This window comes from Micropruina sp. (assembly GCF_047602085.1).
Lineage (GTDB): Bacteria > Actinomycetota > Actinomycetes > Propionibacteriales > Propionibacteriaceae > Micropruina.
Genome location: NZ_JASGID010000001.1, coordinates 1 through 57,025 on the forward strand (window position 1 = coordinate 1; position 57,025 = coordinate 57,025).

Sequence of the window (57,025 nt, forward strand, 5' to 3'; positions counted from 1 at the left end):
CGCGGATGACTTGCTTCATCTCCCTGCCGGAATCGCGCGCTATGCCGGAGCGGTCGTTCCGGAAGGTGTTCAGTGGGGCACCGCAGCAGACGAGAAACTGGCCCGCGCGATGGCCGCTTGCACGCTGAGGTTGCCCGCGTCCCTGTGCTATCCGGCCGTGATCGACAGCGTGATTTCGGACTTGGAGTGCATGGCTGACTATTCCGGCTGGCAGCAGTCCCGCTGGATTGCTGGACAACTCGTGTTGGTTTTCGATGATTCCGGAGTTTCGCAGGTGGCTGGTCGTGTCTTGTCTTACGATTCCGAGCAGGGCCTCCAAGTGTCCAGTTCCGAGGAGTCAGGTCGATGACGACAGATGGTGGTGCGTTCAACCTCCTGGATGAACCGTGGGTTCGGGTGCGCACGCACACCGGCGAGGTCCTCGACCTGTCGCTGCGTCAGGTATTCGAGCGTGCACATCACCTGAATGGACTTGCTGGGGAGGTTCCGACCCAAGACGTGGCCGTCCTGCGCGTGCTCGAAGCCGTCCTACTTGGAGCCACGAGGTCCGACCACCTCCGTAGCGATGACGAGAGCATCGACCTGTGGGACGCTTGGTGGCGTTCCGGGAAGTTCCCCACAGATGTTGTGTGGGGCTATCTCGAGAGGCATCACGAGCGCTTCTACCTCCTGCACCAGAGTGAGCCATTCATGCAGGTGGCTGATCTGCATACCGCCAGTGGAAACGCATCCGGTCTCATCAAGCTGATAGCCGACGTGCCCGATGGGCACCAGTACTTCACGACCAGAGCGGGCCGAGAGATCGAGTCACTTTCCTTGGCGGAAGCCGCCCGATGGCTTGTTCACTGCCATGCTTTCGACCCGGCGGGAATCAAGACCGGAGCTGTTGGCGATGATCGAGTAAAGGGGGGCAAGGGCTACTCGATGGGTTATCCGGCCTGGGTCGGGAACCTGGGCGTCATCGTTGTCAACGGTGCAAACCTGTTTGAGACGCTGCTGCTCAACCTGCCACTGTCGCTAGGGACCAATCCTGACGATCGCCCGGTCTGGGAGCGCCCAGCCTTGCCGTCTGGCGTGTGTGCTGACCATCTCGCACCGACTGGCCCCGCCGACCTGTTCACTTGGCCGTCGCGCCGTGTCCGTCTGCTGGAGCGGAACGGGCTGATCGTTGACGTACAGATCTCCAACGGCGATCGCCTGGGTCCGCAGAACCAGAGCGGCAACGAGCCGATGTCCTCTTGGCGCAAGAGTCAGAACCAGTCCAAGCGTGGCGAGGGCGACGTGTATATGCCCGTGCTGCATGTGCCGGGGAGGATCTGGCAAGGCCTTGGCTCGCTACTGATCACGGCTAGGGGTGTCACCCATCGGGCACCCGTCCTGGACTGGCTAGCCACGCTGATCGAGTCAGGATGCCTGCCGGCCGGCTTCCGCGTCCGGCTACGGACGGTCGGGCTCGAATACGGAGCGCAGGCCAGTTCGATCGCGGGCGCGGTCGACGACGGCCTGGACGCGCGTGCTGCCGCGCTCACTGAACCGATCCTGGCCCAGTGCGCTGTGGATGCCGCGGCCCGAGCCGGTAGCGCCGTCGTTGCCTTGGCGAACCTAGCCAGCAACCTGGAACAGGCGGCCGGAGGTGACTCCGAGCGTCCCAGGTCACGCACCTTCGAGTTCGGCTACAGCCTGTTGGACGGACCGTACCGGCGCTGGTTGAGTGACCTGGTAGACGTAGCCACCATTGCCGAGCGTCTTGACGACTGGAGTCAGCAGGTGCGGCGGATCCTTCTGGATGCCGGTCAGTCCCTGATTACGGCCGCCGGGCCGGCCGCTGTCGTCGGGCGTCCGGTTTCCAGGATGGGGTCCGATGAGAAGCAGCGCATCGATTCAGGGCTCGCCGAGATCTGGTTCCGCGCGGCATTGAACAAGGCGCTCGGAATCGCCCCCGTTCCGCAACGTCAGGAGGTCGCATCATGACGGATCCCAAACCTGCGGTCACCCGCGCGGAAGTGTTGAGCGAGGACGTGGGCCGGCGCGTGCGACGGCTCCAACGCTCGTACCTCGACCCCTCCGATGGGGAAAACTCCGAGTCCACCGCCACACTGGCTCGCCTACGTCGCTGCGCGCCGGACGCCGTCGGCGCGGACCCGATGGTGTGGGCGGTGACCCTCGCTGATCTTCCTGACCAGCTACGTTCCCGGAACAAGGATGATGAGGCTAGTCCGGCGGAGAGAGCCGTCCATGCTGCCTTGGTGCTCTACGCCACGCATCAGCAGTCGAACCAGATTCCTGTCCACGTCACGGGAGCCAGCTTGGGAGGTGCTGTCCGGCGGTTGGCGGAGGCCAGAGCGCACAACGGTGAACCGGACGAGTCAAGCATTCGTCGCCTGCATCAAGTGGTACTGGCAAATGATGCACCAGGCCGCCTGCACCATCTGCGAGGTTTGATCACCCTGTTGCGCAGCGAGTCCGATCCGATCCCGCTTGACTACGCCCAGCTAGCCGTCGACCTCTGGCGGCTTCTCGATCCCGAACAGGACAGCGCACACGTTGTGGCCCGATGGGGTCGCGAACTGCACAACCGGCCGCGCGCCACGACAGGAGAATCCGAATGAACCTCACCATCGATGTGCACGTCATCCAGTCCGTGCCGCCGAGCAATCTCAATCGCGATGACACAGGTAGTCCCAAGACGGCGGTCTACGGCGGAGTGCGGCGCGCCCGGGTGAGTAGCCAGGCTTGGAAGCGTGCAACGCGGCGTGACTTCGAGGACTACCTGGATACGACGGAGTTCGGCGTGCGCACCAAGCGGGCGGTCGAACTGCTGGCCGGACGAGTCCAGCGGCTGAATCCGTCCATCGGTTCCGAGGATGCCCAGGCCCGGGCCACCGCTGTCCTCAACCATGCAGGACTGAAGACCAAGGCGCGTCGCAAAGCTGAGGCAGGAGAGCCCGAACTCACGGAGTACCTGGTTTTCTTCAGCAACCAGCAACTGGACAAACTCGCTGCCCTGGCGGTCGAGTCCGACGGTGGTCCACCGAACGCGCGCGCTGCCAAGAACATCCTGAAGGAGGGCAACAGCTTCGACCTCGCATTGTTTGGGCGAATGGTCGCCAACGACGCTGATCTCAACGTCGACGCGGCCTGCCAGGTAGCGCACGCGTTGAGCACGCATGCCGTAACGAACGAGTACGACTACTACACCGCGGTTGACGATGAGAACCCGGAGGACGAGACCGGCGCAGGGATGATCGGGACCGTTGAGTTCAACTCGGCGACCCTCTACCGATATGCGACTGTGAGTGTGGGTGCTCTTCACGAGAACCTCGGGCACAGCGAAGCGACTGCGCGGGCGGTCGAGGCATTCGTTCGCTCGTTCGTGCAGTCCATGCCCACCGGGAAGCAGAATACGTTCGCGAACGGCACGTTGCCCGAAGCGGTCGTGATTATGGTGAGGAATCGTGGAGTCAATCTGGTGGGCGCCTTCGAGGATGCAGTCCTCGGAAGTCAGGGCGGCTTCGTGAGGGGCTCGTGTGAGCGGCTAGCCGTATACGCCACGGAGATGGCGGCGGCCTACGCTGCACCCCCGACGGCAACCCTGGTCACTCGGGTGGGCGAGCGCACCGCTGCTCTCGATGATCTGGCTGGGGAGCGGGTTACCTTCGATGAACTGGTGTCGAGAGTCGGTGGGATGGTCCGCGAGTTGACGGACGTACAGTGACGGTCCTGCTCCTGCGCCTTGCGGGACCGCTACAGGCGTGGGGCGACTCGAGCCGGTTCGCCAGGCGTGACACCGGTCGGTACCCCACCAAGAGTGGGGTTCTCGGTCTGCTGGCTGCAGCGGAGGGGCGACGTCGCACCGACGAGATCGAGGATTTGACGCGCCTCCGGTTTGGCATCCGGGTTGATCAGCCGGGGCAATTGCAGCGGGATTTCCAGACCGCGATCAACTGGTCCACCGGGAAGTCCATGCCCTTGTCCTACCGCTACTATCTCGCCGACGCGGTGTTTGTCGCGTGTGTCGAGGGTGACCGGGGTCTACTCGAGGCTCTCGATACTGCACTGATGGATCCCGTGTTTCCGCTCTATCTGGGGCGGCGTTCCTGTCCGACTTCGGGAAGAGTGTCGCTGGGTGTTGTGGATGAGGATCTGACTTCGGCGTTGAGTTCGGTGGAGTGGCAGGCGGCGTCCTGGTACCGCCGGATCCAGCCGCAACGAGTGGAACTCGAGCTCGTGGTTGATGCGGTTCAGGGAAGTGCTGATCCGACGGAAACTCGTCGGGATGTTCCGTTGAGCTTCAGTCCAGAACGGCGCGAGTACGGCTGGCGAGAGGTTGCTCATCTTCCTCCAGCGATCGTGGACAATCCACTGGGCCGCCCGTCCCGGCGAGCGACGGGAATCGATTGGCTCGACGCAGTTGAGGAGGCATGATGTATTTGACCCAAATGCCCCTGAATCCGCAACGGCGAGCGACCCGCGAACTAGTCCTGTCGCCGCAACGCATGCACGCCGCAGTACTCGCTGGATTTCTCCCGGGAGCGTCCGAGCGGGGACGCGTGCTGTGGCGTTTGGACTCGGACTCGAGGCATGAGCTGAACCTCTACGTGGTCAGCCCCGAGGCCCCCTCGTTTGATGCACTCGCCGAGCAGGCCGGCTGGAGTTCAACCCCTGTGTGGCGGACAGCTGACTATGGGCGTTTTCTGGGACGCCTTACTGTCGGTCAGCGCTGGGTGTTCAGACTGGTGGCGAACCCAATCCGCAATGTCCGGGAAGGGTCGCAGAGTAGCACCGGAGACAGGTTGCCGCGGGGAAGTCGCGTCCCGTTGATCAAGGAAGCAGATCAACGAGAGTGGCTGTTGGGGAGGGCTGCATCCTGCGGTTTCGGGGTCGTCCCTGGAGCCTCTGGCGGACCCAACTTAAGCGTGACGCGAAGTGGGCGGCACCGATTCGGGCGTCACAGTGACGGGCTCGCTCGTCGAGTCACGCTGCAGACAGCACAGTTCGACGGCGTCCTCGAGGTGGTCGACACAGCTGCCCTGCGGCGCACCCTGACCGAGGGTGTCGGCGCCGGCAAGGGTTACGGCTGCGGTCTGTTGACTCTGGCCGCGGCATCATGAAACCGATCCCGGGAACGCCGCCGGCAAAGGTCGGTGAGCTTTCTCGGGTCACGGACCGAATCACCTTCCTCTACCTGGAGCGCGCCGTCGTTCACAGAGACGGCAACGCCATCACCGTCAGGGACGAACGTGGGGTGATTCACGTTCCTGCCGCGACGATCGCTTCTGTGATGTTGGGTCCGGGGACCACCGTCAGCCACCAAGCGATGATGCTGCTCGCAGACAGCGGTGCTTCTACGGTCTGGATCGGTGAGCAGGCAGTTCGCTACTACGCTCATGGCCGGCCACTTGCCCGGACAAGTCGACTGTTGGAGGCGCAGGTTGTAGCTGTCACTAACCAGTCGAGTCGTTTGCGCGTCGCCCGTGAGATGTATGCGATGCGGTTTCCCGGTGAAGAGACGGTTCACTTGACCATGCAGCAACTCCGTGGCCGTGAGGGTGCGAGGGTGCGACGGCTCTATCGAGAGAATGCGGCCGAGTTTGGCGTCGAGTGGAAGGCGCGGGACTATCGGCCGGATGATTTTTCCGCGAGCGATGACTTGAATCAGGCCTTGTCGGCAGCGACTTCGTGTCTGTACGGAGTTGTACATGCCGTCATTGTCGCGCTTGGGTGTTCGCCAGCCCTCGGATTCGTCCATACGGGACATGATCGATCCTTCGTCTTTGACATGGCAGATCTGTACAAGATGGAGCTCGCTGTACCCGTGGCCTTCGAGGTCGTGGCAAAGGGTACCGAAGACGTCGCGGGCGATGTGCGACGCGCCATGCGGGACGCCATGCATTCGGCCCGGCTTATGGGCCGATGCGTAGAGAATCTGCATCGCCTGCTCGGCACGGGCGGGGAGCAAGAGACGGACTTCACTGCCGATGTGATTGAACTGTGGGACTCCCGGAGCCGTCTTGCTGGCGGAATCAACTACTCGGATGAGCCACCGTGGTAGTACTCGTTCTCACCGCATGCCCGGTGGGCCTGCGCGGGCATGTGACTCGGTGGCTTCTTGAGATCGCGCCGGGTGTGTTCTGTGGACGTGTGTCCTCGAAGGTTCGAGATGAACTTTGGTTGCGAGTTATCGAGATGTCCAAGGACGGGCGCGCGCTGATGGTGTTCAGCCGACGAGGAGATCAGGGGATGGATTTCCGAGTGCACCGCCATGACTGGCAACCGGTTGACTTCGATGGTGTGCGGCTCATTCGCCGTCCCGAAGAGTTGTCGGGGATTCCGTCGATGCGCCCGGGGTGGAGCGTGGCCAGCAGGCGTCGGCGTGCTCGAAAAGTGAAGTAGCATTGGGCGCTCGGCTTGAATCGGTGCTTGTCAACAAGTGCCGTCCCCGCCCGCGCGGGGGTGAGCCCCTGGCGGCCCTGGCGCTGCGTGTGCGGCGTCCGCCGTCCCCGCCCGCGCGGGGGTGAGCCCACCACGCCGGTCTGGGCCCCACGAAGGCCCGCGCCGTCCCCGCCCGCGCGGGGGTGAGCCCTCACCGATCTGCACCAGGAGGACCGCAAAGCGGCCGTCCCCGCCCGCGCGGGGGTGAGCCCGGCCGCACCGTGGGCCGCTACCGCGCCCAGTAGCCGTCCCCGCCCGCGCGGGGGTGAGCCCCTGGCTCACCTTCGGTGGGGAACGAAATCAGAGCCGTCCCCGCCCGCGCGGGGGTGAGCCCTCGCTGGATGTCCCATGTGAAGAAGTCGTGCGGCCGTCCCCGCCCGCGCGGGGGTGAGCCGGCGGTGCCTCGTGAGCCGGGAATGGGTGGGTCGCCGTCCCCGCCCGCGCGGGGGTGAGCCCCCCTAGTGGAGCCGGTGGATCGACTAGGTGGTGCCGTCCCCGCCCGCGCGGGGGTGAGCCCATCTTCACCGGCACCCTCCGCGCCTCCGACCTGCCGTCCCCGCCCGCGCGGGGGTGAGCCCAGCCTTCGCCTGGTCGAGGTTCACTGCCTGCTGCCGTCCCCGCCCGCGCGGGGGTGAGCCCGTCGTAGATATCGCCACCCAAGCCAAGTACGCGCCGTCCCCGCCCGCGCGGGGGTGAGCCCAGCACCTACTCGACCTGCTCGACGCCAACGGCGCCGTCCCCGCCCGCGCGGGGGTGAGCCCGACGCCGACGGAGGACGACGACTGATGAACTGGCCGTCCCCGCCCGCGCGGGGGTGAGCCCTGCCGGTGAGTATCGGCACTGGTGGCGGCAGGGCCGTCCCCGCCCGCGCGGGGGTGAGCCCCGGGCCAACCCCGGCCCGGTCGCCGACGTCCTGCCGTCCCCGCCCGCGCGGGGGTGAGCCCTCGGTGGCCAGCCGGATGATGGTGTCGGGGTTGCCGTCCCCGCCCGCGCGGGGGTGAGCCGGCCGCGTTCGCCGCAGCGAACAGCGCCTTGACGCCGTCCCCGCCCGCGCGGGGGTGAGCCCGTTCGTGACCGACCCGGCAGACTGTGTCGTCTGCCGTCCCCGCCCGCGCGGGGGTGAGCCCACCCGGCGGCGAGCAGTGAGTTGTGGACTTCCGCCGTCCCCGCCCGCGCGGGGGTGAGCCCGCGGCCCGGTCAGTGACCACATGAGTACCTTTGCCGTCCCCGCCCGCGCGGGGGTGAGCCCTGTCCAGTTGGTGGCCGGGCAGGAGATCAGCGGCCGTCCCCGCCCGCGCGGGGGTGAGCCCGCGGGTTGCCAGGTGGTGATCCGGTACACGGCGCCGTCCCCGCCCGCGCGGGGGTGAGCCCTGTGGACAACTGCCGCTGGGCAGATTCAGGGCGCCGTCCCCGCCCGCGCGGGGGTGAGCCCCATCATCCACAACGTCACCACGCCGCTGAGCTGCCGTCCCCGCCCGCGCGGGGGTGAGCCCATGCTGGAGGGCTCGATGGCCACCGCGTCCCTGCCGTCCCCGCCCGCGCGGGGGTGAGCCCCGGTCGGTGTCGGCCGCGGCGTAGACGACTCCGCCGTCCCCGCCCGCGCGGGGGTGAGCCCGCGGCGAACAGCGCGTTGCAGTCGGTCTTCTTGCCGTCCCCGCCCGCGCGGGGGTGAGCCCAGGGCTTCGTCGACGCCGGCCTTGGCGATGTCGCCGTCCCCGCCCGCGCGGGGGTGAGCCCGCGGGCTGAAGATCGTTGCTGTCGTGAATCCTGCCGTCCCCGCCCGCGCGGGGGTGAGCCCCAGGGCAATCCCACCAGGATCCCGATCATGCCGCCGTCCCCGCCCGCGCGGGGGTGAGCCCGACTACGCACCCAAGATTGACAAATCGTTGGGGCCGTCCCCGCCCGCGCGGGGGTGAGCCCCGACACGTACAACAGGCCACGCCGCAGCAGCGGCCGTCCCCGCCCGCGCGGGGGTGAGCCCCAGTTGGTGGCGGCCGGGCTGTGGGAGCCGGTGCCGTCCCCGCCCGCGCGGGGGTGAGCCGTCGTGGGAGTCCCGCGACGGCGATCCGGTGACGCCGTCCCCGCCCGCGCGGGGGTGAGCCGCAGAGGGTGATCCCACTCTCGGCCGAGCTAGCGCCGTCCCCGCCCGCGCGGGGGTGAGCCCCGACAGCTGCACTGCGAGACCGGTCCCGCGAAGCCGTCCCCGCCCGCGCGGGGGTGAGCCCCGAGCAGTGAATGCGTCGTCGGTTACGTCTAGGCCGTCCCCGCCCGCGCGGGGGTGAGCCCTCGTGGTGCGGCCGAGGCATCTGACGATGGATGCCGTCCCCGCCCGCGCGGGGGTGAGCCCGGTGCCCCGCTGACCAGGCGCAGCGCATGGCAGCCGTCCCCGCCCGCGCGGGGGTGAGCCCAGATGCAGGCTTTGTTCGGATCGGGCCATCATGCCGTCCCCGCCCGCGCGGGGGTGAGCCCGCGACCCCCGCTACAACCTGGCTATCTGATGGGCCGTCCCCGCCCGCGCGGGGGTGAGCCCAGCCGGGCAAGGACAGGATTCATGCGAAGGGCGCCGTCCCCGCCCGCGCGGGGGTGAGCCCCGGGCCACGACATGGCGAGTGACCTTCTCGAGGCCGTCCCCGCCCGCGCGGGGGTGAGCCCCCGAAATGAACACCACCACCGCCCGCGAAATCGCCGTCCCCGCCCGCGCGGGGGTGAGCCCCAAGCGGTGATTACCTTGGCGGTAGGTGCGCCGCCGTCCCCGCCCGCGCGGGGGTGAGCCCTGTTTGCAGTTCTTGTAGGCGATGACGATGCCGCCGTCCCCGCCCGCGCGGGGGTGAGCCCTTATCGGTGGCATCCGAAGCCACGATCGCTTCGCCGTCCCCGCCCGCGCGGGGGTGAGCCCAATTAGGGTGTGCATGCGCGGGACGCTACGGCGCCGTCCCCGCCCGCGCGGGGGTGAGCCCATCACCTGGATCGAGCAGCAAGACAAGCTGTGGCCGTCCCCGCCCGCGCGGGGGTGAGCCCCGGTCGCGAAAGAAGCCGCCACTTCGGTGAAAGCCGTCCCCGCCCGCGCGGGGGTGAGCCCACAAGACCCACCTGGCCGCTCACGCGCAGGTCGCCGTCCCCGCCCGCGCGGGGGTGAGCCCGGCCTCTACGATGCGGCCAATCTTCCCCGTCCGCCGTCCCCGCCCGCGCGGGGGTGAGCCCGAGAACGGCTTCCAGGGTGAGGCTGATTTCGGGCCGTCCCCGCCCGCGCGGGGGTGAGCCCTCGGCCGTAGCCGCCGCGATCTCAGAAGCCGGGCCGTCCCCGCCCGCGCGGGGGTGAGCCCGTCCGGCTCCGGTTCAAATCAGACGTCAAGGTGCCGTCCCCGCCCGCGCGGGGGTGAGCCCACGGCCCCATCGAGCAACGCCCGCCCCCGGTCGCCGTCCCCGCCCGCGCGGGGGTGAGCCCACGGCCCCATCGAGCAACGCCCGCCCCCGGTCGCCGTCCCCGCCCGCGCGGGGGTGAGCCCATCATTCACTTGGAGGCCGAGCCCGAGGAGGAGCCGTCCCCGCCCGCGCGGGGGTGAGCCCGGTTCGATCATGTCGTGGAGCCGCCGAGCCGAGCCGTCCCCGCCCGCGCGGGGGTGAGCCCGTTTCTCGGCAGGCCATCGACTGGACCTCGCCGCCGTCCCCGCCCGCGCGGGGGTGAGCCCGCGATCTGGGCCTCACACAGAACAGCAAACGCGCCGTCCCCGCCCGCGCGGGGGTGAGCCCGAACACGACATGGTGGCCGGGGGTACAGATAAGCCGTCCCCGCCCGCGCGGGGGTGAGCCCCCGACAGGCCATCGGCGAGCAAGTATTACTCGGCCGTCCCCGCCCGCGCGGGGGTGAGCCCTGTAGCTGAATTCGGCGAAGGAAGCCGACGGCGCCGTCCCCGCCCGCGCGGGGGTGAGCCGATGAGAGATGACCAGGGAGTCAGGGGGTGAACGCCGTCCCCGCCCGCGCGGGGGTGAGCCCATATCCCTCATGGGTCTCCCCTCTCCCTATTGGCCGTCCCCGCCCGCGCGGGGGTGAGCCCGCTCGGCAGTGGTGTTGTATTTTGTGGAGAGCGCCGTCCCCGCCCGCGCGGGGGTGAGCCCGCCTCCAAACTGCGCGTAAAATACATCATCTGGCCGTCCCCGCCCGCGCGGGGGTGAGCCCCCGACGGGTATTATCAAGTCCCCACTGGCGGCGCCGTCCCCGCCCGCGCGGGGGTGAGCCCAGGGTGGGTTGGTTTTCACTTGGCGCGTCGATGCCGTCCCCGCCCGCGCGGGGGTGAGCCCGGGCACCGTCGAAACCGACAGCCACTCGGGCGGCCGTCCCCGCCCGCGCGGGGGTGAGCCCACGAGATCAACCGTGATGGTGTCGAGTTGGTCGCCGTCCCCGCCCGCGCGGGGGTGAGCCCAGCCGCTACCGCTACCGGGTTAAGGCCCGCAAGCCGTCCCCGCCCGCGCGGGGGTGAGCCCGGGTACAACCATGCAGCCTTGCGTGACTCCCCGCCGTCCCCGCCCGCGCGGGGGTGAGCCGCCGCAGAGCGATGCGGCGTGAGCCAGGACACCGCCGTCCCCGCCCGCGCGGGGGTGAGCCCGTTTCGGGTATGCCGCAGTTGAGCGTGCCATCGCCGTCCCCGCCCGCGCGGGGGTGAGCCCTCTGGCTCGAAGCGCAAGCTGCAGGGCAGCCGGCCGTCCCCGCCCGCGCGGGGGTGAGCCCGAGGTGTTGGTCTCGGGGAGTAACGTGTGCGCGCCGTCCCCGCCCGCGCGGGGGTGAGCCGCCGTCCGGCCACAGCCGTCCGCCCACCAACTGGCCGTCCCCGCCCGCGCGGGGGTGAGCCCAGGGTCGTGACCTCGTCGTCGGTCAGCGTCCGGCCGTCCCCGCCCGCGCGGGGGTGAGCCCCGCATCATGGGCGCTGCGGTGATCGACAGGCTGCCGTCCCCGCCCGCGCGGGGGTGAGCCCTACTACCTCAGGAGTGTGGCGTGATGCCGCTGGCCGTCCCCGCCCGCGCGGGGGTGAGCCCTCGCGACCCGCTTCACCCTGAAACGCGTCTACGCCGTCCCCGCCCGCGCGGGGGTGAGCCCCCTGACCATCTGGAGGCCGTGAGCCCTGCGGAGCCGTCCCCGCCCGCGCGGGGGTGAGCCTCCGGTCGCAATGCATGAATCAGGGCAGCCATAGGCCGTCCCCGCTCGCGCGGGGGTGAGCCCTGGCTGGACCGCGCCGACGGATCGCGAACCTGGCCGTCCCCGCCCGCGCGGGGGTGAGCCCCCTGACCATCTGGAGGCCGTGAGCCCTGCGGAGCCGTCCCCGCCCGCGCGGGGGTGAGCCTCCGGTCGCAATGCATGAATCAGGGCAGCCATAGGCCGTCCCCGCTCGCGCGGGGGTGAGCCCTGGCTGGACCGCGCCGACGGATCGCGAACCTGGCCGTCCCCGCCCGCGCGGGGGTGAGCCCGAGATCGTCGTCATGTCGGCGCGTACGACCGAGCCGTCCCCGCCCGCGCGGGGGTGAGCCCGCCGAGGGGTGGGTGGCGCACACCGCAGACGGGCCGTCCCCGCCCGCGCGGGGGTGAGCCCCCGTGGCCACACCGTTCAGGGTGCCCTTGATGGCCGTCCCCGCCCGCGCGGGGGTGAGCCCTCAAGGCGTACATGCTCGCCACGGCAGGAGCCGCCGTCCCCGCCCGCGCGGGGGTGAGCCCGCCCAGCCGCCGCCCGCCCGACTGGTCACCTGGCCGTCCCCGCCCGCGCGGGGGTGAGCCCCGCAGCCGACAAGGGGTTGCCCGTACCACCGGGCCGTCCCCGCCCGCGCGGGGATGAGCCCCCTCATCACCTGCCCCGACTGCCACTACCACGGCCGTCCCCGCCCGCGCGGGGGTGAGCCCCACATCGGCACCGGCGCGCTGCTCGCGTTCGCGCCGTCCCCGCCCGCGCGGGGGTGAGCCCATTGATTGGAACGCCGTCTGGGTCGACCTTTGGCCGTCCCCGCCCGCGCGGGGGTGAGCCCGTCGACCCACCCGTCCGACGTGACAGCGTTGGGCCGTCCCCGCCCGCGCGGGGGTGAGCCCATCAGCTCCAGTCCACGGCGTACCGTTGCGCCGCCGTCCCCGCCCGCGCGGGGGTGAGCCCTCCTGCACCGCGACCAGGTCCCGAGTGGCCGCGCCGTCCCCGCCCGCGCGGGGGTGAGCCCGCGTTCTTGTGGCCGACGAGCACCTGCCCGACGCCGTCCCCGCCCGCGCGGGGGTGAGCCCGGCAGAGCTGCACGGCAGAGCCGCACGGCAGAGCCGTCCCCGCCCGCGCGGGGGTGAGCCCTGGAACATGCCGGCCGCGCACTCCACAAGGCCGCCGTCCCCGCCCGCGCGGGGGTGAGCCCGCGCCGTATTGCGCTTGTTTCCGCAATGCGTCGCCGTCCCCGCCCGCGCGGGGGTGAGCCCGCCGCCACAAACTCCCGCGGATGCAGCCGGTCGCCGTCCCCGCCCGCGCGGGGGTGAGCCCCGTGCGGTGCCGTAGGGCGAGTTGCCGCCGTCGCCGTCCCCGCCCGCGCGGGGGTGAGCCCGCCTGGGCCACCCCCGGCTGAGACCCCCGATCGCCGTCCCCGCCCGCGCGGGGGTGAGCCTGACCACGAGGATCGTCGAGGTGTCGATCGAGAGCCGTCCCCGCCCGCGCGGGGGTGAGCCCCAGTGCTTCGGACCGTCGGGGTTCGTCGTGCCGCCGTCCCCGCCCGCGCGGGGGTGAGCCCTCGGCTACCTCCAGCAGGACGCCCGTCGGGAGGCCGTCCCCGCCCGCGCGGGGGTGAGCCCTGGAAGAGCGCTACTGCGAGATCGCAGCGCGCCGCCTCGCGCAGGACGTCCTGGACGTCACCGAGGTCACACCCACACCGATGGAGGCATCATGATCCTCACTCACCGCCCACTCCAGATGCCCTGGGGGCAGCCGGTCACTGAAGTGCGTCGCTTCCGCTCGACCTTCAGGGCGCCCTGGGCATCCACCCTGGATCTGCTCGATCGGGAACTCTGGCATCTCGATGCTGCTCACCTGGAAACCCACCACCCGAGCCGAGGAGGCCGCATGACGAACCTGCGCCGCCCCGACGCCGTGCTGTCTGCCGAGCTTGTCGCCCAGGCCAAAGGGGACGGATTCCAGCCGCCGACAACGAAGCGTTGCGGCTCGCAGGAAACGGCGTCGTCCCGCCTCAGGCTGCTGCCGCCATCCACCTATGCCTTGACCGACTCTCCGACCTGCTGGAGGAAGCATGAGTACGCGTGACGGTCAGGCTGCGCCGAGGTATGCCGCAAGCGCCTTGCGCGCGACCTCCGACTCGGACTCGCGGTCAGTCGTCGCCCGTTCCCTCAGTTGCGCGCGCAAGTCCTTCGGGATGCGCAGGCCGATCCGCTCGGTGCCCTCCGCGGACAGCGGAGGGCGTCCGCCCCTCGCGCCGTTGCGCCGCGAGATCTCGCGTGCGACCTCAGCGGCGCGCGCCTCAGTCAGCCGTTCACCATCGAGGCGGTATTCCTCTCGGTCGAGATCGACGTCCTCGACCTCGTCCGGATCGACCTCGACCGTGCCAAGGCTTCCCAGGTTCACCTTCATGACCTCTCCTTTCGCTCGAGTGCCGTTGGCATCACATGAATGACGAGCGTGACCGGCTCGCCATTGCGGTCGTCGGTTGTGACTACCGCGATGACGTGTAGCTCGCGCCCGGTGGCGTCCGTGCCCACCCAGTCGAGTTAGACCTCGCCGTTGGGCCGGGTGCCCTCGACCGGCTCGCCCTGCATGACGTACAGCGCATGAGCCTTGTCGATCTTGTGACGCCTGGCCTGACGGGTGAACTTCAACCCCATGAGTCAATCGTACCACAAAACCCAATAACGTCAAACGAAACTGGAGGAATCGAATGCCCACGCCGTCCCCGCCCGCGCGGGGGTGAGCCCCGCGGAGCGGTCGCCGGATGCTTCAGCACCGCGCCGTCCCCGCCCGCGGGAGTGAGCCCGCGTATGTGGTCAGCACTGTGCCCTCATCAGAGCCGTCCCCGCCCGCGCGGGGGTGGGCCCCGAGGTCAGATGCACGCGGGGCGTGTACCTGGTGGGTGCACCGCCGGAGAAGGGTGGGGCACCATCCTGTTCACGCACACTTTCGAGTGCCTATCGACAAGCCCATTCGCCCTCACTTAACCTCGCGTTCATGGCTGCTCTCAACGAGGTTCCCGACTGGATGCGGCCACCCGGACTACCCAGCCACCGCATGCCGTCGGCGCAGGCGCTGCAGCGGCTTAAGGCGGGGAACGCTCGTTATGTCACGCAGCGGAGCGGGGAGGGCCACTCACCCGGCTCCCCGGTGACGGCCGAGTTTCCTTTCGCGGTCGTGGTCGGCTGCCTTGAGCCGGACGCAGCCGGCGAGCATCTGTTCGCCGAGACGCCGGGCGCGGTGCAGTGCGTGCGCACGGCCGGGCCAAGCCTCGGTGCCGACACCATGGCCGCGATCGAGTACGCGGTGCTGGTGCAGAACGTGTCCCTCGTGCTGGTGCTGGGCCACCAGGGCTGCGGCGCGCTTCGGGCGGCCGCAGACGCCCGCGCGGCGGGCAGCGTGCCGTTGCCGGGGGAACTCACCGGCTGGGTGTCGCGCGCCGCCACCGGAACCCGGCTGGGTGACCCGGCCACCGGTCACGTCCGAGCGTTACGGGCCGTGCTGCACCGGGCCGACTCGTTGCTCACGCTCATTCGATCGGGCGAGGTGAAAATTGCCGCCGGCGTGCTGGCCCCGGCCACCGGGGCGATCGAGTTTCTGCCGGACGAACCAGACGAGGTCGAGGATGACTGTCCCTCGGTTTCAAGGCGAGTGGAACTGGGTAGTTGAGGCATGCTGAAGGCCCCTGGGTCTTGAACATGCTCCGCGGTGGAGCTGGTCGCACGGGTCAGTAGAGAGCCAGGACTCCTTGGCAGTCTGAGAGATCCCGCCCTGGATGCGCCCCAGGATTGCCGCCGGGTAGGTTCAGTGAGTAGCCGGCCTGCCGGAACTTGCGGACAGCCTCGCGGCGACCGGGTTGCGAATCGGTGCTCATGTCGGTCAAAACTGAGGGTTCGAAGACGTTGGGTGGCGACGGCTTCATTAGGAGCACTATATTTAGCCATGGCGGGCCGCACAGCGGACTCGGGGGCCCCTTCGGCCCGCCACCGCTTTGGCTCGTCGGGGTCGTCACCGCTGTGGCCCCGACGGGCCGGCGAAGCGCCGCACGGTCTCGATGGTGTCGGCCTCGTCGGCACTTTTGTCGTCGCGATAGCGCAGCACGCGGGCGAACCGCAGCGCCAGCCCACCGGGGTAGCGGGAGGAACGCTGCAGGCCGTCGAAGGCGATCTCGACCACTTGCTCGGGGCGCAGGAATACCGTCCAGTCGTCGTGATGGGTCTCCAGTGAGCGGAACCGCTCGGTCTGCCAGGCCAGCATCGCATCGGTCATGCCCTTGAACGTCTTGCCCAGCATCACGAAGCCGCCGGTTGCCGGGTCGCGGGCGCCCAGATGAATATTCGAAAGCCAGCCCCGGCGCCGTCCCGACCCCCACTCGACGGCCAGCACCACCAGGTCGAGGGTGTGCACCGGCTTCACCTTCACCCAGGACGAGCCGCGCCGCCCGGCCTCGTACGGTGCGTCGAGCGCCTTGACCACGACCCCCTCATGGCCGGCCGCGAGCACCTGCTCGCTGAACGCCTCGGCCGCCGACACCTCGCCGGTGACCAGCCGTCCGACCCGGGCTGAGGCAGGCACCACCCGACTCAGCCGTTCACTGCGCTCTCGCGCCGGCAGGTCGAGCAGTTCATCGTCGTCGAGCGCCAGCAGATCGAAGAAGAACGGCGTCAGCGCGAAGTCGCTGGCGGCGGTTTCTTGAAACAAGCGTGGCCGCCCATCGGCACCCAGCGCTAGCGCCTCGCCGTCGAGAATCGCCCGGCGCACCGGCAATTCGGCCACAGCCCGCACTACTTCGGGCAGGCGGTCGGTCACCTCGTCGAGGCTGCGGGTGAACAACCGCACCTCGTCGCCGTCGCGGTGGGCCTGAATGCGAATGCCGTCGAGCTTGGCTTCGACCGCCACCTCGCCCGGCAGCGACGCCATGCCCTCGGCCACGGTCTTGGCGCTGGCCGCGAGCATCGGCCGAACTGGACGGCCCACCACCAGACCGATCGCGGCAACCGCCTCGGCGCCGCCGGTGCGAGCGGCCAGCGCGACCGGTGCGGTGTTGCCGGCCAGCATCACGGCACGCCGGACGGCGTGGGCCGGCAGCCCGGACGCCTTCACCAGCGCGTCGACCATCAGCCCGTCGAGTGCGCCCTGGCGGGTCTCGCCGGTGATCAGTCCGGCCAGCCAGCGCTGCTCGGCCGCGGTGGCCCGGCCCATCAGGTCGTCGAGCAGCGTCTTGCGGGCCAGTTGCGAGCCGTTACCAGCCAGCCCGGCCATCGCCTCGAACGCGGCGTCGACCTCGCTGACCGTGAGCGTGGGACGCTCGGCCGGCGGCACCGTCGCGCGCGCCGAGCGCCAGCCGACGCCGGTGCGGCGCTGCCGCAGCGACCCCGACAGGTACGCGGTGACGATCTCGACCTCGTGCGGGGCCGCGGCGGTCAGGGCCTCGGCGAGCGCGCTCACCTTGGCCAGACGTGACCGGGTGGCGGCCACCTGAGCCGAGGTGGCGACGAGGTCGGCCAGCAACATGCTGCCATTGTGCTGGTTGCCGCAGGCAGTCTTCGCACGACTGGGGGGGGGTCGGTTCCGCAGGGTTGACCGGGGCAGAGGGTCTCGACAAGCTCGACCAGCGGGGGGGCTCGACCAGGAGGGGGCTCGACCAGGAGGGGGAGGTCCTACCGGTGCGCTCCCGGGTAGGTTGAGCTGGTGCAACCGATGGTCCGCGAGTGGCGTCCGGACTGGCCGTGCCCGGTCGCCGAGATCTGGGGCCACTGGCGCAGAGGTGCCGGCGACCCCACCTATCGGGTCGATCGCGGACGGCACTGGCGCGGCATCGGCACGCCGCTCGGCCCCGCCACGCTCAGCGTGCAGCCGCGAAACGGCGAGGGTGTGATCGCCGCCGAGGCCTGGGGCAGTGGCGCCGAATGGGTGCTCGACCAACTGCCCACCATGCTGGGCGCCGCCGACGATCCGGACGGCTTCGTGCCCCGGCACCCGCGGCTGGCGCAGGCGCTCGAGGATCACCCGCACTGGCGCATCGGCCGCGGAAACCTCGTCTGGCAAGCGCTGTTGCCGGCGGTGATCGAGCAGAAGGTGACCGGGCAAGAGGCCTTCGCCGGTTTTCGCCGGCTGGTGCACTTTCACGGAGAGCGGGCACCCGGCCCGGGTGTGGCGCTGCACCTGTGGGTGCCGCCGGGGCCCGAGGTCGTCCGCCTGATTGCGTCGTGGCAGTGGCTGAAGCTGCACATAGACCCGGCTCGGTCGCGCACCCTGATGCGTTGCGCCCAGGTGGCCGATGCCCTGGAACGGACCCTTGCGGTGCCGGGTGACGAGGCTGATCGGCGGCTGCGCTCGATCGCCGGCATCGGCGCGTGGACCTCAGCAGAGGTGCGGTTCAGGGCGCACGGCGATGCCGACGCGGTGAGCTTCGGTGACTACCACATACCCAACGAGATCGGGCATGCTCTGCTCGGCCACGATCTTGACGACGAGGCACTGGCCGAACTGCTCGAGCCGTACCGCCCGCACCGGCACCGGGTGCAGGCGCTGCTCGGCATGCGTCGCTGGCGCGAACGGCACGGCCCGCGCCTGGCGCCACGTACCCATCTGCCGGCTCGTTGACCTGAGGGCACGCTTTGGCCGGTGTCAGAGGCGCCATCTATGGTGCAAAGCATGGGTCTGAAACCTCTGGAATTGCCGGCCGCTGACTGGCTGGGCTGGCTGGGTGAGCGCGGCGATGGGCAATTGGCCGCCGCGCGCGAAAGGCTCGCAGAGCTCAAGGCGCTGCCGCCGGGCGACGTGGCGATTCTGCCGCTGTGGAACGACACCACCATCGCGCTGCGCAACGCCGCCTGCGTGGCGGGCCTGTTGTCGTCGGTGCACCCCGACTCGACCGTGATCGACCGGGCCGAGGCGCTCGAGGTCGAGGTGCAGCGGTTCAGCACCGATCTGTACCTCGATCCGGCTGCTTACGCAGCCCTGGCTTCGGTGAACGCCGACGGGCTGGATGCCGACTCGGTCCGCCTGCAGGCCTTGGTGTTGCGTTCGTTCCGGCGCTCGGGGGTAGACCGCGACGAGCAGGTGCGTGAGCAGGTTCGCGACCTGGAGGCCCGGCTCACCGACCTGGGCCAGACCTTCTCACGCAATATTCGCGACGGCCGGGCCGAAACACGGGTGCCGGCGTCGGCGTTGGACGGACTGCCCGCCGACTACGTGGCGTCGCACCCCGCCGACGCCGAGGGCCTGGTCACCATCTCGACCGAGTACCCCGACCTGACCCCCTTTCTCACTTTCTCGACCGACGCCAGCTCTCGCCGGGCGGTGGCGCACACATACTTCAACCAGGCCTGGCCGGCCAACGACCCGGTGCTGGCCGATCTGCTGCAACTGCGGCACGAACTGGCCACGCTGCTCGGCTACGCCAACTGGGCCGACTACGACGCCGAGGTCAAGATGATCGGCAACGGCGCGGCGATCGCCGAGTTCGTCGACACGGTCAGCGCCGCGGCGCAGCCGTCCGGGCAGCGCGAGATCGAGGTGCTGCGGGCCCGTGCCGGCACCGACGGCGAGAGCGTCATCGATCTGTCGAACTGGCGGCACTACCACGAACTGGTCAAGCGCGAGCAGTACGGAGTGGACGCTGCCGAGGTGCGGCGCTATTTCGACTTCGGCAAGGTGCACGACGGGCTGCTGGCGGTGACCGCCCGGCTGTTCGGGCTGCAGTACACCAGGGTCGACCCGGACGAGGCCCGGCCCTGGCACCCCGACGTCACCACTTACGACGTCAGCGACGCCGACGGTGCTCCGATGGGTCGCATTCACCTCGACCTGCACCCGCGCGAGCGCAAGTACAACCACGCCGCCCAGTTCGAACTGGTGCCCGGAGTGCGCGACCGGCAGGTGCCCGAGGGCGTGCTGGTGTGCAACTTCTCGCGCGGGCTGATGGAGCACCGCGACGTGGTCACCCTGTTTCACGAGTTCGGGCACCTGATTCATCACATCGTCGGCGGCGGGCAGCGTTGGGTGCGGTTCTCAGGTGTTGCCACCGAATGGGATTTCGTCGAGGCCCCGAGCCAACTGCTCGAAGAGTGGGCCTGGGACGCCACGGTGCTGCAGTCGTTCGCCACCGACGCCGACGGCGCCCCGATACCTGACGAACTGGTTGCAGCGATGCGGGCCGGCGAAGAGTTCGGCAAGGGCTTCCTGGCCCGCAGCCAAATGTTCTACGCGGCCCTGGCCTACTGGTTTCACGTGGAGCGTCCGGCCGACCCGACCGCGCGCATGCTCGAACTCTACGAGGCCTACAGCTTGGTGCGCCCGCAGCCCGGCACGCACTTCTACGCCGGTTTCGGCCACCTCGCGGGGTACACGTCGGCCTACTACACCTACATGTGGAGCCTGGTCATCGCCAAGGACCTGTTCAGCGCCTTCGACCCCGACGACCTGCTGAACCCCGAGGTTGCCGCCCGCTACCGCGACCGTGTGCTGGCGCCGGGCGGCAGCCGTGACGCGGCCGAACTGGTGGAGAGCTTTCTGGGTCGCCCCTACGGCACCGATGCCTTCGCGGCCTGGCTGAACAGTTGAGCCAGAACGAGCACGAGGGAAGTGCTGATCAATGTGCCCACCGTTGGTTGAGCTTCGTCAAAACCTCTAGTCAGAGCACGTCGTATGAGGTCTCGACAAGCTCGACCAGCGGGAGATCAGTGTTCTCCTCGTGAAAGGCTGGTTTCCGTTGGTTGAGGGTGTCGAAACCCCTAGTCAGAGCACTTCGTTTGAGGTCTCGACAAGCTCGACCAGCGAAAGATCAGCGTTTCCCTAGCCGGCCAGCACCGCTTCGCGCAGCACGCTCAGCGGCAGCGAGCCCAGGTTGAGCGCCCTGGTGTGAAAGTCCTTCAGCGAAAAGTCGGTGCCGGCCTGTTCGGCGGCCTCGGCACGAATCTGCTCCCACAGTCGCTGGCCGATCTTGTACGACGGCGCCTGCCCCGGCCAGCCCAGGTAGCGGTTGAGCTCGAACCGCAGGAACTTCTCGTCCATGTTCACGTTCGCCTTGAGCAGCTCCCAGGCCTTCTCGGCGTTCCAGATGCCGCCGCCCCAGCGCTGCGGCGCCGGCTTGCCCAGGTGCACGCCGATGTCGAGCACCACCCGGGTGGCGCGCATCCGCTGACCGTCGAGCAGGCCGAGCTTGTCGCCGAGATCGTCCATGAAGCCGAACTCTTCCATCAGCCGCTCGGCGTACAGGGCCCAGCCCTCGCCCTGGCCCGAGACCCAGCAGACCAACCGGCGCCACAGATTCAGCTCGTCACGGTTGTAGACCGCCTGCCCGATCTGCAGGTGATGCCCGGGTACTCCCTCGTGGTAGACGGTGGTCTTCTCGCGCCAGGTGTTGAACTCTTCGACGCCCGGCGGCACTGACCACCACATGCGTCCGGGCCGGCTGAAGTCGTCTGAGGGGCCGGTGTAGTAGATGCCACCATTCTGGGTCGGGGCGATCATGCATTCGATGCGTCGCACCTGCTCGGGAATGTCGAAGTGCACCCCGTTCAACTCACGGATCGCCTCGTCGGCGGTGACCTGCATCCACTCCCTCAGCGCCGCGGTGCCCACCAGCTTGCGGACGGGGTCGCCGTCGAGCAGCCGCACCGCGTCGTCCATGCTGCTGCCCGGGCCGGCCAGTGCCTCGACCACCGCGTCCTGCTCGGCGGCCACCCGGGCGAGCTCGTCCAGCCCCCACTCGTAGGTCTCGTCCAGATCGACGGCCGCACCCAGAAACATGCGCGACCACAACTGGTAGCGCTCGCGACCGGCAGCGTCGGACGCCGGCGCGTCGGCCTCGAGCTCACGCAGGAACTGCTCCAGCAGCCCGTACGACTGCGCCGCGGCCGCGCCGGCGCGCTCCAGATCGGCGCTCAGGGCGTCCGACTCGACGCTGTCGCGGTGAAACGTGGTGAAGAACGACGACTCGGGGTTGGCCAGTTCGGCGGCTTGCGCGATGCCCTCGCGCACCTGCAGCACCGGCGGCAATTCGCCGCGACGAGCACCCTCGCGCAGGCAGGCCAGATACCCCTCGACCGCCTGTGGAACCCCGGCCAGCCGCGAGGCGATGTTCGACCAGTGCTGCTCGGTCTCGGTAGGCATCACGTCGAAAACGTCGCGAAAGCCCTGCAGCGGGGAGGCGATGTTGTTCAGCGCCCGGAACTGCTCACCAGCGGCATGCAGTTCGAGGTCGAGGCCGAGCCGCTCCTGCATGGCCGCGACGGTCACCCGGTCGACCTCGTCGCGGGGGGTCAGCCCGGAAAGCTTGGTCAGGGTGTCGCGGTTCAGCTCCGCCACGGCGTCGTGCAGGTCGGGGCCGGCCTCGCCCATCAGGTGGTCGTAGCCGGCCAAGCCGATCTCAGTGGCGAGGGTGGGCCGCAGTTCGGCCAGTGCCAGGGTGTACGCGTCGGCGAGGGCATCGACCGTGCTGGGTTGGCGGGTGGTCATGTGTCGACCCTACTCGCGGCCCACCCGCGAACCGCATCTGTCGCCGTGCCGGTGCCCGGGCCTGTCGTGCCCGCGGGCCACTCCCGAAGCGGCTTCGTGTGCGCACGATCGGGAATGTGAGAGTGTGGACGAATCAGCATCACCCGACCAGAGGTCACGTCGAGACCGCGATCGACCGTCCCTGCGCGAGGCTGATGCGGACGATCGAAAGGGCGTGATGATGGAGATCTGGGCACACCGTGGAGCGAGTGCGCGACAGCCGGAGAACACCATCGCCGCCTTTGCCGCGGCCATGGAGGCGGGCGCGGACGGCGTCGAACTCGACGTGCAACTGACCTCCGACGGAGTTCCCGTGGTGATTCACGACGAGACCGTCGACCGCACCCACGCCGGCACCGGCGGGGTGTCCTCCTTCACCCTCGCGCAGTTGCAGAAGCTCCGGTCGAGGAGCAAACCCAAGGGCGACCCGACCGTGACGCGCATTCCTACCTTGGCCGAGGTGCTCGACCTATTGGCCGCAGGCAACCAGTTGATCAATGTCGAGTTGAAGAACAGCGTCAAGCCGTACAAGGGGCTGGAGAAGAAGGTGCTGACGCTGGTCTCGGAACGCAAGCTGGGCGCGCGAGTGGTGCTGTCGTCGTTCAACCACTACTCGCTGCAGCGACTCCGGGAGCGCGGCTGGACGGGTGAGTTGGCGGCCGTGCACGACGGCATGCTGCGCGAGGCGTGGCGCTATTTTCGCGAACTGGACGTGCAGGCCGTGCATCCGCCCCGGCATGTGCTGATGGTCCCGGGGTTCGTCACGCGGGCACACCGGGCCGGCTTCAAAATTCGGGTGTGGACGGTGAACAATGCCGCTCAGCGGCAACGCTGCGTCCGGTTGGGCGTGGACGGCATCTTCACCGACGTGGTCAAACCCAAACCGAGTTGGTGAGGCGCAAGAGGTGCGCCGGCGAGCGCGGCAGTAGGTTGGGCCCATGACCAGCCCGTGGCGTCCGGAACTGTGGCACGAGGTGCCCGGCTTCGAGTTCACCGACATCACCTATCACAGCTCCGTCGAGGTGCCCGCGGTACGCATCGCGTTCGACCGTCCGGAGGTGCGCAACGCGTTTCGTCCGCACACCGTCGACGAGCTGTATACCGCGCTCGACCATGCGCGGCGGTCGGCCGACATCGGGTGCGTGCTGCTGACCGGCAACGGTCCATCGGCCAAGGACGGCGGGTGGGCGTTCTGTTCGGGTGGTGATCAGCGTATTCGGGGACGTTCGGGCTACCAGTACGCCGAGGGTGAGACGGCTGAGTCGGTGGACGCCCGGCGGGTGCAGGCCGAGGGTGGACGGCTGCACATCCTTGAGGTGCAGCGGCTGATCAGGTTCATGCCCAAGGTGGTGATCGCCCTGGTCAACGGGTGGGCCGCGGGCGGCGGGCATTCGCTGCACGTGGTGTGCGACCTGACCATCGCCTCGGCCGAGCACGCCCGGTTCAAGCAGACCGACGCCGACGTGGGGTCGTTCGACGCCGGCTTCGGCTCGGCCTACCTGGCGCGGCAGGTGGGGCAGAAGGTGGCTCGCGAGATCTTCTTCCTCGGCCAGACCTACGACGCCCAACGGGCCTACGAGATGGGCACGGTGAACAAGGTGGTGCCGCATGCCGACCTCGAGGACGAGGGGCTGGCCTGGGCCGCACTGGTCTGCGGCAAATCGCCGACGGCGCAGCGCATGCTGAAGTTCGCGTTCAACGCGGTGGACGACGGGCTGATCGGCCAGCAGGTGTTCGCGGGTGAGACCACCCGGCTGGCCTATATGACCGACGAGGCGGTCGAGGGCCGGGACTCTTTTCTGGAGAAGCGGCGTCCGGACTGGTCGCGATTCCCCTGGTACTACTGATCTGAGGACGTTTCAGCAGGTCAAACGGCATTTAGGGTGGCCGAAACACCTCTGTAGTCCGCAAGAATCTCGGCAGCGGCCAGCAGTGACTGGCTCCGACACGCCTCGGAAACTCTGGTGCGTCCCGCGGAAGCCCGTCGCTAGCCTTGATGCTCTGGGCTGGTTGCGCCGTGGAACGCGCTTCCCTGGTCCACCCTGTAGGCGGGGATACCCCTCGCCAGGTCGGAGGCGACGGTGAGCTGGAAAGACCTACCTGCGGAGGTGATCCGCACTTGGGTGCACGAGAACACCGACGCCTCCTTCCGTCTTGAAGGTCGGGAGCTCCCGGACGACTACGTCCGCTCGCCCGAAGTCCAGCGATTCATCGACTCGGTGATCGCGCAGCTCGATCGCCTCGATGGCACCGACCCCACTGCCGTCCGTGGGATGACCGGTCTGGACGACGAGGAACTCGACGACCTGTGTGGCCTGCCGGACTGAGCTCACCGCGGGGCACGCGGTAGTCTCGGCCCGACTGGGTTGGCGGCGACGTCCCGTCTGGACCCACATGGCTGCGGGGTATCCCCTACTTCGCATTCCGGTCCTTCGCGGTCCGACGAGCGTGTCAGAAGCGGGTTTTCATCAACAAACCCGAGAGTGTGTTTCCGCAGGTCAGATGCGGTTTAGCTGGCTTCCAGCCATCGGAGTGCGCGTTCTCATCAACAATCAGCGCTCCGGGTCGGCCCAGTACGGGACGTACCGAATCGACCTGGGGCCGGCGGAGGGGTCGTAGACCACGATCAGGTCCTCATCGACGGCTTCCTTGATGATCCGGGACGCGAGAGCTTTGTTGCGCTCAGGGATGCCGAACCGCTCGCGGACGCTGGCGTTGTTGGTCGGTTCATTGCTCACGTAGCGCAGGCACGCATGCTGGTAGACCGCCAAGACACGGTCAGGGCGATCCATCTTCGTCAGAGGCTTCGGAGCGAATAGGGTCACTCGGGTCTGTTCGTCCTTGTCCTCGACTCTCGCGGGCGGGAGTTGGTGGAACTCGATCTCCGCCGCGATCTTGTCCCAGCCGCTGCCTCGCTCCTCGGCGATGCCGACCTGGCGCATGGCGGCGCCAATGAACTCGTTGCGTGAGCGCGGCGCGAGGTCGATGAAGCGCAGGGGGTCCAGGAGCGGTAGGCCGGGGTTGGTGATCTCCAACCGGTCATCGAAGATCTCGATCATGGGCCCGGCACCCGTCACCGTGAGGTCTTGGTGGATCAGCGCATTGGCGACGAGCTCTCGGATGGCGAGTCGAGGGAACTGAAGTTCATCCATCCGGAGTCCGTCCTGGATGACCTCGCTGTTGGGAAGCTGATCGGCGATGTAGGCGATCAGCCCCTGGAAACCAGCGGCGTAACCTCGCTGGCCGATCTGTTCCTTCTTGGTCCTGATCCGGGACTTTCCCTCGTAGTGGATGACGCGCGGAGCCTTGCGAGCGAGTTTCGGGAAGTCGCCAAGGTCCTTCGCGTAGAGGAGCGCGCCTCCGTTGGTGATCTGCCACTGGTCCTCGACAGTGTGGCGAATCAGGCGGTCGGCTTCGAGCGTTTCGATGATCCCCGACCGGCTCTCGGGAAGCGGAGTCTTGTGAAGTCGGAAGTACTCGGGGTAGTCGAGCAACTGAACGACCTGCTCAACACCGAGATCGCCCGCGGCAGTGCCGTCCTCGAAGGAGGACGCCTCCAGCACCTTCCAGAGACGCCGCTGGTGATCCGGGTATTGGCTGAGGTTCTTCTTGTAGGAGCCCACCCGGATGTACTCGATGTTCTGGAACTTCACCGGGACCTTGGCTGCCGCCGCGACGCGGAGGACAACAACGGTCTTGCCGTCGACCTCGACGCTGTGGAACGAGAAGTCGGATTGTGGCGTGAGCAGGCGGAGGATCCAGTGGTAGAGGTCCTCGTTGCCCTTCTTTGCTGTCTCAGGCCGGAACGTCGTGCCGACGATCTCATGTGTGGCGTCGCTGACGCCCCAGATCAAGTAGCCGGTCTCCTGACCCGCGAGGGCGGCTGAGTTCGCCAAGCAGGACACGTACTCGCCGGTCGACCCCGGGTCGGCGTTGTCGACCTTGAACTCGACCCACTCGTTCTCGGACGGAAGACGGCGCAGACGCTGCACGAGGCTGCGCAAGTCGTCGGGGTCGTTCCAGTCCATACGTCAATGATTCCGCACTCCGGCCCCAACACTTGCAGCTAGGCCGCTCGGCGCGCTGAGCGCCTGCTTCATCAAGTCGCTGGCGGCGGCGCGGGTGCGGTCCTCGGCGGTGGGCCACAGGTGGCTGTAGGTGTTCAGCGTCGTGGTGGCCGTCGAGTGTCCCAGCGCGCGCTGCACGGTGACGACGTCGCAGCCTGCGGCGATGAGGCCGGAGGCGTAGAAGTGCCGCAAGTCGTGGAGCTTCGCGGCGTCTCGGGTGGCTCGCCAGCGCCACGTGATGTCGTTGTCGTACATCGGGCCGTCGCCGACGATGCCCTCCGGCCGGAACCGCCCTGCCAACTACCCCTGGTACTACTGATCGAGCGGGCTGGTGCAGGTCAGACGCTGTCTAGGGAAACGCTGATTTGTTGGTCGAGCTTGTCGAGACCTCAGATAGAGTGCTTTCACTAGGGGTTTCGATGTCAACCAGTGAGGGTCGCGTTGATCAGCGCTTCCCTATCGGGCTTGTGCAGGTCTGCTTCAAGACGCTCGGCCGCAAGCGGTTTGGCTGGTGCACCACAGACACCGAGAACACCACAGGCTTACGAACCCGCAGTGCCGCCGGGCAGGGTGGCCTGCACCGGTAGCCGCAGCGTCTGGGCGGGCAGGGGGTCCGTGGCCTCCAGCTCCTCGACCAGCAGGTCTATGGCGACCGCACCGAGCTCGCTGCCGTCTACGTCGATGGTCGGGGTGCGATCGTCGCCGATCGCCGCGCTGATCGCGCTCTCTGTGGTCACCACCAGGTTGTCGGCGGGGACGCCTCGGGCGCGCAACGCGAATACCAGGCCCAGGCCGACCTGGCTGGCATACGGGATCACCGCGCTCGCCCCGCGGGCCAGCACCTCGTCTGCGATCTGGGCGCCGGCGGTGAAGGTGGGCGGCATAGGGCCCAGCACGACCAACTCGGCGCGCCCGCTCGTCCGTTCGGTGATGGAGCGGGTGCGTTGTGCGTCCTGCCAAGAACCCGACGGCCCGCCCAGATAGGCGATCGTGCGATGGCCCTGATCGACCAGATGCTCGGCCAGGTCGCCGAAGCCACTCGCGGCGTCGGCGATCACCGAGCGGACGCCGGCGATCTCGCGGTCGACCAGCACGGCCGGGCGGCTCCGGCAGATCTGGCGGATATTGTCCTCGGGGCCGAGCGGGGCGGCAAGAATCAAACCGTCCACCTGGCGGGCGAGTCGTTCCAGGTCGCGGACCTGATGCTGGGTCTGGAGCGGGTTTGCCGCGATCGTGAGCTGACGCTGTCGCGCTCCGGCGCGGCGTTGGGCACCGATCACGATCGGGGTGAAGAAGTGGTTGTCGAGGTCGGGCACCACGATGGCGATCATTCCGGTGCGTCCGGTGGCCAAGCCGCTGGCCACCCGGTTGACCGTGAAGTTCAGCTCGTCCGCCACCTGGCGCACGCGGGCGGCGGTCGCCGGTGCCACCATCTCGGGGCGACTCAACGCCCGCGATACCGTCGACTCCGAGACGCCGACCCGAGCGGCGATGTCTGACAGGGTCGCCACGCCACCTCCCTCCCGCGGTTGCCCTGTGACCACGATTCGAACTGAGTGTCTGAGAGGCGAATGCCGTCGCCGTCGCAGGGATCGTTTCTCGATCGTTACCTAAGACGGTACTGGGGCGGATGCAGATGGGATAGCTTTCCTGCAATCTACTGCAAGCGGTTGCAGGCTGCTCCGGGATCGCCGGACGGCCAGGAGGGAGTGTGATGCGGACCCGTGCCGGCCTGCTCCTGGTTCCTGGGCTGATCATTCTCGTGGTCGGTCTGATCGTGCCGGCGATCAGCATGCTGTTCTTCCCGCGGCGTTCGGGTCCGGTTGAGGTGCTCGCCGCCTTCGGCGGCTTCTTCACCGACCCCTTCATGCTCAGCATTCTGTGGCGGACAGTGTGGATCGGTCTGGTGGTGACCGGCCTGTGCGTGGTGATCGGCTTCCCGATCGCCTACATGCTGGCCCGCAGCGGCTCGCGATTCGTGGGCATGTGGCTGGCGCTGGCCATTTTTCCGCTGCTGCTGAGCAATGTGGTGCGAACCTTCGGTTGGCTGGTGGTGCTCGGCTCGCAGGGCGTGCTCGGCCGGCTGCTGATGATGATGCGCGTGGTCGAGTCGCCGCCGCAGTTGCTGGCCAGCGAGTTCGCGATCGTGCTCGGCCTGATCCAGCTCTTCCTGCCGCTGGCCATCATCTCTAGCTACTCGGCGATCGCCCAGGTGGACGCCACCCTCGACGAGGCGGCCCGCAGCCTGGGAGCCAGCCCCACGCGCACCTTCTGGAGCGTGGTCGTCCCGCTATCGCTGCCGGGCATCATCGTGGCTGCAACATTGGTGTTCGCCGGCTCGGTGACCGCCTACACCACGCCCTTCCTACTGGGCGGATCGAGCGACAAGATGCTCTCGACCCAGCTCTTCTACTACACCGACACCAACGTCGACTGGACGATGGCCGCCGCCGTCGCGCTGATCATGACGATCCTGGTGTTCGTGATCGCCTCGCTGTCCAGCGCGGCCGGACGGCTCGGGAGGACGCAGTGAAGAACCGTCACCCGGTCGCCCTCGTGCTGGCCGTCATCGGCTACGCGGTCATGATCGTGCCGATCTTCTTCGTGGTGGCGATCTCGTTCAACGCCGGCGACACGCTGACCTTTCCGCCGAGCTCGGTCTCGTTGCGCTGGTTCGGCGCGGCCCTCGGCTACGAGCGGTTCACCAGTGCCCTGGTAACCAGCCTGATCGTGGCCGTGATCGCCACCTTCCTGGGCCTGGTGCTCGGCGTTCCGGCGGCATTGGCCCTGGCCAGAAGCAATCTGCGGGCCAAGACGGCGATCCAAAACGTGTTCCTGTCGCCGTTGATCATTCCTGAACTGGTGCTGGGCGCCGCGCTCTACCAACAACTCGCGATCCCGCTGCGGCTGCAGAACTACCTCCCGGTGCTGATCCTCGGCCACACCATCTTGATGCTGCCCTACGCCGTCCGGGTGACCGGGGCTTCGCTGGCCAATATGGACGGCCAGGTCGAGGAGGCGGCACGGATGCTCGGCGCCTCACCGGTGCGCGCCTTCTTCGACGTCACCCTGCCCATGCTGCGGCCGGGCATCTTCTCGGCGGCTCTGCTGTCGTTCATCACCTCGTTCAACAACGTGCCGTTGTCGTTGCTGCTGACCAAGGGGAGCGCCACGCTGCCGATCGAGATGCTCGACTACGTCTCTCAGGGCATCGACCCGATGATCGCGGCGATGTCGACCATCATTCTCGCCGGCACGGTCGTGATCGCGTTCATCGCCGAGCGCACAGTCGGTTTCGCCCAGATCTTCGGAGGGATCAACAAATGACCGTCCCCGCCGCCCAGTTCGTCAACGTCACGCAGACCTTCGGCGATGTCGTCGCAGTCGACGACATTTCGCTCGACATCGAGCAGGGCAAGCTGACCACGCTGCTCGGCCCGAGCGGCTGCGGCAAGACCACCTCGCTGCGCATGCTGGCCGGCTTCGGTAAGCCCACCTCGGGTCAGATCTTCATCGGCGGCGAGGAATGCACCCGGCTGCCGCCCGAGAAGCGTGGCCTCGGCATGGTCTTCCAGCAGTACGCGCTGTTCCCACACATGACGGTGCGCGACAACGTCGGTTACGGTCTCAAGCTGCGCAAGGTGCCGACGGGCGAACTCCGGCAGCGCGTGGGTGAGGCTCTAGAACTGGTTGGGCTGACCGCCCACGCCGATAAGAGGCCGCGGCAGATGTCCGGCGGCCAGCAACAGCGGGTGGCGTTGGCCCGGGCGATCGCGATCCGGCCGCGGCTGCTGCTGCTCGACGAGCCGCTTTCGGCGCTGGATGCCCGGCTGCGGGTCGAGATGCGTGCCGAGTTGCGCCGGATCCAGGCCGAGACCGGACTGTGTGTCGTCCTGGTCACCCACGACCAAGACGAGGCGCTGGAACTCTCCGACCAGATGGTGGTGATGCGGGCCGGCAAGATCGAGCAGGCCGGGACCCCGCAGCAGGTGTTCAGCGCGCCGGCCAGCCGGTTCATCGCCGAATTCCTCGGCTATGAGAATTTCCTCACCCTGGCCGACGGGCAGCACGCCACCGTCCGCCCGGAACGGCTGGGGGTGGGCACACCCGATGACATTGCGACCGACGGCGCGCTGCGGCTGGACGGCACCGTCGCCGATGTCGCCTACCGGGGCGTCGACCTGCTGGTGACCAGCGACGTGACCGATCCGTCCGGGCGGCAGGTGCGGTTGGTGGCCGACCTCCGTGGCGCCACCGCAGGTGCCTTCGCCCCGGGGCAGCCGGTGCGACTCAGCATCACTCCCGACCATTTGATCGTGCTCGTCGCCTAAGAGCGCCGGGCACTCACCCAGGATTCATCAAACCCGAAAGGACAGACATGGCTGGTTCGAAGCCCATGGTCATGATTGCCGCCACGGTGGCTGCAGTGGGGCTGGCACTCTCCGGCTGTAGCAGCGCCCCCGCCGGGGGGTCATCCGCCGCGACGAAGACTCTCAAGATCAGCACCTTCAGCTTCGGCGTGGAGGGTTTCACCGAGGCGGTGGTCAAGCCGTTCGAGGCCAAGACCGGCATCCAGGTCGAGGTGGTCACCGGCAAGAACGCCGAGCGACTCAACGAACTGAAGGCGACCGAGAACAGCGCCGGAATCGACGTGATGGTGATCACCGACAACTTCGCCGCCCAAGGCCAGGCCGACAAACTGTTCGAACAGGTCGACGCAACCAAGTTGACGTCGTTGGCCGACGTGGCCGATTTTGCCAAGGGCGCCGATCTGTACGGACCGGCCACCACCTACCAGCTCAACGGCATCGTGTACGACACCCGCAAGGTGAGCGCAAAAGAGGCCAAATCGTGGGACCTATTCGGTGAGTCGAAGGTAGCCGGCAAGGTCGCCCTGCCCGACATCAGCGCCACCTCGGGTCAGCTGACCGTCTCGGGTCTGGGCACCACCTATGGCAGCGGACCGTTCGACTACGACACCGCGCTGGGCAAGCTGGCGAAGTGGAAGCCGAACGTGCTCAAGTTCTACGCCTCGACCACCGAGGTGTCGAACCTGATGACCCAGGGCGAGATCGTCGCCGCCGCGTCGATCAGCGGCTTCGCCGCCGACCTGATCAGCAAGGACGCCAACTTCGCCTTCGCGGTGCCCGAGAAGGGCGCCTACCTGGCCACCAACCGGGCGATGATCCCGGCCGGAGCCACGAACGTCGACGGGGCCTACCAGTTCATCGATTACCTGCTCAGCGCGGACGCCCAGGCCGCGGCGCTGAAGGGCTACAACGACCTGCCGGTGAACACCAAGGTTGATGTTCCCGACTCGATGGCCACGATGCTCGGCGGTGCGGTGCCTGATCCGACCAAGGCGGGCTACGAGACCATCGATGCCATCAAGGCGGCCGCCGAGTTCAGCACCCTGGCCGATCGTTTCGCTCGCGAGGTCACCGGAAGTTGAGCCTCGCTGGTCGAGCTTGTCGAGACCCGTTGGGTGCCTGGCTGGTCGAGCTTGTCGAGACCCGTTGGGTGCTCCAGTCGCACGCCCGGGTCTCGGCGAGCCCGACCGTCGCCGTCCGGCCGGTTGGTCGGTAACTCGGCTCTCGGTAGGCTCGATGCGATGCGATGCGTGCACCCCTCACTTCTCTCAGGACGGACTTCATGATCAAGGCCGGCATCGTCGCCCGGCTGCCCAAGGTCGACCTGCACTGTCACCTGATCGGTACTGTTCGGGCGTCCACATTCGCCGAGTTGGCGCGGCGGGGGCGGCTCGCGCTGCCCGACACTCCAGAGCGGATCTATGCCGGCTGCAACTCGCTGCCGCCTGACCCCGAGCTGTACCGCGATACCCGGATTCCGGTCCCGCAGGGTCGCTCCGCCGACGAGCCCGAGATCTCTTATTCGCTGTTCCAACTGTCGAATTGGGTAACCGAGGCGCTGCGCGATGCCGACGACCTGACCCGGATCGTCTACGAGGCGTTCTCCGACGCCCACACCTCGAGTGCGACCCGGCACCTGGAACTGTTCATCGACGAGCCGCGGGGACGACTGGCGCGGCTCGGCTATCCGGCGTTGGTCGAGGCCTGCGCCGACGGCATCCGCCTCGCCGAGCGCGAGTTCGGAATGTCCGGACGCCTGATCGCCGCGATCGACCGCAGTCGCAGCGGTGAGCAGGCGTTGCAATGGGTGCGGACTGTGGTGGATCATCCGCACGAGTACGTCGCAGGGATCGGGCTGGACAACCTCGAGACCGTCGGGGCGCCGGAACTCTTCGCCGACGCCTACCGGCTGGCCGGCGCGGCCGGGCTGGGCCGAACGGCACATTCCTCCGAGCATGTGCCGGCCGCGGCCAACACCATCACCTGCCTCGACCTATTGGGTTGCGAACGGATCGACCACGGGTACTTCGTGCTGCAGGACGAGGCGGTGGTGGAACGGTTGCGGGCACAACAGACCCCGATGACGGTGATTTCGACCACGTCGCGGCGATCCTGGCGACCGTGGCGACGGGCCTCGATCAACGCGATGCTCGAGGCCGGGCTCAATGTGATCGCAGCGTCGGATGACCCAGGAATGTTCCCCACCACCCTGGCCGGCGAATACCGCATTCTTGCCGACGACCTGGGCGTATCGTATGACCGGTTGCGGCGGATGTCGCTGGCCGGGGTGGATGCTTGCTGGCTGCCGGCAGTTGAGAAGGCGGCGCTGCGGGAGCGGTTCGAGGGCGAACTTGCCGCTCTGGACGCCGAGGTCAGTGCCGACTGACTTCGGAGTCGCCCTCCGGGCCTCCACCAGAGTGTGGTGACCGTCGCCACGCAAGGTCGTGACCGGGCCGGCCGGGCCTCCGGCGAGGCGTCGAGGCCGAGTTATTCACAGCTTTCTGCCGGACGCACCGCCCACGCGGTGTCTTGTCAGCGTCGCGGCCTAGGTTGGACGCCATGAACTCCGCTGCCCTCAGCCCGTCCGGCGAAGCCGTGGTGACCCGGGTGATCGAGGCGCTGGCCGGCCCGGGCGCCCGGCTGCGCGACGATCAGCGCACGGCCGTCGCCGCCCTGGTCGAGCCGTCCTCTCGGGTGCTGGTGGTGCAGGCCACCGGCTGGGGCAAGTCGGCGGTCTACTGGTGCGCCACCGCGCTGCACCGGGCTGCCGGACGCGGCCCCACCTTGGTGGTCAGCCCGTTGCTGTCGCTGATGCGCGACCAGGTGGCGGCGGCGGCCAAGGCGGGGCTGCGGGCGGCGACGATCAATGGCTCGAACGTGGGCGACTGGTCGGCGATCGAGGCCGACCTGGCCACCGGTGAACTCGATGTGGTGTTGGTCAGCCCCGAGCGGCTGGCCAACCCCGGTTTCGGGTCTCGGGTGCTCGATCGGCTGGCGGGCCGGCTCGGCCTGCTGGTGATCGACGAGGCGCACGCGGTGAGCGACTGGGGGCACGACTTCCGGCCCGACTACCGGCGGGTCGCCGACGTGCTGCAGCGGCTCAACCCCGACACCCCGGTGCTGGCCACCACGGCCACCGCCAACCAGCGGGTCACCGACGACGTCGCCGCTCAGCTCGGTGCGGCCACCCTGGTGTTGCGCGGGCCGCTCGCGCGGGCTTCGCTCGAACTCGCCGTGGTCGACCGGCTCAGCCCGATTCAGCGTTACGCCTGGGTGGTCGACCACCTGCCGCGGCTGGCCGGCTCGGGCATCGTCTACGTGCTCACCGTGGCCGATGCCGAACGGTTGGCCCAGGCCGTCCAGGTGGTGCACGGCGCTTCGGTGCCGGTGGCGGCCTACACCGGGCAGTTGCCTGCCGAGACCCGCCACCGCCTCGAAGACGACCTGCAGGCCAACCGGGTGAAGGCCCTGATCGCCACATCGGCACTCGGCATGGGCTATGACAAGCCCGACCTGGGGTTCGTGGTGCACGTCGGGTCGCCGCCGTCGCCGGTCAGCTACTACCAGCAGGTGGGTCGTGCCGGACGGGCCATCGATCACGCCTCGGTGGTGCTGCTGCCGTCGCCGGCCGACGAGGGGGTGTGGGAGTATTTCGCCACCGCGACGATTCCGGTCGAGCCCGAGGTGCGTGGGCTGCTGGCCGCTCTCGAGGCCTCGGAGGGCCCCGCGTCGGTGCCGCAGCTTGAGGCCGAGACTGGGCTGCGGCGCACCAAGGTCGAGCTCTATCTGAAGCAACTGGCGGTCGCGGGAGTCACCCAACGGGTCACTGAGGGCTGGCGGGCCACTGGGCAGCCGTGGGCCTTCGAGGCTGAACACTATGCCGGCGTGCTCGCCGTGCGGCGCCGCGAGGCCGCGATCATGCGCGCCTACACCCGCGGCGAGCGTTGCCTGATGCAGTTGCTGCAGGAATCCCTCGATGACCCCACCGCCGCCCCCTGCGGGCGCTGCTCGGTGTGCCGCAACACGCTGCCCGCACCGCTCGACCCGGAGCCGCTCACCGAGACGGTGCGGGCCGTCGCCACCGGGCTGCGCGGCAGTGCGCACCAGCTCGACCCGCGCAAGATGTGGCCCGGCGGCGAGTTCGGTGCCCGCGGGCGCATTCCGCAGTCGCTGCTGGCCGAGGTGGGCCGGGTGCTGGTGCACGCCGACGCCCCCGAGTGGGCCGACACTGTGCACGCCGCCCAGCGCGGTGAGCCGGCGGCACTGGCCGAACTCGCCGACGGCTGCGTCGAGGTGCTCGGCCGATGGCGCACCGACTGGCCGGCTCGGCCCGAGGTGGCGGTGGCGCTGGAGTGCGGCGGTTACGCCGGACTGGCCCGGCAGGTGGCCGGGCACCTGGCCGCGGTCGGACGGCTGGGTTCGTCCGAGCTTGAGGTCGCCGCCGGGGCTCGGCCCGATCGTGACCTGCCCAGTGACCGTGAGGCGGCCTACTGGCGGGCGGCGTTGAGCGTGCCGATGCCGTCCGATGTCGCAGGGCGGGTGGTGCTGCTGGTGGTCGACGCCACCCGCAGCCAATGGGCGGTCACCGTGGCGGCGGCCAAGCTGCGTGAGGCGGGGGCGGCGCTGGTGCTGCCGCTGGTGGTGCACCGGCAGGCGTGATTCGCATGGCGATGGGCGAGCCGCTGGTTGAGCGTGTCGAAACCCCGTGCCGGGGCGGTGTGCCCGAGGTCTCGGCACGCTCGACCGGCGAAAACCGGCGCTTCTCCGAAGGTGCGCTCGCTGGTACCGGGTCTCGACCAGCTCAACCGACGGGCAGGCCGATCAACCCGCGCAGGGCGTCCACGCCCTCGACCTGCAGGTCTGGGCCGCGCACCAGGTCGGCCGGCTCGAGCAGGTACCGCTGTTCCAGCGCCGCCGCACGGCCCGGCTCGCCGGACGAGGCCGGCAGCGGCCGTGGTTTGCGCACGATGCCGTTGGGCCGGTAGCCCACCTTGCGGCTGACCGCGTTGGATGCCGCGTTGTCGACCCATGCTGCCGATTCCACCCGCTCGAAGCCCAGGTGGTCGAACAGCAGCGCACACATGGTCTGCCGCATCAGCGTGCCGATGCCCTTGCCTTGATGCCGCAGGCCCAGCCATGAACCCGTCTCGCCGCTGCGGGTGAGCAGAAAGTCGTGCGTGGCGACGCCCTGAGTGCCGACCAGCTCGCCTTCGTGCCGCACGGCCAAGTCCAGCGACCAGGCCTCGCTGCCGAACCTGGAGCGCACGCCCCAGTGGTATTGCAGATACTGGCGGTGAAACCGGTCGGCGGGCGCAAGTGTCCACGGCATCAGAAACGGCATGGCGTCAAAGGTGTGCACGCCCTGAGCGGCCAACTCGGCAAGTTCGAGCAGGGTGTCGTCATCGATGCCACGCAGTTCGACCGGGCCGGCGGTCACCCGCAACCCGAGCACCGGGAACGCGTCCGCGAGGGTGCGGCCATGGGTCATGTGCCGAGGTTACCGCCCGGCTGGCCGCTGCAGGAATCAGTGTTTGGTGCGCAGAAACAGCGACAGCGCCGCGGTGACCGCGGCGATACCGCCGCCCAGGTAGAGCAAGTTGAGGGCGTCGTCGCCGTGCAGCGCACGACCCAGAAAGAACACCCCCAGCACCACGACCACCACCCCGATCAACTGGCTCTTCAGGTCGTCCAGCGAGTCGAAGACCAGCCAGTCGGGCAGCCCGCCAATCTCGCCGATGAACAGCTCGTACAGCCCGATCGCGATGATGAACAGCACCACGGCCAACAGAAACACGTCGGCGATCTCGACGAACGCGATGACGAATTCCTTGGCCTCGGATTCCCCCGCGAACGCCGCGAGAATGGTCTGGAACACTTCGACGGCGCCCACCACCGTGAGCGTGAGGGCACCCAGCATCATGCCCAGGGCGGGCACCAGCACGATGAACCGGGTGATCGACACGCTCGGATGCCCGCGTTGGCGGGTGCGCGGCGAATCGGGGTCTGCCATCTGTCCTCCGCATGGTCGGCGTGGTTCGACGCTACCGTGTGCCGGGCACTTGCCGGGTAGCCGACCCGCCTGCGGCAGTATGGACGGCATGACCGACCCGACGATCTTCGGCAGCCTGCACGCCGTGCCCGCGGCCGAACACCCCGAACTGCTGGCGCCCCCGGTGGCGGCGGCGATTCATCTGATCACAGAGGCGCTGGTGGCCGAGATCGACCCGACCTTCGCCGACACCGAACAGTTGTGTGCGCATTACGGGGTGCCGATGGACGGCTCGGCCAATGCGGTGATCGTGCGCGGCACGCGGGCCGGCGTCGACAAGCATGCCTGCTGCATGACGCTGGCACACCGGAGGATCGATGTGAACAACGTGGTGCGCCGCCGGCTGGACGCCCGCAAGGCGTCGTTCGCGCCGATGGACTACGCCGTCGAGGCGACCGGCATGCAATACGGCGGCATCAACCCGGTCGGGCTGCCGCGCGACTGGCCGATCTGGGTGGACGGTGCAGTCGCCGACCGCGATTGGGTCTGCATCGGCTCGGGCGTGCGGCACTCCAAGCTGTTCATCCCGGTGGCCGGCCTGCTCGGGCTGCCCGGCGCCGAGCGGGTGGACGACCTGGCCCGCGATGTCGGCTGAGGCCAGCCCTGCCGGGTCAGCCCGCCGCGGCCTCGCGGACCAGCGCCGCGAACTCATCCACGTCGGACTCAGTGGTGTCGAAGGAGCACATCCAGCGCACCTCGCGTGCAGCCACGTCCCAGTCGTAGAAGAAGAATCGTTCGCGCACCGCGTCGGCGACCCCCTCGGGTAGCCGCGCGAACACGCCGTTGACCTGGGTGGGCTGGGTGAACGCGACCCCCGGCACCCCCTCGAGGCAGGCGCGTAGCCGGGCGGCCATCGCGTTGGAGTGGGCGGCGTTGCGCAGCCACAGGTCGCCTTCGAAAAGGGCGATCAGTTGCGCCGAGACGAAGCGCATCTTGCTGGCCAGTTGCATATTCGACTTGCGCAAGAAGGGCAGCCCCGAGGCGCGCTCGGCATCGAGCACCACGATCGCCTCGGCGCCCAGAGCGCCGTTCTTGGTGCCGCCCAGGCTGAGCAGGTCGACGCCGGCGTCGGTGGTGAACGCGGCGAACGGCACGCCGAGTGCCGCCGCGGCGTTCGACAGCCGGGCGCCGTCCAGATGCACGGTCATGCCCAGCGCGTGCGCATGCTCGGCCAGCGCGGCGATCTCGTCGGGGGAATACAGGGTTCCCAGCTCGGTGGACTGGGTGATCGACACAGCCAGGGGCTGGGCCCGATGCTCGTCGCCGTAGCCCCAGGCTTCGGCGTCGAGCAGGGCGGGGGTCAGCTTGCCGTCGGGAGTGGGCACCGGGTACAGCTTCAGGCCGGCGACCTTCTCAGGCGCTCCGCCCTCGTCGACGTTGATGTGCGCGGTCTTGGCGCAGACCACGGCACCCCAGTGCGGCAGGACCGCCTGCAGTGCCGTGACGTTGGCCCCGGTGCCGTTGAACACCGGAAAGGCCCGGGCGCGCTCGCCGAAGTGACCCTGCACGACCTGCTGCAGGCGGGCGGTGTAGGCGTCGTTGCCGTAGGACGACTGGTGGCCGTGGTTTGCGGTGGCGATGGCTTCCAGCACGTCGGCGTGAACGCCGGAGTAGTTGTCGCTGGCGAAGCCGCGGCGACCTGCGTCGTGGAGCTGCACCCCGCGATTATTCCACCGCAGTGCGTTCGTCTTCACACCTGGTCATCCGGGCGTGGAGGGCTCCGATTGCTCGAAGCCCCCCACGCCCTTGGGGCTCAGTGCCGCCGGCGCGCGGCAATCAGAGCCCCGCCTCCCAGCACGACCAACAGCAGGCCCACCGCCGCGCCCTGGGCGCTCGCGTCGGTACCGGTCTGCGGCAACGACGACGTGGACGTCGTGGTGGTGGTCGTCGACGACGTGGTCGTGCTGGATGTCGTGGAAGGCGATTCGGACGGGGTTGTCTCGCTCGGCGTCGGGGTCTGTGTTGCTTCGGCCGGGGTCGGCGTGGTTTCGCTGGGGGTGGGTGTCGGCATCGCTGTGGTCTGGTTGTCACCGTCGCCGCTCACCTCACCGGACTGCCCGGAGGCCTCGGCCTGCACCGGTGAGCTGACCCCGTCTTGGGTCACCGAGCCGGTGTCGGTGTAGCTGTCCTGTTCGGCCGTCACGATGGCAGTTCCGATCAGGCGGTAGTACTGACCGGCTGCACTGCTGGTCAGCGTGACGGTGACGGTGGACGTGTCGCAGGCGATCGATGCGGGCTGCACGGAGTCGGTGTACTCGACATCGCCCCACACATTGCGCGTGCTGCCCACCAAGACAACGATCGAATCGCAATCGAGTTCTTGGCCAGAGCCCACGGTGTCGGTGATGGTGATCGCTTCGCTGTCGCTGTGGGTCTGGGCAGTCGAGATGCCGAAGGTCACCGTGTCAGGCTCGCCGGCGTTGAAGTCGGCGTACTTCGTCGGATCGGTGATCGGGTCCTGGCAGTCGGGGCACTCCTCGGTGGTGATCGCGATCGGCCAGGTCTCGCTGCCCACCGTGAAGTCGAGGTCGTAGTCGGTGCCCGGATCCAGCGTGCTGCGCAGTTGCATCGACAAAAAGCCCTCGAAGGTGACGTTCTCGTGGGTCTCCAGATAGTCGTTGAAGGTGATCGTGGCCACGCCGTCGCTGACCACCATGGTGCCCATCTGTGTGCCGTCCGCGGCCAACACGGGGTACGTTCCGGCGAACGTCCTGAGCTCGCTGGGCACCGTGATCGTGATCGTGTCGCCGGCGCAGCCGCCGGTGGGTAGCGACCCGGCGAAGTTCAGGCTCACGCTCTCCCAGGCGCGCACCTCGTCGCCCTCGTCCGAGGAGTCGGAGATCGACAGGTCGGTGATCGCGTCGCTGCGATCCTGCGGGACGCATTCCTCAGCCTCCGCCGCCGCGGCAAAAGCCACTCGGGCAGCAGTCGCCGCGGTGGCTGCTGGAGTCGGCGACGTCGCGGATTCGGTCGGGGTCGCGGTATCCGATGGGGTGGCCGACTCTCTCTCGCGCGGCTGCGCAGCGGTGCTCGAATCCTCCGCAGCCGTGGTGGTCGCCGACTTCGAGGTGGTGTCGTTCGTGGGCTCGGTGGTCGTGGCCCGGGACGTCTCGCGCTCGCTGGCGGTTGTGTTCGATGAGGACGCGGCCGGCGACGGCGTCGAGTCGGTTCCGGTATCGGCCAGCGCATTGGTCTGAAGCATCACGCCGCTGACCAGAATCGCTGTGGCTGCGGTGATCATGCGCACCGTACGCAGTTGCATCGTGCTTCCCCCCGAGGAACGCGCTCGCCGCCATGCCCCCCCGGGCTTCTGGGACCACGCTGATGTTAGTTAGACTATGTATTGATTTAGCCATACTAAGGAAAAGTTCAGCCGACGGCAACCAATGGGGCCATTGCGGGGTGCCTGTTCGACGTATTCCGCAGCGATAGATGGTGTCGAAGCACCTAGTCAGATGCGATATGTGAGGGTTCGTCGAGGTCGTTCGACGATGATCAGCCCTATCTGGGAAAATCTCAGTCGAACACGTTGGCCAGGCGCTGGCCCAGGTCGCGCACGTGGATGTGCCGACTGAAGTCACGGTCGGGTTCGGCCGCGCGGTCGGCGTCGGAGTACAGGGCCATCACCCGCTCGATATGCACCCGACCCGGCCCCTTTTTCAGCGCGTCGCCGACCGCGAGCAGCCAGGTTTCGGCGGCCGCCTTGGCCGCTAGGTAGTTCGCGTTACCGGCGGTCGGCTTCGCCAGGCCGGTCTGCGAGACCATCGCGAAGGCACCCGCCGGGGAGGCGGCCACGGAATCCAGAAACGCTCGGGTGGTGTTGCGCAGGGTGCCGACGATCATCGTCTGCAGCCAGTCCCAGTCGGCGTCGCTCTGCCCGGCCAACCCGCCGCCGCCGCGCCAGCCGCCGACCAGGTGAATGACGCCGTCCACCGGGCCCAGTCGGTGCGCCATCGCCTGCACCGCGGCGAAATCGCGCAGGTCGCACTCGGCCCGGCCGATCGTGATCGCCTGGTGCCCCCCGGCCCTCAGTGCCGATGCCGTCGCGTCGCCCAGCGCGCTGCCCGCTCCCGCAATCACGATTCGCATCGGCTGATCTCCTGGCTTGTTCATCGAAGGCCATTCGTATCATCTCGCCGCCCTGGGCAGGCGGCGAGATGCAGGCAAGAAGCGCTGAGCAACACCGCCATCGCTGGTTGAGCGTGTCGAGACCCCTTGCGGCAGCGCACATCCGAGGTCTCGACAAGCTCGACCGGCGAAGTTCAAGGAGGTGCTGAGCAACACGGCCACCGCTGGTTGAGCGTGTCGAAACCCCTAGTGAGAGCGCTCTGTTCGAGGTCTCGACAGGGTCGACCGGCGATGTTCAGCGCTTCGTGAGGGAGGTCAGGCTGAGGTGCCGGTGATGCCCGAGGTGGACGCGATCACGTCGCGCATCTTCTTCTCGAACGCCTCGTAGAACATGCTCAGCGGAAACTCGTCGTCCATCACCTTGTCGGTGAGGTCGCGGGGCAGCCCGGTCAGGGGCAGGTCGCCGGCCTTCCAAGCCGAGGCCGGGTGCGGTTCGACGGTGCCCGAGACCAACTCGTAGGCGGCCAGCCAGTGTGCGATCTTGGGCCGGTCGATGGAGCGCCAGTAGAGCTGCTCGATGGCGGCGCCCAGTTCGTTGACACAGTCCGGCACCCGGCTCCACTCGAATGCCAGTTGGGTATCGGTCCAGTGCAGCACCCGGTGCTGGTGCAGCCAGGCGAACAGCAACTGCCCGCCCAGGCCGTCGTAGTTGCGCACCCGGTTGCCGGTGATCGCGAACCGGAAGATGCGGTCGAAGATCACGCAGTACTGCACCAGCCGGGCATGGTGTGCCAGCTCCCGGTCGGCCTCGCTGGGCTCGGCCATGGCCGAGATCCGCCGGTCGATGGCGACCGACTCACGAAAGGCGGTCAAATCGCAGCGCAACTCTTCGAGCGAGTAGAGAAAGAACGGCATCCGCTGCTTGATCATGAACGGGTCGAAGGGCAGGTCGCCGCGCATGTGGGTGCGGTCGTGAATCAGGTCCCACATCACGAACGTCTCTTCGGCCAGGCCCTGATCGTCGAGCAGTTCGGACGCCTCGACGATCAGGTCGAGCTTGGTGACGTCGACGGCGGCGCGCAGCACGCGGCGAAACCGGGCCGCCTCGCGATCGGCGAAGATCGCGCCCCAGGTGAAGGTCGGAATCTGCCGCATCGCCACGGTTTCAGGAAAGAGCACCGCCGCGTTGGTGTCATAGCCGGCGGTGAAGTCGAGAAACCGGATCGGCACGAACAGCTTGTTGCCGTAGTCGGACGCCTCGAGCGCGGCCACGAAGTCGGGCCAGATCACCTGCACCAGCACCGCCTCGACCAGACGGCTGCGCGAGCCGTTCTGGGTGTACATCGGAAAGACCACCAGGTGTGCCAGGCCGTCCACCCGATGCAGCTGGGGCTGAAAGAGCACCAGCGAGTCGTAGAAGTCGGGCACGCCGAAGCTCTCGTCGGCCCAGCGCCGAAAGTCGTCGGCGACGGCGTCGAGATAGTCGGCGTCGTGTGTGAACAGCGGGGCCAGTTCGGCGACGCCGTCGAGCAGCTCGGCCACCAGGGCGTGGGCCCGAAGGTGCTGCGCGGGGTCGTCGATAGCGCCGTTGGGCGCCTGCAATTCCCGCAGTTCGCTGGCGGCCGTCTTGAGGCGAAGCCACGCAGGGTGTCGAGTGAGCGTCGAAACTTCAAGATTCGCGACGGTGGTCATGTGGTGATTCTCACATGATGGACCATGGATGCGCCAGTATCGGCGGCATCAACGGCAATGTCCCGAGAGAATCACGTTCCAGATCGTCATCTACGTGAAATATTGCTGTTGCAAGCAAGTGCCTTCTGCGCGCGTCCGGCGGTCGTAGCGGTATCAGCGTGAGCCGGCGGGGTCTCCAGTGCGGCAACGGCTGGCACTCGGGGGGTCTTGTGTGCCAGTACCTCGGTGATTCACGATGGCGCCACTCCGGTAACGCTGGTGCAGGAGGTTGACATGCAAGAACGTGACGAGGTTTCGGTCGAGGTCTCGCCCTTCCAGGCTCAGGGCGTGCTCAGCGGCTTTCTGGTGTCCGGGCGCTGGCCGGCCAGCACCGTGGAATGGGCTCGGTTTCTACTGCTCGCGGTGCGGGTGGCAAGCGTGCCCGGCATGCTGCCCACCAGCACGGTTTTCCGGGTGCGCGAGGAGCGCCCCGAATCGACCCATCAGGGTGCGGTCGGGCTGGTGCTCGCCGAAGGCCCCGTGGTGGGGCAGAACGCGGTGCTGCCCGGACAATTCGCGGTGCCCCAACCGCCGGGGTTGATCGTGCTGCACCCGCCGAGCGAGATTCGTCCGTCGCTCCCGGAGCAGGACGAGGTGGCGTCCGGTTGTGTGCTGTTGCCGGGTATTCCGCACCTGGGCCTCGACCATCGCGCCGCCTGGGTGGAGGCCGACCGGCAGGGCAATATCGCCCGCATGGTCAGCCGGTCGGGTATCGACCCCAACGAGGACGCCGACACTGCGGTGCTGGCGCTGCTGCTGGCTGCCTGAGCCGCTCGGGGAAGCGCTGATCGTCGCTGGTCGAGCTACGTCGAGACCCCCTTGCCGCAGCGTGATGGCCGAGGTCTCGACAAGCTCGACCAGCGAAGATCCGCGCTTCCTAGCCGACCGTGATGAAGATGTGCGGCCAGTCGGGGTTGTGGCCGTGCAGCAGCACCAGAAAGACCACCAGGTCGAAGAGCAGGTGCACGGTGATCACGTATGCCAGGTTCTTGGTCAACTGAAAAATGGCGCCCTGCACCAGGACGAACGGAATGGTCAGCAGCGGCCCCCACGACTGGTAGCCCAACTCCCACAGGAACGGCACGAATACCATTGCCTGCAGCAGGTTCGCCTGCCATAGCTTGAAGTGCCGCCGGTACAGTGCGAACACCGTGCAGACGAAGAACAGTTCGTCCCAGATGCCCACCGCGTTCACCCCGATGAACAGTCGCAGCACCTGATCGCGGTCGTGGATCGCCGGCCAGTTGCGGTAGACGCCGGTGCTGATGAAATACCAGGGCAGCACCAGGTACCCCACCACGACCACGGCGCCCAGATAGGTCCACTGGGCGCGGTTCCAGCGCCAGCCGCCCCAGGGAAAGACCACCGGATCACGCCGGAACGCCCAGCGCAGCAGCGCGTAGGGCACGGCCACGGCCGCGGTGAGCACGATCGTGAAGCGCAGCATGCCGGCATCGGACAGGTCGGCGGATAGGTCAGACAGGCTCAGTATCGCGATGCCGGTCGCCACCGCGGTCAGGTCTGCCACGAGGCCTTCCGACAGGGTGGTGACGTCGCACAGCCACGCGGCGAAAATGCCGCAGGCCAGCAGAAAATATCCGATGGTGTGCTGGTGGAAGACCAGCAGATAGATCGCCGCGAGACCCAGCAGCACCGCGGGCAGGGTCGCCCAGGTCGAGTCCTTGACAAACTCCCGGTCGCTGCGCGGCATGAGGAGAGTTTTCCACGCGGCCAGCCTGGTCGCGGCGCGTCGAGGTGTCTGACTGCTTCCGTTTGGGATGCGCCGATCAACGCAATCACCGTTGGTTGAGCTTGTCGAAACCCCTAGTGGGGGCACTGTGGTTGGGGTCTCGGCAGACTCGACCGGCGAAGCGTTGATCGTTGGTTGAGCTTGTCGAAACCCCTAGTGGGGGCGCTGTGCTTGAGGTCTCGGCAGACTCGACCAGCGAAAATCGGCGCTTCCTCAGCAGGCGAGCGGGGCTGGCTTTCAGTATCGGTCAGTGTCAAGGCCCGGCCGATCGGCGCGCACCCTGCCGGGGCAACCAGAGCCGCTGCCAGACTGTGACGCATGGCTCAGCCGGTACAGCCGCTGGAGGTGGACGGACGCCTGGTCAAGGTGACCAACCTCGACAAGGTGCTCTACCCCGAGACGGGCACCACCAAGGGTGAGGTGATCGCCTACTACCAGGCGATCGCGCCGCTCTTCGTGCCGCACGCGCGGCGGCGCCCGGCTACTCGGAAGCGCTGGCCCAACGGCGTCGGAACCCCGGAACACCCGCAGCGGCCGTTCTTCCACAAGAACCTGGACGCCAAATCGACCCCCGACTGGGTGCACACCTTCAGCATCGAGCACAGTGAGGGCGACAACCTGTACCCGCTGATCGACGACCCGGCGACCCTGGTCTGGCTGGCCCAGCTGGCCACGCTCGAGTTGCACGTCCCGCAGTGGACGGTGCGAGGCGACCGGCCGCAGCCGCCCGACCGGCTGGTGCTCGACCTCGATCCTGGTGAGGGTGCCGGGCTCGAGCAGTGTGTCGAGGTCGCCCACCTGTTGCGCGAGGTGCTGGACGGTGTCGGCTTCCCCTCCGTCCCGGTGACCAGTGGCAGCAAGGGCATTCACCTGTACGCCGCGCTGGACGGCTCGATGAGCTCGCACGAGGCGTCCGGATGGGCCCGGGAGCTGGCCCGCTCGCTGGAGGCGATGCATCCGGGACTCGTCGTCAGCGACATGAAGCGGGCCCTGCGCACCGGGAAGGTGCTGTTGGACTGGAGCCAGAACAGCTCGGCGAAGACGACGATCGCGCCGTACTCGTTGCGCGGACGGGCCCGTCCGACGGTGGCCTGCCCGCGTCGCTGGGACGAGCTCGACACCGGCCTGCGGCAACTGGACTTCCACGAGGTGCTGGAGCGGATCCAGAGCACGGGCGACGTGATGGCGGCGCTCGACCACCGATCGTCGGACGACCTTGCCGGCACAGCTTCCCCGCCGCTGGTCGAGCTTGTCGAGACCGATGGTGGTGACGGGGTGTCGACAAGCTCGACCGACGGTGGAGAGGTTTCGACGGGTCCGATTGGGGGAGGTGAACACGAGCTGCCGATGGTCGCCCCGATGCTGGCGACCGCGGGGACGGCGGCCGACGTCCAGGGGGACGGCTGGGTGTTCGAGATCAAGTGGGACGGCTACCGGGCGGTCGCCTCGGTCAGTGGCGGAGCGGTGACCCTGACCAGTCGCCGCGGGCTCGACCTGACCAAGGATTTCCCGGAACTGGCCGAACTCGGCACCGTGTTCGCCGGTCACGACGCGGTGGTCGACGGCGAGGTGGTGCTGCTCGACGAGTCCGGCCGGTCCAGTTTCGAACGTTTGCAGAACCGGGCGCTGCACCGTGGCGAGGCGCACTACCTTGCCTTCGACCTGCTGCACCTGGACGGTCGCTCGCTGCTGCAGCAGTCCTACACCGAACGGAGGCGGCAGCTGGCCGAGTTGGTCGGCGACGGCACCGCCCGCGTCCAACTGAGCATCCCGCTCGGCACGGACGCCGACGAGGCCTTGGCGATCAGCGCCGAACTGGGCCTCGAAGGCGTGGTGGCCAAGCGCGCCGACAGCATTTACCAGCCCGGACGCCGCGCCCGCACCTGGATCAAGATCAAGCACATCCTGACCCAGCAGGTGGTGATCATCGGCTGGCTGCCGGGGGAGAACTCCCGGGCCCGTACGATCGGCGCCCTGCTGATGGCGGTGCCGGACGGCGACCGGCTGAGCTACGTGGGACGGGTCGGATCGGGCTTCACCGACAAGGACCTGGCCGACACCAAGCTGGTGCTCTCCGAGATCGAGACGTCCGGCACCGAGGTCGAGGACGTGCCGGCACTCGAACGCAAGACCGCCCATTGGGTCGAGCCGGTCCTGGTCGGCGAGGTGAGTTACGGCGTCTGGACCCAGGCCGGACGCCTGAGGATGCCGGTCTGGCGCGGCTGGCGTCCGGACAAGACGGTCGAGGACATCACCCTGCCCGACGACGACTGACGCATGCGTCGATCGAGCGGGTCGAAACCGGCCAGCGGAGAAGCGCTGATCAACGCAACCACCGCTGGTTGAGCTTGTCGAAACCCCGTTCGAGGTCTCGACAAGCTCGTTCGAGGTCTCGACAAGCTCGACCGGCGGAAATCAGCGCTTCTTTAGGTAAACGGGTTCTGGACGCGGACGCCGCGGATCACCTGACCGTCGTTCAGATCCTCCGACAGCAGGACGCGGCAGCCGGCGATGGCTGCGGCTTCGATCACCATTGCATCCCAGATCGACAGCTGATGCTCCACCGAGGTCTGTGCTGCCCGCACGACGAGTTCGGCATCGGTCGTAGCCACCGACAGCTTCGCGAGGGATTCCAGGCTCTTCTGAGCGGTCGCAGGAGGCATCGGCGGGGTGAGTTTGCGGGTCACGGCGGCGAACCACTCCAGGAGGACCTGTGTGCTGATCGTCGCGTCGGGGTGCTGGGCGAGGACCGCCAATGCTCGCGCCTGCTTCTCGCGGTCGGCGGTGTCGAACGCGTAGACCAGCACATTCGTGTCGAGGAATACCTCAGCCACGATGAAGCTCGTCCCGGGTCCAGGTGCGCCCGGTGCCGGCCGAACCGGCCTCGCTGGCGCGGGCCAGGGCGATGACGTCGTCCATCGTCGAATCGGCCGATCCGGCGTAGCGACGGAGCACGTCAGCCAAGTAGGCGTTCACGGACTCGTTGCGTTCCAGAGCTCGCTGACGGGCGCGCTTCAGGGTCGCGTCGTCCACGGTGATGGTCAGGTTCGCCATTGAATCAGTGTAACGCCGAATCAGTGCTACACGAGTCTATCGGAAGGTGCCGATCCTCGATGGCTGAGCTTGTCGAGACCTCGGAGGTGGCGCCGGTAGTGAGGGGTTTCGACAGGCTCAACCAGCGGTGGTTGTGACGATCAACGTTCCCCGGGGCGCTGCGCCTGGACGACCTCGACGCCACGGCCAGGCCGGGCCATACTTAGGTGAGGCATACCTAAGTATTTGCGGACGAGCGTGCTCCACAGGATGCCTTGTCGAGACCCAGGTCTGGAGCCAACTCCATCTGCTCGACAGCCTGACCGGCGACGAATCGGCGAGTGCGGGAGCAGGCGTGCTGGAGCAGAAGGGGTGGCAATGGGCGAGGCGGCGACGCTGGGCAAGGGCATTCAGGGCGTCATCATGCGGGCCTACCGGTCGCGCGACTACACGATCACCCTGACCGGCGTCCGCGACCTGGGCCCGCACTACCGGCGGCTCTGGTTCAGTGCGCCCGATCTGTTGGCCGCTCATCGGTACTACCCGAGCATGTGGATTCGGGTCTGGTTTCCGGGCCCCGGACGGCTGTTTCAGCGCGCTTACACGGTGGTCGACCCCGAGGCGTCGGCCGGCACTTTCGCCCTCGACTTCGCCCTGCACGACAGCGGCTACGCGATGGACTTCGCCCGCACCGCGCAACCTGGCGCCACGTTGCAGGTGTCGGTGCTGGTGAGCGCGAACAGCGAGTATGCGATGCCCGACCCGCCACCACCCGGGTTCGTGATGGTGGCCGACCCGGCGTCCCTTCCGGCGGTCAACAGCATTCTGCCCACGCTGCCGTCCGGCCTGCCGATCAGGCTGTGGCTGGGTCGTCAGCACGACGGCGACGACGACCTGCCGCTGGCTGATCATCCGCGGCTGCATGCTTCGTGGGTGCTGCACGAGCGGCTCGCCGAGGTCGTCGGCGCCGAACTGGGCGACGTGCGCGGCTGGTACGGCTGGGTCTGCGTCGACACGGCCCAGACCCGCGCGATCAAAGCGCTGCTGCGCGAGGCGACCGGAGCCGGCAAGCGCGACGGGCACGCGATGGGGTACTGGACCAGGGGTAAGCCGACCGGCTGAACTGAAACGCGGGAACGGTTCGCACTGCGCGAGCAGGCCGGTCAACGCGGTGGCACACTGCCGACGTGGTTGAGTTCGACTTCGACGGGGTGGTGACCGAGTGGCGCGGGCCGGCGCCTTATCACTTCGTGGCGCTGCCTGACTGGGTGGCGTCCGAGGTGGCCGCGCTGGCGCGGGCGGTCACCTACGGCTGGGGGATGATCCCGGTCGAGGCCACCATCGGGCGCATCACCTGGGCCACCTCGCTGTTCGCCAAGGACGGCGGCTACCTGCTGCCGGTCAAGGACGCCGTGCGGCGGGCCGAGGCGCTGGCCGTCGACAGCCCGGTCGCGGTGACGCTGAAGGTGCTCAGGCTGTGACCCGCCCGGCTTCACGGGACGGGGCCGATGGCGGGAACGCCCATACCGCTGGCCTCTGCCCCTACTGGTTCGACCACCCGACCGGCGGTGCCACAGGTCGTGACCCGGCCGAGGCGATCGCCGGCCACCAGGCGTCCAGCGTCATGTCGCATTCTTGCTAGGTTCTGTCGGCGACGGCCTTCATGATGAAGACGTGATCACGAACCGGGAGGCCTGCCTGCGGGCCGTCGCCAGCCGTGACGCCCGCTTCGACGGCGAGTTCTTCACCGCGGTGCGCAGTACCGGCATCTATTGCCGGCCGAGTTGCCCGGCGCTCACCCCGCGACCCGAGAACACGACGTTCTACGCCACCGCCGCCGCGGCTCAGAACGCCGGCTATCGGGCCTGCCGACGCTGCCGCCCCGACGCGGTGCCCGGCTCCGCTGAGTGGGACGTGCGCGCCGACGCGGCCGCGCGAGCCGTCCGCCTGATCGGTGACGGTTTGGTCGATCGCGAAGGAGTCACCGGCCTCGCCGCTCGGCTCGGCTACTCGGTGCGCCAGTTGCAGCGGGTGCTGGCCGACGAGCTGGGCGCCTCGCCGCTTGCCCTGGCCCGGGCACAGCGCGCACACACCGCCCGGGTGCTGCTCGAGACCACCACGATGCAGGTGGGTGAGGTCGCGTTCGCCGCCGGCTTTGGCTCGGTGCGCTCGTTCAACGACGCCGTGCGATCGACCTACGCGCTCACCCCCGGCGAGTTGCGGGCCCGGCTGCGCCGTTCGCCCGACTGCGGGCGTGACGGTCTGGCCGCAATCGAGTTGCGGCTGCCGCTGCGTCGTCCGTTCGAGGCGAGCAATCTGTTCGGTCACCTGGTAGCGACTGCAGTGCCGGGCGTCGAGGAGTGGCGCGACGGCGCCTACCGGCGCACGCTGGCCCTGCCCAACGGGCCGGGCATCGTCGCGCTTGCCCCCCGCGCCGACCATGTCGCCGCCACCGTCTGGCTGAGCGATCCGCGCGACCTCACCCCGGTCATCGCGCGCTGCCGCCGGCTGCTCGACCTGGACGCCGACCCGGTCGCCGTCGCCGAGGTGTTCGGCGCAGACGCCACCCTTGCGCCCCTGGTTGCCGCAGCCCCCGGACGACGCGTGCCCCGCACTACCGACGGTGCCGAGTTCGCCCTGCGGGCGGTGCTCGGCCAGCAGGTGTCGACCGCCGCGGCCCGCACCCAGACCGCGCGACTGGTGCAGCGCTTCGGCACCCCGGTGCACGATCCGGTCGGCGGGCTCACCCATCTGTTCCCGCAGCCGGCGATGCTCGCCACGCTCACACCCGGCGACCTGCCCGGCCCCCGCCGGCGGGCCGAAACGCTGATCAGGCTGGCTGCCGCACTGACCCACGGCGAGCTCGACCTGGGGCCTGGCGCCGACCGTGCCGAGGCCCGGGTTCGCCTGGCGTCCATGCCGGGTATCGGTGAGTGGACGGTCGAACTGGTCGCCATGCGCTCGCTGGGCGATCCGGACGCCCTCCCGTCGCGCGATTTGGGCATCGTCCGCGCCGCCGTCGGGCTCGGCATCAGCGACCTGACGGCCACGGCGCGGCGCTGGCGACCCTGGCGCAGCTACGCCGCCCAATATCTGTGGGCAACCCTGCCCCACCCGATCAACCAGTTGCCGGAGGCATCGTGAACAGCACCACCATCGACAGCCCGCTCGGCCCGATCACGGTTCGGGTCGATCAGGCCGGAGCCGTCACCTCGGTGCTGTTCGGCGACCCGGACGTGCCCGCGCCGCGCTCGGCAGCCTCGGACGCGGCCGCCGAACAATTGCGTGAGTACTTCGATGGCGCGCGCACCCGTTTCGACCTGCGGCTCAACCCCGCTGGCACGGTCTTTCAGCGCCGGGTGTGGGCCGCGCTCAGCGAGATTCCCTATGGCCGCACGACCAGCTACGGCGAACTGGCCCGGCGCATCGGGCAGCCGGCGGCGGCGCGTGCGGTGGGGCTGGCCAACGGCCGCAACCCGCTCGCCATCGTGGTGCCCTGCCATCGAGTGATCGGGGCCTCGGGCACCCTCACCGGCTATGCCGGGGGGCTGCACCGCAAGCGGTGGCTGCTCAACCATGAGAGTGTGGCCCAACACCGGTTGCCCTGAGCCGAGAAGGTGCGGAATCTCTTCACGCAGGCAGCGTTGGTTGAGCGTGTCGAAATCCCTAGTGAGAGCACTTTCTGCGAGGTCTCGACCAGCCAAAATCGGCTTTCCCCTTGAAGAAGTTTCACCCAGCCGAAGCGGCCTTTCGCGCGGCCAGGGATTCGATCCGCTTGTCTTCCTGGCGCTTCGTCCACCACTTCTTGATCACCAGCCAGCCGAGGAACCAGCCGCCCAGGGCAGTGACCAACCAGACGATCAGGGCCGATTGAATCCAGGCGCCTATGCCGTCGATGGTCAGGCCCCCGGGGAACAGCGTGGCAATCCAGAGCGCGAGCATGCACGACACGATGCCGATGCCGCCGAGCACGGCCGAGGCGTACTTGCGCGCCATGTTGAACACGAAGGGCGACAGCACAGTCTGGGCCACGGCGAACACCAGCGCCGCGACCACGTAGCCGGAGGCGTTGAGGGTGACACCGGAAACGGTGCCGGCCACGATCAGCAACGCGATTGCCGCGAGCACGAGACTGATGCCGAAGTTGAGCAGGGCGCGAATCATGGAGCAAGACTCTCACCACGAACGGACCGCAGCAACGCGCCGAACGCAACCTCAGCCGATTCTCACCGGTTAGTGTGCCGCGTCGGGCTGGGCGCCAAACCGGCGATCGCCGCCGGACGGTTGCTGCCCGACTTGTGCGATGGACGCCATCGTCGGCCGGGGCCACCGGCTGGACCGACCCCCGCCCCGCTGGGTACGTGCTGATCATCGCAACCACCCCTGGTCGAGCTACCTCGAAGCAATTTGCCAGCGGGGTACATCTGAGGCCTCGACAAGGGAAGTACTGATCACTGCGTCCACCGTTGGTTGAGCTTCTCGAAACCCCTAGTGAGCGCACCCTGTTTGAGGTCTCGACAAGCTCGACCAACGAAAAATCAGCGCCTCGCTAGCAGCAGCCGGTCTGCACCTGACGTTCAGCGTCGTCGGCCCGCTGCCGCCACCAGGTCCGGGAGTCCAGCGGCGGATGATCGGGGTGCTCCAGCCGGTGCCGGGCGACATAGCGGTCATAGCCGGAGTCGCCCAGCACCTCTGCGGTGAACCAGCGCAGCGCCCGCCAACCGTGGACCAGCCCGTTCACGACGTTTCCTTGGTCGGTTTCTGGCCGTGCCCGGCCAGCAGTGCCGGGTCGCCGACGACCGCGTACTCGGCCTCGACCTTGCGCTCCAACGGCTGCGCGATCAGGTGCGACGGCGCGTAGAAATTCGACTCTTGGTGCGGGTCCTCCGACGTGCTGGCGTCGTGGTCGCGGATCGTCGTGGCAACCCGGACGCCGGCCGCCACCAGCACCAGCGCCACCGAGGTGACGAACAGGATCGACAGCGTGCCCTGGATGAACGTGTTGCGAGCGACCGCCTGCTGAATGGCGAGACTCGCGGCGTCCAGGGTGCCCGAACCCAGCTTGGCCTGGGCATCGGCGTATTGCTGCCAGTAGCCGAGCGCCGGATCATTGGAGAAGATCTTCTGCCAGGACGCCGTAAAGGTGGTCGCGACGTCGATGACCAGCGGCAGCAGCGGAATCCACACCCACTTCAGATAACCCTTGCGGACCACCATCACGGTCACCACGGTCAGGGCGACCGCTGCGATCAACTGGTTCGCGATGCCGAACAGAGGGTAGAGCGTCTGGATGCCGCCACGCGGGTCGGTGACGCCCATCAGCAGCAGAGATCCCCAGGCGGCCACCACGATCGCGGTGGTGAGCCATGAGCCGACCCGCCACGACGGGTTGGCGAATCGGGGCACCCAGTTGCCGATGGCGTCCGACAATTGGAAGCGGGCCACTCTGGTCACGGCGTCCACCGCCGACAAGATGAAGAGCGCTTCGAACATGATCGCGAAGTGGTACCAGAAGCCCATCATTCCGGTGCCGCCGATGATCGGAATGCGGTGCAGGATCGCCGCCATGCCGACCGCCAGGGTGGGGGCGCCGCCGGTGCGCGACACCACGGACGCCTCGCCGACGTCGGTTGCGACCTCTTCGAGGGCGGACGCGCCGGTGATCAACCGCTCGGTGCCGTCGGGGTTGATCACCCGCCATTCGGGCACCACCTGGCTGCCGTCAGGGTTGACTGCAAGCTTGCCGACCGCCGTGGTGGCCGCCTCGGCCTTCTCGGGGCCGGTCGAGGTGGTGCTGATGGACGTGCCGGCCGCGGCGTTGATCGCGGCCGGTGACATGTTCATCGCGAAGTAGACGCCCTGGTTCAAGCTGACCGCTGCAGCCAGGGCGGCGACCGCGACGAAGGACTCCATCAGCATGCCGCCGTAGCCGATGAACCGAGCCTGGGATTCTTTCTGGATCATCTTCGGCGTGGTGCCGGAGGAGACCATCGCGTGCATGCCCGACAGGGCGCCGCAGGCGATGGTGATGAACAAGAACGGGAACAGCGCGCCGGCGAAGACAGGCCCGGCGGTGTTGAACGCGAAGTTGGTGAAGGCCGGCATCTGGGCGATCGGCCGAACCAAAATGATGCCGACAGCAAGCACCACGATGGTGCCAACCTTCATGAAGGTCGAGAGGTAGTCGCGGGGGGTGAGCAGCAGCCACACCGGCAGCACGGCCGCGGCGAAGCCGTAGATCACCATGGCCCACACCAGTGCGGTGGGCGACAAGTGCAGGTAGGCGCCGAGCGGGCTCTCTGCCACCCAGCGGCCTCCGACGATCGCGGCGATCAGCAACACGAAGCCGACCACCGAGACCTGGGTGATCTTGCCGGGCTGGATGTAGCGCAGCCACAGCCCCATCAGCAGTGCGATCGGGATGGTGCAGCCGACGGCGAACACCCCCCATGGGCTTTCGGCCAACGCGTTGACGCACACCATGGCCAGCACGGCGAGCACGATCATCAGCATCGCGAACACGACAATCAGGGCGATGGTGCCGCCGACCGGGCCGATCTCGTCGCGCGCCATCTGGCCGAGCGAGCGGCCGCCGCGGCGCATCGAGTAGAACAGCACCAGCATGTCTTGAATGCCGCCGGCGACGATCACGCCGAAGATGATCCACATGGTGCCGGGCAGGTAGCCCATCTGGGCGGCCAGCACGGGCCCGACCAGGGGACCGGCGCCGGCGATGGCGGCGAAGTGGTGGCCATAGAGCACAACCCGGTGGGTCGGGTCGAAGTCGGTGCCGTTGTTGACGCGTTCGGCCGGAGTGGCGTTGGTGTCGTCGGGACGCATCACCGTGCGTTGTACGAAGAGCGCGTAGAAGCGGTAGCCGATCAGGTAGGTGCAGATCGCGGCTACCACGAACCAGATGGTGTTCACCTGTTCGCCGCGGACCAGGGCGAGCGTCGTCCAGGCGATCGCGCCGAGCAGTGAGATCACCACCCACAGGGCGATCTTCAGCGGTGTCCAGCGTCCTTTCGGGTGCAGCGCCACGGGTGTGCCGCGCCGGTTGCGGACGATCTGTTCCGCTTCGTCCTCGGAGTAGCTGGGTAGAGGGGGACGGGTCTCGACGGTCATTGTGGCCTCCACAGTGAGGTGTGTTGCGAGCATAGTGCTGCCACGATCGCGGCGACAGCGTTTTGCTGGCGTTGAGTGCGCAAGCTCAGGCGGCGATCACCGGCGTGGACGGTCGGCCGAGGCTGTGCGGGGCGCGGTGTATGAATGAACCATGCGCTATTCGCCTCTTGGTAACAGCGGCCTGATGGTGTCGGTGGTCGGGGTGGGCTGCAATGCCTTCGGTGCCCGCATCGACGCCGACCAGACCGCCGCCGTGGTCGACGCCGCCATCGAGCACGGCATCACGTTGTTCGACACCGCCGACTCCTACGCCGACGGGGCCAGCGAAGAACTACTCGGACGGGCGCTGGGCAAGCGTCGTGAAGACGTGATCGTGGCCACCAAATTCGGCATGGGCGACCACGACGCCGAACACTTCGGAGCCCACGGCTCCCGGCGTTACGTGCGACGGGCGGTTGAGGCCAGCCTGCGCCGCCTCGGCACCGACTACATCGACCTGTATCAACTGCACCGGCCCGACCCGATCACGCCACTCGACGAGACCTTGGCCGCGTTGAGCGAACTGGTCACCGAGGGCAAGGTGCGCTACCTCGGCTCGTCGAACCTGCGGGCGTGGCAGGTGGCCGATGCTGACTGGCTGGCGCGCGACCGCGGCTTCTGCCGGTTCATCTCGGCGCAGAACGAGTACTCGCTCTACAACCGCTCGGCCGAGGCCGAGCTGGTGCCGGCCTGCGAGCGCTTCGGGGTCGGAATCCTGCCGTATTTTCCGCTGGCCTACGGCCTGCTCACCGGCAAGTACCGCCGTGGCGAGGACGCCCCGGCCGGCTCGCGGCTGGCCGGGCAGGCGAACCGGCTGGCCGGTGCCGACTGGAACCGCATCGACGCGCTGCGGGGCTTCGCGGACGCCCGCGGCATCTCGCTGCTCACCCTGGCCATCGGCGGGCTGGCCGCCCAGCCGGCGGTGGCCAGCGTGATCTGCGGAGCCACTCGTCCCGAACAGATCGCGTCCAACGTCGAGGCGGGGCTGTGGCAGCCGTCCGGGAGCGACCTGGACGCGTTGAGCGAACTGCGCCCTTTGGAAGCCTTCTCGTACGCCACGTTCGCCTGAACGTCGGCGGGCGCGTCGACCAGGCGCTGCTCAGCCTGCCCGGCGTGCGGGTGCTGGGCGCTCCTTCCACCCGGGCGAGCGCCTCCCGGTTCGGCCTGCCGTCGGCGGTTTTCGCCGAGCACTTGCTCGATGTCCGGGCCTACGGCTGGGTGATGCGCCACGACTACCTCGGCGAGACCTGGTCGCTCACCGATCGGGTCAGGGGCAAGAAAGAACGGCAGTTGGCGATCGAACTCGAGCTGCACGGGGTGCGCGAAGCGATCGTTGAGGGGCATCGTCGGTTCAGGGCGTTGAACACCTTGCACGGGGTGGCGCACGAACTGGCACTGGCCTGGATGCAGTTGCACAAGGACCTGCTGGCCAGCCTGCACCTCGTCCGCGGGCAGGACGACTGAGGGGCCGGCCAGCCGGACATGCGGACCCGCCCGCACGGTGAGGTGTTCGCCGAGAAACACGAGTTTTGATGGGTGCCTTCGCCGCGGTTGGCGGCTGGCGCGGAGAGACGAGCGTTATGGGGTGCCGCGGTGACCGGCATAACGCGCTTTTCGGCGCGTGCGGTTGCCTGGTGGGCCCGGGCCGTCGTGATAACTCACACATCGCCGCGTGCCCCCGGCCGTGTCGAACCGGGCCGCACTTTGCGCCGACCGGGTTGCAACGGCCATGCACCTATGCCGGCCCGAGCCGATTGTTCCGGGCTGTCAGCCTCAGCGCTGAGGCATGCACTCACGTAGCCGTGAGCAGTTCAACGGCAGCAGAGCGCTTCCGTCAATGATCAGCCCCGGGCGAGGTCGGGCTCGGCGGCCTCAGACTCGGGCAAGGCGCCGGGTGCCCGAATGAACAGTGCCCGCAGGCCCAGCCGACGCAGCGCGAACCAGGTTAGGTTGAACCCGGTCATGGTGAGGGTCAGCGCGCAGGCCAGAATCGTTCCCGGGTCGTGCACCAGCACGGCCCAGGTGAGCCACAGGCACTGGTTCAGGCAGGCGAGTGCCAAGAACAGGGGAGCGACCCCGTCGATCAGCGGGGCCCGCACCAGTTCGACGCTCTGGCCGAGGTTGAACAACAGCCCGGGAATCATCGCCACGATGCCGAAAGCCAGTGACCCGAGAGATAGGTCGATCGCGATGATCGCGGCGCTGGCGGCCAAGGGCAGTGCCAGCACGCGCGGCAGCGACAGGTGCAGCGAGCGGGTCAGCATCACCAGCAGCGGCAGGGTGATGCCCAGGGCCACCGCGTTGGTCACGATCTGCGGGGGCTGCCCGATGTGCACCCCGTGCGCCAGCCAACTGAGGTTGAGCACCAGCATCGCCCGCCAGGCGACCAGCGACAAGCCGTCGAGGTTGCGGGTGCGCCGCAGCCGCACCAGTTGCGGCAGTGACAGCAGAGCACCCACGGCGGTGGCCGACCAGCCGATGATCTCGACCAACGACACTGCTGACCCGACTCCTTGCGGTTGGGGGGTGGCCATGAGGGGCCGGGGAAGGCGGCTCCCAGCAGGGCCGGGACGCGACGCCCAGTGTGCCAGAGTTGGGCGAGGGGTGAGGCCAGGGGAGCGGTATTCACCGCCCCGGTGGGGCAGTGGTCTCACGCACGATCAGTTCGGTCG

At 68.4% G+C, this 57,025-nt stretch carries 51 protein-coding genes and 1 CRISPR repeat array (1 of these 52 cut by a window edge); of the genes, 31 read left to right on the forward strand and 20 right to left on the reverse strand.

Annotation, left to right across the window (positions count from 1 at the left end; translation table 11 throughout):
* The 9 genes from QM721_RS00005 to QM721_RS00045 form a co-directional block, all read left to right on the forward strand.
* Window positions 1–349: hypothetical protein (locus QM721_RS00005; protein WP_415117710.1), on the forward strand; the 349-nt coding region annotated here is incomplete at its 5' end.
* Window positions 346–1,971 carry a type I-E CRISPR-associated protein Cse1/CasA gene (gene casA, locus QM721_RS00010; RefSeq protein ID WP_415117712.1) on the forward strand — a complete coding sequence of 542 codons (1,626 nt, stop codon included), beginning with the start codon at window positions 346–348 and terminating at the stop codon, window positions 1,969–1,971. The genes QM721_RS00005 and casA, both read left to right, overlap by 4 nt.
* Entirely contained in the window at window positions 1,968–2,609 is a 642-nt protein-coding gene (gene casB / locus QM721_RS00015) for a type I-E CRISPR-associated protein Cse2/CasB (RefSeq protein WP_415117714.1), read from the forward strand. The genes casA and casB overlap by 4 nt, the downstream gene beginning before the upstream one ends.
* Window positions 2,606–3,715, forward strand: coding sequence for a type I-E CRISPR-associated protein Cas7/Cse4/CasC (gene cas7e / locus QM721_RS00020; protein ID WP_415117716.1), 1,110 nt, complete (start codon window positions 2,606–2,608; stop codon window positions 3,713–3,715). The genes casB and cas7e overlap by 4 nt, the downstream gene beginning before the upstream one ends.
* A complete protein-coding gene (gene cas5e / locus QM721_RS00025) occupies window positions 3,712–4,425 on the forward strand; it encodes a type I-E CRISPR-associated protein Cas5/CasD (protein ID WP_415117718.1) in 714 nt (237 codons plus the stop codon). Before cas7e ends, cas5e begins: the two co-directional genes overlap by 4 nt.
* 14 nt (window positions 4,426–4,439) lie before the next feature.
* The gene (gene cas6e, locus QM721_RS00030) at window positions 4,440–5,111 is read left to right on the forward strand and encodes a type I-E CRISPR-associated protein Cas6/Cse3/CasE (protein ID WP_415118018.1); all 672 of its coding nucleotides are present in this window, start codon (window positions 4,440–4,442) and stop codon (window positions 5,109–5,111) included.
* A complete protein-coding gene (gene cas1e, locus QM721_RS00035) occupies window positions 5,108–6,052 on the forward strand; it encodes a type I-E CRISPR-associated endonuclease Cas1e (RefSeq protein WP_415117720.1) in 945 nt (314 codons plus the stop codon). The genes cas6e and cas1e overlap by 4 nt, the downstream gene beginning before the upstream one ends.
* On the forward strand, window positions 6,046–6,393 hold the full coding sequence (gene cas2e / locus QM721_RS00040; protein WP_415117722.1) for a type I-E CRISPR-associated endoribonuclease Cas2e: 348 nt from the start codon (window positions 6,046–6,048) through the stop codon (window positions 6,391–6,393). The genes cas1e and cas2e overlap by 7 nt, the downstream gene beginning before the upstream one ends.
* A 39-nt stretch (window positions 6,394–6,432) precedes the next feature.
* A CRISPR array of direct repeats spans window positions 6,433–13,234; the repeat unit is 29 nt; unit sequence GCCGTCCCCGCCCGCGCGGGGGTGAGCCC.
* A 91-nt stretch (window positions 13,235–13,325) separates the two neighbouring features.
* The gene (locus QM721_RS00045; RefSeq protein ID WP_415117724.1) at window positions 13,326–13,700 is read left to right on the forward strand and encodes a hypothetical protein; all 375 of its coding nucleotides are present in this window, start codon (window positions 13,326–13,328) and stop codon (window positions 13,698–13,700) included.
* Between the two features lie 3 nt (window positions 13,701–13,703).
* On the opposite strand, the gene QM721_RS00050 is transcribed toward QM721_RS00045, so the two are convergent.
* Window positions 13,704–14,024, reverse strand: coding sequence for a hypothetical protein (locus tag QM721_RS00050; protein ID WP_415117726.1), 321 nt, complete (start codon window positions 14,022–14,024; stop codon window positions 13,704–13,706).
* A gap of 591 nt (window positions 14,025–14,615) precedes the next feature.
* Here QM721_RS00050 and QM721_RS00055 point away from each other — a divergent pair.
* A complete protein-coding gene (locus QM721_RS00055; RefSeq protein ID WP_415117728.1) occupies window positions 14,616–15,287 on the forward strand; it encodes a carbonic anhydrase in 672 nt (223 codons plus the stop codon).
* 339 nt (window positions 15,288–15,626) lie between these two features.
* Here QM721_RS00055 and QM721_RS00060 read toward each other — a convergent pair whose 3' ends face one another.
* A complete protein-coding gene (locus QM721_RS00060) occupies window positions 15,627–17,132 on the reverse strand; it encodes an ATP-dependent DNA ligase (RefSeq protein WP_415117730.1) in 1,506 nt (501 codons plus the stop codon).
* Between the two features lie 186 nt (window positions 17,133–17,318).
* Here QM721_RS00060 and QM721_RS00065 point away from each other — a divergent pair, with 186 nt between their 5' ends.
* On the forward strand, window positions 17,319–18,224 hold the full coding sequence (locus QM721_RS00065; protein WP_415118020.1) for a DNA-3-methyladenine glycosylase family protein: 906 nt from the start codon (window positions 17,319–17,321) through the stop codon (window positions 18,222–18,224).
* Between the two features lie 51 nt (window positions 18,225–18,275).
* A complete protein-coding gene (locus QM721_RS00070; protein ID WP_415117732.1) occupies window positions 18,276–20,186 on the forward strand; it encodes a M3 family metallopeptidase in 1,911 nt (636 codons plus the stop codon).
* Window positions 20,187–20,417: 231 nt separating this feature from the next.
* On the opposite strand, the gene QM721_RS00075 is transcribed toward QM721_RS00070, so the two are convergent.
* Entirely contained in the window at window positions 20,418–22,082 is a 1,665-nt protein-coding gene (locus QM721_RS00075; protein WP_415117734.1) for a DUF885 domain-containing protein, read from the reverse strand.
* A gap of 220 nt (window positions 22,083–22,302) precedes the next feature.
* Here QM721_RS00075 and QM721_RS00080 point away from each other — a divergent pair, with 220 nt between their 5' ends.
* From QM721_RS00080 to QM721_RS00090, 3 genes are all read left to right on the forward strand, one after another.
* Window positions 22,303–23,016 carry a glycerophosphodiester phosphodiesterase family protein gene (locus QM721_RS00080; protein ID WP_415117736.1) on the forward strand — a complete coding sequence of 238 codons (714 nt, stop codon included), beginning with the start codon at window positions 22,303–22,305 and terminating at the stop codon, window positions 23,014–23,016.
* Window positions 23,017–23,059: 43 nt separating this feature from the next.
* Window positions 23,060–23,968 carry a 1,4-dihydroxy-2-naphthoyl-CoA synthase gene (locus QM721_RS00085; RefSeq protein WP_415117738.1) on the forward strand — a complete coding sequence of 303 codons (909 nt, stop codon included), beginning with the start codon at window positions 23,060–23,062 and terminating at the stop codon, window positions 23,966–23,968.
* 234 nt (window positions 23,969–24,202) lie between these two features.
* Complete coding sequence (locus QM721_RS00090) at window positions 24,203–24,448, forward strand: hypothetical protein (RefSeq protein WP_415117740.1); 246 nt, start codon at window positions 24,203–24,205, stop codon at window positions 24,446–24,448.
* 225 nt (window positions 24,449–24,673) lie between these two features.
* Here the strand turns inward: QM721_RS00090 and QM721_RS00095 are convergent, their stop codons facing one another.
* The 3 genes from QM721_RS00095 to QM721_RS00105 form a co-directional block, all read right to left on the reverse strand.
* Window positions 24,674–26,149 (reverse strand): ATP-binding protein, encoded by a 1,476-nt coding sequence (locus tag QM721_RS00095; RefSeq protein WP_415117742.1) that lies wholly within the window; start codon window positions 26,147–26,149, stop codon window positions 24,674–24,676.
* Between the two features lie 3 nt (window positions 26,150–26,152).
* A complete protein-coding gene (locus QM721_RS00100; protein ID WP_415117744.1) occupies window positions 26,153–26,488 on the reverse strand; it encodes a tyrosine-type recombinase/integrase in 336 nt (111 codons plus the stop codon).
* Between the two features lie 242 nt (window positions 26,489–26,730).
* Window positions 26,731–27,699 (reverse strand): LacI family DNA-binding transcriptional regulator, encoded by a 969-nt coding sequence (locus tag QM721_RS00105; RefSeq protein WP_415117746.1) that lies wholly within the window; start codon window positions 27,697–27,699, stop codon window positions 26,731–26,733.
* 203 nt (window positions 27,700–27,902) lie between these two features.
* Between QM721_RS00105 and QM721_RS00110 the strand changes: the two genes are divergently transcribed.
* The 6 genes from QM721_RS00110 to QM721_RS00135 all read left to right on the forward strand — a co-directional run bounded on the left by QM721_RS00110 (window position 27,903) and on the right by QM721_RS00135 (window position 35,217).
* Complete coding sequence (locus tag QM721_RS00110; RefSeq protein WP_415117748.1) at window positions 27,903–28,721, forward strand: ABC transporter permease; 819 nt, start codon at window positions 27,903–27,905, stop codon at window positions 28,719–28,721.
* On the forward strand, window positions 28,718–29,515 hold the full coding sequence (locus QM721_RS00115) for an ABC transporter permease (RefSeq protein ID WP_415117750.1): 798 nt from the start codon (window positions 28,718–28,720) through the stop codon (window positions 29,513–29,515). Before QM721_RS00110 ends, QM721_RS00115 begins: the two co-directional genes overlap by 4 nt.
* Window positions 29,512–30,519, forward strand: a complete 1,008-nt coding sequence (locus QM721_RS00120) for an ABC transporter ATP-binding protein (RefSeq protein ID WP_415117752.1) — start codon at window positions 29,512–29,514, stop codon at window positions 30,517–30,519. The genes QM721_RS00115 and QM721_RS00120 overlap by 4 nt, the downstream gene beginning before the upstream one ends.
* A gap of 47 nt (window positions 30,520–30,566) precedes the next feature.
* Complete coding sequence (locus tag QM721_RS00125) at window positions 30,567–31,640, forward strand: ABC transporter substrate-binding protein (protein ID WP_415117754.1); 1,074 nt, start codon at window positions 30,567–30,569, stop codon at window positions 31,638–31,640.
* A 200-nt stretch (window positions 31,641–31,840) separates the two neighbouring features.
* Window positions 31,841–32,944 (forward strand): adenosine deaminase family protein, encoded by a 1,104-nt coding sequence (locus QM721_RS00130; RefSeq protein ID WP_415117756.1) that lies wholly within the window; start codon window positions 31,841–31,843, stop codon window positions 32,942–32,944.
* Window positions 32,945–33,117: 173 nt separating this feature from the next.
* Entirely contained in the window at window positions 33,118–35,217 is a 2,100-nt protein-coding gene (locus QM721_RS00135; RefSeq protein ID WP_415117758.1) for a RecQ family ATP-dependent DNA helicase, read from the forward strand.
* Window positions 35,218–35,359: 142 nt separating this feature from the next.
* Here the strand turns inward: QM721_RS00135 and QM721_RS00140 are convergent, their stop codons facing one another.
* Both QM721_RS00140 and QM721_RS00145 read right to left on the reverse strand, forming a co-directional pair.
* On the reverse strand, window positions 35,360–36,046 hold the full coding sequence (locus QM721_RS00140; RefSeq protein WP_415117760.1) for a GNAT family N-acetyltransferase: 687 nt from the start codon (window positions 36,044–36,046) through the stop codon (window positions 35,360–35,362).
* Window positions 36,047–36,082: 36 nt separating this feature from the next.
* On the reverse strand, window positions 36,083–36,568 hold the full coding sequence (locus QM721_RS00145; RefSeq protein WP_415117762.1) for a YqhA family protein: 486 nt from the start codon (window positions 36,566–36,568) through the stop codon (window positions 36,083–36,085).
* An 88-nt stretch (window positions 36,569–36,656) separates the two neighbouring features.
* Between QM721_RS00145 and QM721_RS00150 the strand changes: the two genes are divergently transcribed.
* Window positions 36,657–37,202, forward strand: a complete 546-nt coding sequence (locus tag QM721_RS00150; RefSeq protein WP_415117764.1) for a YbaK/EbsC family protein — start codon at window positions 36,657–36,659, stop codon at window positions 37,200–37,202.
* Window positions 37,203–37,218: 16 nt separating this feature from the next.
* On the opposite strand, the gene QM721_RS00155 is transcribed toward QM721_RS00150, so the two are convergent.
* Window positions 37,219–38,265 (reverse strand): threonine aldolase family protein, encoded by a 1,047-nt coding sequence (locus tag QM721_RS00155; RefSeq protein WP_415117766.1) that lies wholly within the window; start codon window positions 38,263–38,265, stop codon window positions 37,219–37,221.
* A 95-nt stretch (window positions 38,266–38,360) separates the two neighbouring features.
* On the reverse strand, window positions 38,361–39,524 hold the full coding sequence (locus QM721_RS00160) for an Ig-like domain-containing protein (RefSeq protein WP_415117768.1): 1,164 nt from the start codon (window positions 39,522–39,524) through the stop codon (window positions 38,361–38,363).
* 19 nt (window positions 39,525–39,543) lie between these two features.
* On the opposite strand from QM721_RS00160, the gene QM721_RS00165 reads away from it, so the two are divergent.
* Window positions 39,544–39,804, forward strand: coding sequence for a hypothetical protein (locus QM721_RS00165; RefSeq protein WP_415117770.1), 261 nt, complete (start codon window positions 39,544–39,546; stop codon window positions 39,802–39,804).
* A 319-nt stretch (window positions 39,805–40,123) separates the two neighbouring features.
* Here QM721_RS00165 and QM721_RS00170 read toward each other — a convergent pair whose 3' ends face one another.
* Together QM721_RS00170 and QM721_RS00175 are read right to left on the reverse strand one after the other, a co-directional pair.
* Window positions 40,124–40,696 (reverse strand): SDR family NAD(P)-dependent oxidoreductase, encoded by a 573-nt coding sequence (locus QM721_RS00170; protein ID WP_415117772.1) that lies wholly within the window; start codon window positions 40,694–40,696, stop codon window positions 40,124–40,126.
* 294 nt (window positions 40,697–40,990) lie between these two features.
* The gene (locus QM721_RS00175; protein ID WP_415117774.1) at window positions 40,991–42,367 is read right to left on the reverse strand and encodes a DUF6421 family protein; all 1,377 of its coding nucleotides are present in this window, start codon (window positions 42,365–42,367) and stop codon (window positions 40,991–40,993) included.
* Between the two features lie 273 nt (window positions 42,368–42,640).
* On the opposite strand from QM721_RS00175, the gene QM721_RS00180 reads away from it, so the two are divergent.
* Window positions 42,641–43,174, forward strand: coding sequence for a peptidase (locus tag QM721_RS00180; RefSeq protein ID WP_415117776.1), 534 nt, complete (start codon window positions 42,641–42,643; stop codon window positions 43,172–43,174).
* Window positions 43,175–43,283: 109 nt separating this feature from the next.
* Here the strand turns inward: QM721_RS00180 and QM721_RS00185 are convergent, their stop codons facing one another.
* Window positions 43,284–44,117 carry a type II CAAX prenyl endopeptidase Rce1 family protein gene (locus tag QM721_RS00185; RefSeq protein ID WP_415117778.1) on the reverse strand — a complete coding sequence of 278 codons (834 nt, stop codon included), beginning with the start codon at window positions 44,115–44,117 and terminating at the stop codon, window positions 43,284–43,286.
* Between the two features lie 357 nt (window positions 44,118–44,474).
* On the opposite strand from QM721_RS00185, the gene ligD reads away from it, so the two are divergent.
* A complete protein-coding gene (ligD, locus tag QM721_RS00190) occupies window positions 44,475–46,430 on the forward strand; it encodes a non-homologous end-joining DNA ligase (RefSeq protein WP_415117780.1) in 1,956 nt (651 codons plus the stop codon).
* A gap of 152 nt (window positions 46,431–46,582) precedes the next feature.
* On the opposite strand, the gene QM721_RS00195 is transcribed toward ligD, so the two are convergent.
* On the reverse strand, window positions 46,583–46,990 hold the full coding sequence (locus tag QM721_RS00195; RefSeq protein WP_415117782.1) for a PIN domain-containing protein: 408 nt from the start codon (window positions 46,988–46,990) through the stop codon (window positions 46,583–46,585).
* Entirely contained in the window at window positions 46,983–47,210 is a 228-nt protein-coding gene (locus QM721_RS00200; RefSeq protein ID WP_415117783.1) for a hypothetical protein, read from the reverse strand. The genes QM721_RS00195 and QM721_RS00200 overlap by 8 nt, the downstream gene beginning before the upstream one ends.
* A gap of 357 nt (window positions 47,211–47,567) precedes the next feature.
* Here QM721_RS00200 and QM721_RS00205 point away from each other — a divergent pair, with 357 nt between their 5' ends.
* From QM721_RS00205 to QM721_RS00220, 4 genes are all read left to right on the forward strand, one after another.
* Window positions 47,568–48,311 carry a siderophore-interacting protein gene (locus tag QM721_RS00205; RefSeq protein WP_415117785.1) on the forward strand — a complete coding sequence of 248 codons (744 nt, stop codon included), beginning with the start codon at window positions 47,568–47,570 and terminating at the stop codon, window positions 48,309–48,311.
* Window positions 48,312–48,376: 65 nt separating this feature from the next.
* Window positions 48,377–48,670 carry a DUF1905 domain-containing protein gene (locus QM721_RS00210; protein ID WP_415117787.1) on the forward strand — a complete coding sequence of 98 codons (294 nt, stop codon included), beginning with the start codon at window positions 48,377–48,379 and terminating at the stop codon, window positions 48,668–48,670.
* A 193-nt stretch (window positions 48,671–48,863) separates the two neighbouring features.
* Window positions 48,864–50,333 carry an AlkA N-terminal domain-containing protein gene (locus QM721_RS00215; protein ID WP_415117789.1) on the forward strand — a complete coding sequence of 490 codons (1,470 nt, stop codon included), beginning with the start codon at window positions 48,864–48,866 and terminating at the stop codon, window positions 50,331–50,333.
* Window positions 50,330–50,797 (forward strand): methylated-DNA--[protein]-cysteine S-methyltransferase, encoded by a 468-nt coding sequence (locus QM721_RS00220; RefSeq protein WP_415117791.1) that lies wholly within the window; start codon window positions 50,330–50,332, stop codon window positions 50,795–50,797. The genes QM721_RS00215 and QM721_RS00220 overlap by 4 nt, the downstream gene beginning before the upstream one ends.
* Window positions 50,798–50,918: 121 nt before the next feature.
* Here the strand turns inward: QM721_RS00220 and QM721_RS00225 are convergent, their stop codons facing one another.
* The 3 genes from QM721_RS00225 to QM721_RS00235 form a co-directional block, all read right to left on the reverse strand.
* Window positions 50,919–51,353: a phage holin family protein gene (locus QM721_RS00225; protein ID WP_415117793.1), complete on the reverse strand. Its 435-nt coding sequence runs from the start codon at window positions 51,351–51,353 to the stop codon at window positions 50,919–50,921.
* A gap of 385 nt (window positions 51,354–51,738) precedes the next feature.
* Window positions 51,739–51,930: a YbdD/YjiX family protein gene (locus QM721_RS00230; RefSeq protein WP_415117795.1), complete on the reverse strand. Its 192-nt coding sequence runs from the start codon at window positions 51,928–51,930 to the stop codon at window positions 51,739–51,741.
* Window positions 51,927–54,314, reverse strand: a complete 2,388-nt coding sequence (locus QM721_RS00235) for a carbon starvation CstA family protein (RefSeq protein ID WP_415117797.1) — start codon at window positions 54,312–54,314, stop codon at window positions 51,927–51,929. The genes QM721_RS00230 and QM721_RS00235 overlap by 4 nt, the downstream gene beginning before the upstream one ends.
* 151 nt (window positions 54,315–54,465) lie before the next feature.
* Between QM721_RS00235 and QM721_RS00240 the strand changes: the two genes are divergently transcribed.
* Both QM721_RS00240 and QM721_RS00245 read left to right on the forward strand, forming a co-directional pair.
* Window positions 54,466–55,422 (forward strand): aldo/keto reductase, encoded by a 957-nt coding sequence (locus tag QM721_RS00240; protein ID WP_415117799.1) that lies wholly within the window; start codon window positions 54,466–54,468, stop codon window positions 55,420–55,422.
* Window positions 55,423–55,466: 44 nt separating this feature from the next.
* Window positions 55,467–55,817, forward strand: a complete 351-nt coding sequence (locus tag QM721_RS00245; protein WP_415117801.1) for a hypothetical protein — start codon at window positions 55,467–55,469, stop codon at window positions 55,815–55,817.
* A 377-nt stretch (window positions 55,818–56,194) separates the two neighbouring features.
* Here QM721_RS00245 and QM721_RS00250 read toward each other — a convergent pair whose 3' ends face one another.
* Both QM721_RS00250 and QM721_RS00255 read right to left on the reverse strand, forming a co-directional pair.
* Complete coding sequence (locus tag QM721_RS00250; protein WP_415117803.1) at window positions 56,195–56,851, reverse strand: SemiSWEET family sugar transporter; 657 nt, start codon at window positions 56,849–56,851, stop codon at window positions 56,195–56,197.
* A 127-nt stretch (window positions 56,852–56,978) separates the two neighbouring features.
* Window positions 56,979–57,025: the final stretch of a LacI family DNA-binding transcriptional regulator gene (locus QM721_RS00255; protein ID WP_415117805.1), read on the reverse strand. Its footprint extends 982 nt past the window's final position; 47 of the gene's 1,029 nt are visible here — the last part of the coding sequence; its start codon lies beyond the right edge, outside the window; its stop codon occupies window positions 56,979–56,981.

Bases quoted from the DNA above. Each gene is read 5' to 3' on its own strand.
- QM721_RS00205 (WP_415117785.1), top strand. From the start codon at position 47,568: ATGGGCGAGGCGGCGACGCTGGGCAAGGGCATTCAGGGCGTCATCATG.
- QM721_RS00200 (WP_415117783.1), bottom strand. From the start codon at position 47,210: ATGGCGAACCTGACCATCACCGTGGACGACGCGACCCTGAAGCGCGCC.
- QM721_RS00110 (WP_415117748.1), top strand. From the start codon at position 27,903: ATGCGGACCCGTGCCGGCCTGCTCCTGGTTCCTGGGCTGATCATTCTC.
- QM721_RS00125 (WP_415117754.1), top strand. From the start codon at position 30,567: ATGGCTGGTTCGAAGCCCATGGTCATGATTGCCGCCACGGTGGCTGCA.
- QM721_RS00225 (WP_415117793.1), bottom strand. From the start codon at position 51,353: ATGATTCGCGCCCTGCTCAACTTCGGCATCAGTCTCGTGCTCGCGGCA.
- QM721_RS00170 (WP_415117772.1), bottom strand. From the start codon at position 40,696: ATGCGAATCGTGATTGCGGGAGCGGGCAGCGCGCTGGGCGACGCGACG.
- QM721_RS00135 (WP_415117758.1), top strand. From the start codon at position 33,118: ATGAACTCCGCTGCCCTCAGCCCGTCCGGCGAAGCCGTGGTGACCCGG.
- QM721_RS00145 (WP_415117762.1), bottom strand. From the start codon at position 36,568: ATGGCAGACCCCGATTCGCCGCGCACCCGCCAACGCGGGCATCCGAGC.
- QM721_RS00150 (WP_415117764.1), top strand. From the start codon at position 36,657: ATGACCGACCCGACGATCTTCGGCAGCCTGCACGCCGTGCCCGCGGCC.
- QM721_RS00095 (WP_415117742.1), bottom strand. From the start codon at position 26,149: ATGGACTGGAACGACCCCGACGACTTGCGCAGCCTCGTGCAGCGTCTG.
- casA (WP_415117712.1), top strand. From the start codon at position 346: ATGACGACAGATGGTGGTGCGTTCAACCTCCTGGATGAACCGTGGGTT.
- ligD (WP_415117780.1), top strand. From the start codon at position 44,475: ATGGCTCAGCCGGTACAGCCGCTGGAGGTGGACGGACGCCTGGTCAAG.
- QM721_RS00180 (WP_415117776.1), top strand. From the start codon at position 42,641: ATGCAAGAACGTGACGAGGTTTCGGTCGAGGTCTCGCCCTTCCAGGCT.
- QM721_RS00060 (WP_415117730.1), bottom strand. From the start codon at position 17,132: ATGTTGCTGGCCGACCTCGTCGCCACCTCGGCTCAGGTGGCCGCCACC.
- QM721_RS00080 (WP_415117736.1), top strand. From the start codon at position 22,303: ATGGAGATCTGGGCACACCGTGGAGCGAGTGCGCGACAGCCGGAGAAC.
- QM721_RS00070 (WP_415117732.1), top strand. From the start codon at position 18,276: ATGGGTCTGAAACCTCTGGAATTGCCGGCCGCTGACTGGCTGGGCTGG.
- QM721_RS00240 (WP_415117799.1), top strand. From the start codon at position 54,466: ATGCGCTATTCGCCTCTTGGTAACAGCGGCCTGATGGTGTCGGTGGTC.
- QM721_RS00085 (WP_415117738.1), top strand. From the start codon at position 23,060: ATGACCAGCCCGTGGCGTCCGGAACTGTGGCACGAGGTGCCCGGCTTC.
- QM721_RS00175 (WP_415117774.1), bottom strand. From the start codon at position 42,367: ATGACCACCGTCGCGAATCTTGAAGTTTCGACGCTCACTCGACACCCT.
- QM721_RS00045 (WP_415117724.1), top strand. From the start codon at position 13,326: ATGATCCTCACTCACCGCCCACTCCAGATGCCCTGGGGGCAGCCGGTC.
- cas1e (WP_415117720.1), top strand. From the start codon at position 5,108: ATGAAACCGATCCCGGGAACGCCGCCGGCAAAGGTCGGTGAGCTTTCT.
- QM721_RS00185 (WP_415117778.1), bottom strand. From the start codon at position 44,117: ATGCCGCGCAGCGACCGGGAGTTTGTCAAGGACTCGACCTGGGCGACC.
- QM721_RS00055 (WP_415117728.1), top strand. From the start codon at position 14,616: ATGGCTGCTCTCAACGAGGTTCCCGACTGGATGCGGCCACCCGGACTA.
- cas7e (WP_415117716.1), top strand. From the start codon at position 2,606: ATGAACCTCACCATCGATGTGCACGTCATCCAGTCCGTGCCGCCGAGC.
- QM721_RS00065 (WP_415118020.1), top strand. From the start codon at position 17,319: ATGGTCCGCGAGTGGCGTCCGGACTGGCCGTGCCCGGTCGCCGAGATC.
- QM721_RS00120 (WP_415117752.1), top strand. From the start codon at position 29,512: ATGACCGTCCCCGCCGCCCAGTTCGTCAACGTCACGCAGACCTTCGGC.
- QM721_RS00050 (WP_415117726.1), bottom strand. From the start codon at position 14,024: ATGAAGGTGAACCTGGGAAGCCTTGGCACGGTCGAGGTCGATCCGGAC.
- QM721_RS00130 (WP_415117756.1), top strand. From the start codon at position 31,841: ATGATCAAGGCCGGCATCGTCGCCCGGCTGCCCAAGGTCGACCTGCAC.
- QM721_RS00075 (WP_415117734.1), bottom strand. From the start codon at position 22,082: ATGACCACCCGCCAACCCAGCACGGTCGATGCCCTCGCCGACGCGTAC.
- QM721_RS00140 (WP_415117760.1), bottom strand. From the start codon at position 36,046: ATGACCCATGGCCGCACCCTCGCGGACGCGTTCCCGGTGCTCGGGTTG.
- casB (WP_415117714.1), top strand. From the start codon at position 1,968: ATGACGGATCCCAAACCTGCGGTCACCCGCGCGGAAGTGTTGAGCGAG.
- cas6e (WP_415118018.1), top strand. From the start codon at position 4,440: ATGCCCCTGAATCCGCAACGGCGAGCGACCCGCGAACTAGTCCTGTCG.
- QM721_RS00235 (WP_415117797.1), bottom strand. From the start codon at position 54,314: ATGACCGTCGAGACCCGTCCCCCTCTACCCAGCTACTCCGAGGACGAA.